Source organism: Pseudomonas akapageensis (assembly GCF_011355085.1).
Classification (GTDB): Bacteria; Pseudomonadota; Gammaproteobacteria; order Pseudomonadales; family Pseudomonadaceae; genus Aquipseudomonas; species Aquipseudomonas akapageensis.
On record NZ_VXCP01000018.1, the window covers coordinates 1 to 55799 of the forward strand.

Genomic DNA, 55799 nt, shown 5'->3' on the forward strand with positions numbered 1-55799 from the left:
CCCCCCCACGCCGACGTCGCTACCCAGCCCACCGACCGATGAAGAGCCACCTCGAAGCCGAACACGACCGTGGCGCAGACCGGCCAGGGCGTCATGGCCAGCCCGGTGATCGGATTGCCGTCGCGAACCAGGAACGGTTGACAGTCTTCCTGCAGCAGTTCGATCATCGTACGGCCTCCCGGGTGCCAGCGGCGTAGAAGACTTCCAGCCGGCGCAAGATGTAGTTCGAAGCAGTGGTAATCACCAGATAGATCAGGGCGGCCAGTACCAGGAAGAAGAACAGCTGGTAGGAGCTCTTGCCCGCATCCTGGGCCACCTTGACCAGATCGGCCAGGCCGATGATCGAGACCAGCGCCGTGGCCTTGAGGATCACCATCCAGTTATTGCCGATACCCGGCAGGGCGAAGCGCATCATCTGCGGGAACACCACAAGGCGAAAACGTTGGGCACGGGTCAATCCGTAGGCAGTGGCTGCTTCTATCTGTCCGCGTGGTACGGCGAGGATGGCGCCGCGAAAGGTCTCGGTGAAATAGGCCCCGTAGATGAAACCCAAGGTGATGACCCCGGCGCTGAACGGGTTGATTTCGATGTAGTCCCAGCCCAGGTACTCGGTCAGGCTGGTCAGCCAGGTTTGCAGGCTGTAGTAGATCAGCAACATCAGCACCAAGTCCGGTACCCCACGGATTAGTGTGGTGTAGGCCTTAGCCAGGATGCGCAACAGGGCAACTCTTGAAAGTTTGGCGCTGGCGCCGATCAGCCCCAGAACGACGCTCACCAGCAAGCACAGGAAGGATAATTGAATCGTCATCCAAGAGCCTTGCAGCAACAGCGGGCCAAAGCCCTTGAGACTGAATCCTGACAGCCCCAGAACCTGTAATAGGTTTTCTAACATTGTGCAGCCCTTCATACACATCGTGCTTTGCTCTTTTTTATTATTAAAAGTACTGTCACCCAGCAGTTTTATTCGGCGCGACTACTTATTTGTTCGATGCAACTTCATCCACACGCCATCCTTGGCATATAACCAATAATTAGTCGACCACCGCTAAACGTTACAGCGATTTAAACCTTATGGAGCAAGGATTATTTGCCGTAGATATCAAAGGTGAAATATTGACTCGCCAGTTTGTCGTACTCGCCCGACGCGCGAATGCTTGCAAAGGCCTCATTAATTTTCTCTCGAAGCGCATCGTCTCCCTTTCTAACCCCGATCGCGACACCGTTATCGTTCAAGCGTTTATCGATAATGGGCTCACCGGCAAAGGCAAAGCCTTTGCCCTGAGGCTTTTGCAAAAACCCAAGATCGCCTTGTACCGCCGGTTGTAAAGCCGCGTCCAGGCGGCCATTGATCAGGTCGATATAAACTTGATCCTGGGTTTGATAGGAGAGAATGGTGACGTCGTGAGGCCCCCACACTGAATTCGCAAACGCCTCTTGAATCGTACCTTGCACAACTCCAACGGTTTTGCCTTTCAAGGACTCGACGGTCGGTAGCAGGTTTGAATGTTCCTTGGCGATAATGGCCGATGGGCCGTTGTACAGTTGATCACTGAAGTCCACTTGTTTACGTCGCACTTCAGTGGGAGCCATCGCCGATAAAATTGCGTCAAATTTCCTGGCCTTCAAGCCAGGAATAATGCCGTCGAAAGGTTGCTCGACCCAAACGCAACGGACCTTGAGCTGTGCACAAATTGCATTACCCAGGTCGATGTCAAAACCCGTCAGGGAGCCATCAGGTTGTTTGACCTCAAAGGGCGGATAACTGGGGTCCACACCAAACCTGATTTCAGTATCGGCCTGAGCACTGGTCGCAATGCTGAGACCCAGTAATGCGGCTGCAAACAGTGTGTTGAGTCGGAACATAATCACCTCGTTATTGGATTTGTATCATCGGCAATAAGTGAGCTGTGCAGCTCAAGGATTCAACGGTAGAAATTTCTCAGTCAGTTTGACCCAGTACGTCGCTGCCAACGGCAGACACTCATCGTTGAAGTCATACCCTGGGTTATGCACCATGCAGCCGCCCTCGCCTTCGCCATTACCAATAATCAGGTAACACCCGGGGCACTTCTCCAACAGGAAGGCAAAATCTTCACTGCCGGTCAGCGGCACCATATTCTCGATAAGACCGGCCTCCCCCAGCCATTCGCGCGCCACCTCACGTGCCAGTGCGGTCTCCTCGCCATGGTTGATCAACACCGGATAGCTGCGTTCGTACTCGACATCGGCGGTCGCTCCGAAGCTCTTGGCCTGGTCCTGCGCCAACTCGGTAATACGGCTTTGCAGCAGATCCCGCACCTGCGCACTGTGCGCGCGTACCGACAGGTGCATTTCGGCGCTATCGGGAATGACATTGCTCGCCTTGCCCGCATGGATAGCACCCACCGTGATAATGGCTGTCTCGAGCGGATGTACGTTACGCGACACCACGCTTTGCAGCGCCATCACTATCGAAGCACTGACCACCACAGGATCGACTGCCTTGTGCGGCATCGCACCATGGCCACCCAAGGCGCGAACGCGAATGGTGACCTCGTCGGCCGAAGCCATGTAGGGACCGGCCAGAAAGCCGAATTTGCCCACTGGATAGCCAGGCATATTGTGCAGCGCGAACACCGCGTCACATGGAAACAGTTCGAACAGACCGTCTTTGAGCATTTCATGCGCGCCGCCACCACCTTCCTCGGCAGGCTGGAAAATCATGTGCAGCGTGCCCTGGAACGGTTTGTACTCGGCCAGGTATTTCGCCGCAGCCAGCAACGTGGCGGTATGACCGTCGTGGCCACAAGCATGCATTTTGCCTTCGAGCTTGCTCGCATAGGCAAGGCCGGTGGCCTCTTGAATGGGCAGCGCGTCCATATCGGCCCGCAGGCCCAGAGCGCGACCCTCACCATTGCGAAGGGTGCCGACCACTCCAGTGCCACCCAGCCCGCGATGCACGGCATAGCCCCAGCGCTGCAGGCAATCGGCTACCAGATCACTGGTCACGAACTCCTCGAAACCAAGTTCCGGATGCGCATGAATGCGGTGACGCAACTCGATCATCTCGTCCTGAATATCGCGGATACCGGCTAATACGGCGTCGTGCTGCATGATGGGCTTCCTGGTCGGTGTAAGGGGTGGATTGGTTCCAAGCATAAGCAGGCACTTGCGACCCCGGGAGACCCAAATTGGTTACACTGGCAACCATTGGTTGCCCCCCCTTAACCATTATTTCGAGCACTTTCCATGAAAGTTCATTACCTGCAAGCCCTGGTTGCCGTAGCCGATACCGGCAGCATCCGCGCGGCGGCACGCCTGTTGGATCTCTCCCATGCGGCGGTGACCAAGTCGTTGCGCGAGCTTGAAGCAGTGGCCCAACTGCCGCTGGTGATGCGAACCGCTCGAGGGATCGACTTCACCGAGACCGGCCGGATACTCCTGGAGCATGCGCGACTGGTCGTCGGCCAGATCGAACGGGCCAATACTCAGCTTGCACAGTTGCGCGGCGAAATAACGGGTCGGCTGTCCATTGCGGTCACGCCCTGGATCATCCTGACCTTCCTGACCAAGGCGGTGCAGCACTTTCGTGAACGCATGCCCGGCGTGCAGCTGGAAATCTTCGAAGGCTTGACCGCTGTGGCGCTGCCGCGCTTGCGCGAAGGTACGCTGGATTTTGCCGTTGGAACGGCAACGCCGACCATGTCGCTACAAGAGTTCGACAGCACGCCGTTGATGACCTATGAAATGAGCGTCATCGCTCATCGCGACCACCCCTGCGCCAACGCGACCTCCCTGCATCAATTGCTGGATCAGGATTGGGTGGTCAATTACACACAGGCCGACTATGGCTCTTTCATGCAGGAGCTGTTCTGGCAACATGGTGCGCAGATTGACCGAACGCGTTTGCACTGCGCCCACTCGACCTCGCTGCTATTCGAAATGGTCCGCCATGGGGGCATGCTCGCCCATTGCCCAAGCGTGATGATGAGCACCGAATGGATGCAAGGTTGGGTAACTGAGTTACCGCTGCAAGAGCGTTTCGATAGCAGCCAACTGGGCGTCATCACCCGTCGCAATGCCGTGCTCAGTACAGCGGCGCAATGCTTCAAGGACTGCTTGCTGATGGAGATCAAGCGGCGCGCCCGGTCTGCAGCGGCGGCGGATCGGGCGTTGTTTGATGTGCTTACGGTGTTGTTTTGAGGAAGGTCACTGCCCCGGCGGGCGGATGCGGAACACCTTGAAAAGTTGCGGTACACATAGCGTTTCGCCAGCACCGCAAACTCAAACGCCAGAAACGAAAAAGCCCTGACTAGTCAGGGCTTTAACGTACAAAATATGGCGGAGGCGCAGAGATTCGAACTCTGGGACCTGTTACAGTCGGCAGTTTTCAAGACTGCTGCCTTAAACCACTCGGCCACACCTCCACTTTGTTGCGGGCGCCATAATACCGTAATGAAACACACTGTCAAACTCTCTGTGTAGCCCTTTTCAAGGCACCTGTTATGATCATTGCGACTGAACGTTTCAAACCCACAGGAGTGTCGCCATGCGCGAACAGGATTACGCAGTTAATAACAGCCTGCAGGCCGAGCAGCTAGAAGTTGGCCGCGTCCTGCGCAACACCTACGGCCTCTTGGCCATCACCCTGGCCTTCAGTGGTGTGATGGCGTATGTGGCGCAGCAGATGCGGGTTGGCTATCCGAATGTCTTCGTCGTACTGATCGGTTTCTACGGTCTGTTCTTCCTCACCAACAAGCTTCGCGACTCGGTCTGGGGCCTGGTGTCCACCTTTGCTCTGACCGGTTTCATGGGCTTTCTGCTTGGCCCGATCCTCAACCGCTACCTGGGTATGCAGGGCGGCGCCGAAGTGGTCAGCTCGGCCTTTGCCATGACGGCACTGGTGTTTGGCGGCCTGTCGGCCTATGTGCTGATCACCCGCAAGGACATGAGCTTCCTCGGCGGTTTCATTACTGCCGGCTTCTTCGTGCTGTTGGGTGCGGTGCTGGCCAGCTTCTTCTTCCAGATCAGCGGCCTGCAACTGGCGATCAGCGCAGGTTTCGTGCTGTTCTCGTCGGTCTGCATCCTGTTCCAGACCAGCGCGATCATCCACGGTGGCGAACGTAACTACATCATGGCGACCATCAGCCTGTATGTATCGATCTACAACCTGTTCGTCAGCCTGCTGCAGCTGTTCGGCCTGATGGGCCGTGACGACTGATCGAACCTGGAATCAAAAAAGCCCGCTTCGGCGGGCTTTTTCACGGGCGCGTTTTTTTGCCTGATGGGCGTTTCTCGTTCTCATGCTCCGCGTGGGAACGAGGAGAACCCGCTTCGGCGGGTTTTTTTTGCCTGATGGAAAGCGGCCCCGTAGAATCGCGCTCTTTTTTTCCAAGGCACCCTCATGAGCTCGATAGAACCCACACCTTCATCCCTGCCCCAGGCCAATGAACTGGTGCTGGGGCTGGAAGACAAGCCCAGGTTGTTGATCGGCCTGCTGGCTGCCTTGCAGCATTTGCTGGCGATCATAGTGCCGATCGTCACTCCTGGCCTGCTGATCTGCCAGGCGCTGGGGGTGTCGGCGCGCGACACCAACCTGATCGTGTCGATGTCCCTGGTGATTTCCGGTATTGCGACCTTTGTGCAATGTCGCCGTTTCGGGCCGTTCGGTGCCGGGCTGCTGATTGTCCAGGGCACCAGTTTCAACTTTGTCGGGCCGCTGATCGCCGGTGGTGCGTTGATGGTCAAGCAAGGCACGCCGGTCGAAGCGGTCATGGCCGCGATCTTCGGCGTGGTGATTGCCGGCTCCTTCGTGGAGATGGGCATTTCGCGGATTCTGCCCTTCGTCAAACGCCTGATCACGCCGTTGGTGACCGGCATCGTGGTGCTGTTGATCGGCCTGACGCTGATCAAGGTTGGCCTGATCAGCATGGGCGGCGGTTTCACGGCCATGGCCAACGGCACCTTCGCCAATGGCGAAAACCTGCTGCTGTCCGGCACGGTGCTGGCGATTATCGTGGTGCTCAACCGTATTCCGGTGGTGTGGATGCGCAGTTGCGCCATCGTCATCGCCTTGGCCGTCGGTTATGCCCTGGCCGGTTATCTGGGGCGCCTGGACTTTACCGGCATGCATGAAGCGGCGTGGCTGCAAGTGCCGGTCCCCCTGCACTTCGGCCTGGGCTTCTCCTGGTCGCTGTTCATTCCGATGCTGGTGATTTACCTGGTCACCTCGCTGGAAGCCATCGGGGATGTGACGGCCACCAGCAAGGTGTCCCGCGAGCCGGTCGAAGGCCCGGTGTGGATGCAGCGGATCAAGGGCGGTGTGCTGGTCAATGGCGCCAACTCCCTGCTAGCCGGTGTATTCAACACCTTCCCCAGTTCGATCTTTGCCCAGAACAACGGCGTTATTCAGTTGACCGGCATTGCCAGCCGTCATATCGGTGTCTGGATTGCCGTCATGCTGGTGCTGCTGGGGCTGTTCCCCAGCGTTGCCGGGGTGATTCAGGCGGTGCCGGAACCGGTGCTCGGGGGCGCGGCCATGGTGATGTTCGGGGCGGTCGCGGCGTCGGGGATCAATATCCTGGCGAGCATTTCGCTTGATCGTCGGGCCTTGCTGATTATCTCGGTGTCTTTGGCCCTGGGCCTGGGTGTTGCGCAGGTGCCGGAGTTCCTGGCGCACATGCCGCACGCCATTGCCACTGTGCTGGAGTCGGGTGTGGCGACCGGGGGTATTTGTGCATTGGTGTTGAACTGGTTTTTGCCGGAGACGGGTAAGGCCCAAACTGCCTGAATCGAGGTCGGTGGCATTGGAGGCCCTTCGGGCCTCAGCGCAGCCTGCGGCAGCGGCTACGCCGACCGTGATACGCCGAACTCTTGTAGCCGCTGCCGCCAGGCTGCGCTGGAGTCCCGCAGGGGCTCCCTGCCTCTGCGGCGGGCTTTTTTGAGCGGCAGGCTTTATCATTCCAGCAGATTTGCTGACAGAGCCGACCATGAAGTTCGCCATTGCCGTTTTTTCCCCCGCCCATGCGCCCTCCTCGCGCCGTGCCCTGCTGTTCGCCCAGGCGGCGTTGGCCGGGGGGCACGAGATTGTCCGCCTGTTCTTCTATCAGGACGGCGTGCACAGCGCCTCGGGCAATATCGTTACCCCGCAGGACGAGCAGGATGTGCCCGCGCAATGGCGCGAATTCGTGACTCAGCATGGCCTCGATGCCGTGGTCTGCATTGCCGCGGCCCTGCGCCGGGGTGTGCTCGATGAACAGGAAGCCCAGCGCTACCAGCGTACTGCGGTGAACCTGCCTGCCCCATGGGAATTGTCCGGGTTGGGACAACTGCATGAAGCGGCACAGGTCGCCGATCGGCTCGTCTGCTTTGGGGGCAATTGAGATGGCCAAGTCGCTACTGATCATCAGCCGCCAGGCCCCCTGGTCCGGCCCCGGCGCCCGCGAGGCGCTGGACATCGCACTGGCAGGCGGTGCGTTCGACCTGCCGCTGGGCGTGCTGTTTCTCGACGACGGGGTTTTCCAGTTGCAGGCGGCCCAGCAACCTGGCCAGTTGCAGCAAAAAAACCTCGCCGCCAACCTGCAGGCCCTGCCCATGTTCGGCGTCGACGAACTCTTCGTGTCCAGCGTCAGCCTGGCTGAACGGGGCATGGACGCCGGCAATTTGAGCCTCGCAGCCCAGCCACTGGACGAAGCCGAACTGTCTGCGCTTGTCGACCGCTACGACCAGGTGATAACACTCTGATGACGACTCTACATGTGCTGTCCCACTCCCCGTTCGGCGACAACCGCCTGGCCAGCTGCCTGCGCCTGCTCGGCAATGCGGACGCGGTCCTGTTGACCGGTGATGCCGTCTACGCCTTGCAGCCAGGCAGCGAACCCCGGCGCCAGCTGAGCGAACGCCGGCTGGCGACGCGCCTGTTCGCACTGGAAGAAGACCTGCAGGCCCGCGCCATCGACCCGGCTGGCCTGGCCCTCGCCATCGACTACCCGGCATTCGTCGAGCTGTCCATTCGCTTCGATAAGGTCAACAGTTGGCTATGAGTACTTTGACGGTCGGTTCACGCAGCGTTGCGCTGGACAAGGATGGCTATCTGCAGGACCTGGGCGACTGGTCGCGCGACGTGGCACACGCCCTCGCCGCCCAGGAGGACCTGGAATTGAGCCCCGAGCACTGGGAAGTCCTCGAACTGCTGCGTCAGTTCTACCAGGAGTTCCAGCTCTCGCCTGCCACGCGCCCGCTGATCAAGTACACCGCCTTGAAGCTCGGCCCGGAAAAGGGCAACAGCCTGCACCTCAACCGCCTGTTCAAAGGCACTCCCGCCAAACTTGCCGCCAAGCTGGCGGGCCTGCCCAAGCCGACCAATTGCATATGACCGACTCTACCCCGTTGACCCTTGAAACCCCCGCCGAGCACCCGTTCGCGCAATTCGTGCGCATTCTGGGCAAAGGCAAGCGCGGCGCCCGCAGCCTGACCCGCGAGGAAGCGCGCGAGGCCATGGGCATGTTGCTCGACGAAAAAGTCGAAGACACCCAGCTCGGCGCGTTCCTGATGCTGCTGCGGCACAAGGAAGAAAGCCCGGAAGAGCTCGCAGGCTTCACCGAGGCCCTGCGCGCACGCCTGCAGGCGCCGGGCCTGGCGGTCGACATCGACTGGCCGACCTACGCCGGCAAGAAGCGCCATCTGCCCTGGTTCCTGCTGGCGGCCAAGTGCCTGGCCGACAATGGCGTACGCATCTTCATGCACGGCGGCGGTGCACACACCGCCGGGCGCCTGTACACCGAACAGCTGCTGGAAACCCTGCAGATTCCGCTGTGCCGCAACTGGCAAGACGTTGGCGTGGCCCTCGACAACCAGCATCTGGCCTTTATGCCGCTGATGGACTGGGCGCCCCAGCTGCAACGCATGATCGACCTACGCAACACCCTGGGCCTGCGTTCGCCGATCCACTCGCTGGCCCGCATCCTCAACCCGCTGGCTGCGCGATGCGGTCTGCAAAGCATCTTCCATCCCGGCTACCAGGCCGTACACCGCGATGCCAGCGGCCTGCTTGGCGATTGCGCCATAGTGATCAAGGGCGATGGCGGCGAGATCGAGGTCAATCCCGACAGCGCCAGCCATCTGTACGGCACTCGGGACGGCCAGAGCTGGGACGAAGAGTGGCCGGCACTGTCGGCGCAACGGCATGTCAAACCGGCGCAGCTCGATCCGCAAGAGCTCAAGGCGGTATGGCGCGGCGAACGCGAAGACAGCTATGGCCAAATGGCCCTGCTGTCGACCATCGCCCTGGCCCTGCGTGGACTGGGTGAGCCACGGGAAACGGCATTCGAGAAGGCCCTGCAGTACTGGGAAGCGCGCAACCGTTCGATTTAACCGAACATACCGGCCCATTCTTTGCGCTTTTAGTTCGAACCAGCCGCTCTACACTGGACTCCAACGCATTAAACAGCCGAGGAGTTCACGATGGGCCTGTTAGTCGAAGGACGCTGGCGCGACCAGTGGTACGAAAGCAGCAAGGATGGCGCCTTCCAGCGCGAAAACGCACAACGCCGGCATTGGATAACCGCTGACGGCTCGGGCGAAGGCGGGTTCAAGGCCGAGGCCGGGCGCTACCACTTGTATGTCTCGCTGGCCTGCCCCTGGGCCCACCGCACCCTGATCCTGCGCAAGCTCAAGGGCCTGGAAAGCCTCATCGAGGTGTCGGTGGTCAGCTGGCTGATGCGTGAGGATGGCTGGACCTTCGACACTGAAAAAGGCTCCACGGGCGACAAGCTCGACCACTTCCAGCTCCTGCACCAGCGCTACACCCGCGACGATCCGCACTACACGGGCCGGGTCACCGTCCCCCTGCTCTGGGACAGACAACAGCAGCGCATCGTCAACAACGAATCGGCGGAGATCATCCGCATGTTCAACAGCGCCTTCGACGGCTTGACCGGCAATCGCCTGGACTTCTATCCAGCTCCCCTGCGCCCGTTGATCGACCAGCTGAACGAACGCATCTACCCGGCCGTCAACAATGGCGTCTACCGCGCAGGCTTCGCCACCTCGCAATCAGCTTACGAGCAAGCTTTCGATGATGTGTTCGCTGAGCTCGACCACCTGGAGAAACGGCTCGCAGAGCATCGCTACCTGGCCGGGGAATACCTGACCGAAGCCGACTGGCGCCTGTTCACCACGCTGATTCGTTTCGACGCGGTCTACCACGGCCACTTCAAGTGCAACCTGCGCCGAATCGCCGACTATCCGAACCTGTCGAATTGGCTAAGAGAGTTGTACCAGTGGCCGGGCGTGGCCGAGACCGTGGACTTCACCCACATCAAGCACCACTACTATGCCAGCCACCAGACCATCAACCCGACCGGCATCGTGCCCAAGGGCCCGGCGCAGGACTTTACCGCCCGCCACGACCGCGAGCGTCTGAACGGGTACGGCATCTGGCATCGCAGCAGAGCTTGAACCTTGAGCGGCACCGGCGCGCACCGGTGCCGCCGAAGGGGTGGCGCTCAATTCAACTGCAGGGTCGCGTTGATCTGGCCGATGGCATCGACCACATGCCGTGAACCCATCTGAATCTCCAGGATCACCTGGCCTGCCTCATTGGCCAGCTCCACGCCCACGCCCGTGCGGCTCAGGCTCGACTGCATGCTGGCAACCGCACTGAGCGACAGATCGTGGTTTTGTCGCACCACATCGACAATTTCCACGGTCGCCTGACTTGTGCGACCTGCCAGGCTGCGGACCTCGTCGGCAACCACCGCAAAACCCCGACCGTGTTCCCCCGCCCGCGCAGCTTCGATCGCGGCGTTGAGTGCCAACAGATTGGTCTGGTCAGCGATACCACGAATGGTTTGCACGATTTTGCCGATGATCTCCGACTGCCTGTTGACCGCATCGATGCTGTGCGCCGCTTCGTTCAAGTCTTTGGAGATTTCCTGGATCACCTGCACCGTCTGCTGAACGACACTAGAGCCCTTTTGCGCGCAGGCATCGTTTTGCACAGAAGTGGCATGGGCCGATTCGGCAGCCGTCTGCTGAGTCGTCACCTGGTTGGTAATATCACTGGCGAATTTCACAACTTTATACAAGCGGCCCTTGGCATCGAATATGGGGTTATACGACGCCTCGAGATATATCACCTGCCCCATCTTGTTAACACGCTCGAACCGACGAGAATGAAACTCACCTCTATTAAGAGCCGCCCAAAATGCCTTGTAGGTCGGCGAATCCCCTTCGCCCCGGCGGCAAAACATACTGTGGTGCTGGCCGACTATCTCATTGAGGTGATAGCCCATAGTTGCGAGAAAGTTCTCATTGGCCGTTATAACTTTGCCTTGCGGAGTAAACTCGATCATCGCCATGGATCGACTGATGGCATTCATCAAGCCCTGGCTCTCATGTTCCTTGTTGACGCGTTGAGTAATGACCGAAGCCACCTTGATCACGCTGCTCACCTGCCGGTCGACTCCCTTGACGGGCATGTAGCTGGCTTCGAGCCAGATTTCCTTGCCCTCTTTACCCAACCGCATATAAGTCCCGCTCGAAGGCTCGCCCCGTGCCAGATCGCGCCAGAACCGCGCATAGTCATCGCTGCGCACGTAGGCGTCTTCGCAAAACATCCGGTGGTGCTTGCCTCGAATTTCCTCCACCGAGTAGCCCACGGTTGTGCAGAAATTCTCGTTGGCGTCGAGGATGGTGCCATCAGGCGCAAACTCGATCATGGCCATGGAGCGGCTGATGGCATCCAGTTTGCCATGAGCCGTCGACAATGCCTTGGTGCAGCGCTCAATCTCGGCTAAATCGGCTTTACGATGAAAGTCAAACATGAGTCGACTCTTCCTTGTGCGAATTTATTATTAACGGATTTCAAAAAACTTGATAATGCACCGCAACTTTCACCCACAACAAAACAGCGCCTGATTGAGATCGACGAGAAACTCCACGGTATTTAGAGCACTGAAAAAACCAGGAAGGGTTTTAATGTCCCAGCCTGGCCGTTGGTCTTTGCATCAGAGCATAACGAGTCATCGCAAGACTGCAAGCAGTTTGATATCAGCGATCGGGATCTTTACACAAGCGAGGGGCGCGCAAACGATTAAAGGCAAGAAGCGAGCCATACCAAAATGGGCAATACGGCAATTTCAATGGTAGTTTTGCACCACGACTAAAGTTGGATCCAAAGTTCCGGGCGCATTAAAGCGCCCGGACGAAAGATGGGGCTTTTTCAGGCAACAGGTATAAGCGGCACGTCGAGTTGTTGCCCGCCATTGAGCCGCTCGAAGGACTCTGTAACCTGCTCATGGGGTACGCCCAGGGCAATCGCACTGGCACTGTCGAGCCGAGCGACTTGCTCAGCCGACAACGTGACCTGCAAGGCACCAAGGGTGGCATCGAACTGTTCGCGGGTTCGCGAACCGAGAATCGGGATCAGTCCGGTAGTGGAGCGCGCAGCCTTGTAGCGCAACCACGCAATCGCAATATGCGTAGGCGTCGCCCCCTGCTCGGCCGCCACGGCCAGCAGTGTGTCGATAATCGCCGTTTCGCGGGCGCTGGTTTCAGCATGGACCAACATGCCCAGCTTCGACGCCCGATTGTCACCACCGGCATTGCGGTACTTGCCGGTCAAAAAGCCTCCGCCCAACGGCGACCATGCCGTGATGCCCAGACCCAGGGCTTCGGCCATCGGCAGCAATTCGCGATCGGCGCTGCGCTCGACCAGGCTGTACTCCACCTGAATCCCGGCGATCCGTGCCTGGCCTCGGACTTCGGCGAGGGTATCGGCACGGGCGATGCGCCAGGCCGGAAAGTTCGACAGGCCACCGTAGGTAATCTTGCCTGAGCGCACCAGGTCATCGAAGCCGCGGACAATCTCCTCCATCGGCGTAAGGCAATCGCTGATGTGTGCCCAGAACAGGTCGATATGGTCAGTCTTGAGTCGCTTGAGGCTCTCCTCCACCGAGCGGATCATGTTCTTGCGATTGTTGCCGGTGTGGGAAATGCCCGCGGCCGGCGTCGTGCCCAGGGTGTACTTGGTGGCGACAACAAATCGATCACGCTCGGCGGCAATGAACTCGCCGAGCAGGACCTCGGACTGACCCGCCTGGTAGCCATTGGCGGTATCGAGAAAGTTGCCGCCGGCTTCTACGTAGCCATCGAAGATTTTTTTCGCTTCATCTCGTTCGGCACCATGACCCCAGCCGGTACCGAAGTTGCCGGTGCCCAGTGCCAGTTCGGAAACGCGCAAGCCGGTATGCCGGCCGAAGACCTTGTAACGCATGATGCTGACTCCGATTCGTTGATTGGATGACGCCAATAATATGATGATCGTAATACAACGAGTCAAGCCAAACCGCCAGCCGGCAGTGGCTGACGGTCAGGTGCTTTCGCGAACCATCAGTTCAAAGCCCAGGTCCTGAGTCTGGGCGCCACCCGGCTTGCCGTCGAGCATGGCCAGCAGCATCTGCGCGGCGCGGCGACCGATGGCGGCGCGGGGGGTGCGGATCGAGGTCAGGCGTGGCACCAGGTGGGCCGAGGCTGGCAGGTCGTTGAAGCCGATCATGGCGACCCGCTCCGGAATGGCGATGTTCTGGCGCAACGCTTCGAGTATCGCGCCCTGGGCCAGGTCGTCGTTGCAGAAAAAGATTCCGTCGACGTCCGGATGACGGCGCATCAGGTCGCTGAACAGCTGCCCACCCAGGCCGATCGAGGATGGATCCGGCGCCATGACCTCCAGCGAGACATCGTAGACACCGGCCTCCTGCAAGGTCCGACGAAAGCCTTCGGCGCGCTGCATCACCCGAGGGTCGAGTTGTGCCGCCACATAAGCCAGCCGGCGTCGCCCCCGCTCGAGCAGATGCTGAGCGGCAACGACCCCTGCCTGCTCCTGGGAGAAACCCACCGACATCACCCCGGGCGTCGGCACCAGTTCCATCATGTGCACGCACGGCACACCACTGGCCGCCAGCATGCGCCGCGAGCCTTCGGTGCGGTCAAAGCCGGTCAGCAGGATGCCGCGCGGCTGATGCCCCAGGTAGTTGCGGATCAGCTTCTCTTCGTCCTCGATGTCGTAGTGAAAGTTGCCGATCAGCACTTCCAGGCCACGGGGGCGCATCACTTCATGGATGGCTTCGAGGGTTTCGATGAACAACTGGTTGGACAGCGACGGGATCAGTACCACCACTGACTGACTTTGCGCCGAGGCCAGCGCCCGGGCTGCCGGATTGGCCACATAGCCTAGACTCAAGGCTGCTTCCTCGACCTTTTTCACCAGGTCCGGAGCCACGGTAGCCACCCCCCGCAAGGCACGGGAGGCAGTGATGGGAGAGACCCCGGAAAGGCGGGCAACTTCCGCCAGGGTGGGACGTCCGGTAGTACGAGAGCCGATGCGGGTCATGGATTTGATTATTTTCGACTTGCAAAGAATAGGGAACGGGCACTAAGGTAGCGCTGTCCCGGGCTGGGAGCAATTCACAATTGCGTAACAACCGATGACGACAACTACAAGATCAATGAAACAGGGAAGAAGCGTTCCTGTCCGGTCGACTGCCTCGACCAAGATAGCGCTATCTTTCCGTTGGAGGTACCGATGAATTTCCCCCTGCCCGCATTGGTAGTGATGGGTGTAGCTGGATGTGGCAAGAGCCATATCGGTGCCGCCATTGCCGCGCTTAGCGGTGGCCGCCTGATCGAAGGCGACGCCTTCCATCCCGCTGCCAATATCGAAAAGATGAGCGCCGGCATCCCCCTCGACGATGACGACCGTGCCGGCTGGCTGATCAGCCTGGGCAAGGAATTGAGCGCCACCATCAAGGCCGGCGAGCGTCCGATCCTGACCTGCTCGGCACTCAAGCTGCGCTACCGCGAGACCCTGCGCGCCGCCGTGCCGGAGCTGGGCTTCGTGTTTCTCGAGCTCAGCCCCGAAGAAGCCACGCGTCGAGTGACTGCCCGCCCCGGCCATTTCATGCCCGCCAGCCTGATCGAAAGCCAGTTCGCCACCCTCGAGCCGCCCTATGGCGAGCATCTGACCCTGACCCTGGATGCCACCGAACGCCCAGCGGAACTGGCCAACCAGGTCGACGCCTGGCTCATCAGCAACGGTGCGGTGACCCTGTCGCAATCGGCGTGACGGAAAATTTCCGTCAGGTCAACAAAGATAGCGCTACCTTTAATAGATTCGCCCCACAACAACGACAAAACGAGGCACTGAACCATGCTCGGTTTAGCCAACGATACTTACTTGCTTCTTGATGCCCTGGTCACCATCGTCGGCCTGGTGCTGCTGATTACCCAGTTCAAGGTCCACCCCTTCGTCGCCCTGACGCTGGCCGCCGGTTTCCTGGGGCTTACCTCCGGCATGCCGGTGGTCAAGGTGATGAAATCCTTCCAGGACGGCTTTGGCGGCGTGCTGGGTTTCGTCGGTATCGTGCTGGCCCTGGGCACCATGCTCGGCAAGCTGATGGCCGACTCCGGCGGTGCCGATCAGATCGCCCAGACCCTGATCCGCGCCTTCGGCAAGAAGAACGTGCACTGGGCCATGATGTTTTCGGCGTTTCTGGTCGGGATCCCTCTGTTCTTCGAAATCGGCTTCGTGCTGCTGATCCCGCTGGTGTTCATCGTCTCCCGGCGTTCCGGGGTGTCGCTGATCAAGATCGGCATCCCGCTGCTGGCCGGCCTGTCGGTGGTGCACGGCCTGGTGCCACCGCATCCGGGTCCGCTGCTGGCCATCGGCATCTTCAATGCCGACATCGGCAAGACGATTTTCTACGGCCTGATCGTCGGCCTGCCGACCGCTGTGATCGCCGGCCCGCTGTTCGGTAATTTCATCTCCAAATACATCCCTGGCAGCCCGTCCCAGGAACTGATGGACCAGATTGCCAAGGAATCGGAAGCCCGCAACCTGCCGAGCTTCAGCATCACCCTGATCACCGTGCTGTTGCCGGTGTTCCTGATGCTGCTCAAGACCCTCGCTGACGTGGTGTTGCCAGCCGACCACATCATCCGCCAATGGATGGACCTGATCGGTCACCCCATCACCGCCCTGCTCATGGCGCTGTTGCTGGCCTTCTACACCTTCGGTGCAGCGCGCGGCTTCAATCGCAACCAGATCATGGAGATGCTCAACCAGAGTCTGGCGCCGACTGCCGCGATCGTGCTGATCGTCGGTGCCGGCGGTGGCTTCAAGCAGATGCTGGTCGATACCGGCGTGGGCAACGTGATCGGGCAAATGGCCGTACACGCGCAGATCTCGCCGATCATGCTGGCCTGGCTGGTAGCGGCGGTGATTCGTATCGCCACGGGCTCGGCCACGGTAGCCACCATCACCGGCGCCGGCATCGTCGCCCCTGTTGTGGGCCTGATTCCGGACGTCAACCGGGAACTGCTGGTACTGGCCACCGGCGCCGGCTCACTCATTCTGTCTCATGTGAACGATGCGGGCTTCTGGCTGGTCAAGCAGTACTTCAACATGACCGTGGCCGAGACGTTCAAGACCTGGACCATGATGGAAACCATCCTGTCGGTGGTGGGGATCATCTTTATCATGCTGTTGTCGTTGGTGGTCTGACGCCACCGATTTGATACCCCTGTGGGAGCTGGCTTGCCAGCGATGCCGGCACCGCGGTTCGTATGAATCACCGCGGTGATATCATCGCTGGCAAGCCAGCTCCCACAGTGCCCGCCACCTGTGAACTCAAACTCAAAACGCGCTGGCAAATATCCCTTCAATCTCCCTCTGGCTCGCCGGCCGCGGATTGGTCAGCCCACACGCATCCTTGAGCGCATTGCTTGCGAGGACAGGAATATCCTTCTCCCTGGCCCCCAACAGCGACAACCCGGCGGGAATGTCGATGTCCCGCGACAGACTCCGAATCGCCGCAATCGCCGCCGCACTGCCCTGCTCCGCACTCATGCCATGCACATCCACGCCCATGGCCCTGGCCACATCGCACAGGCGCTCGGCGCAGACGCTGGCGTTGAAACTCTGCACATGGGGCAGCAACACCGCGTTGCACACGCCATGGGGCAAGTCATAAAAGCCGCCCAACTGGTGGGCCATGGCATGCACGTAGCCAAGCGAAGCATTGTTGAACGCCATGCCGGCCAGGAACTGGGCATAGGCCATGTTCTCCCGCGCCGTCAGATCACCGCCATCGGCCACCGCCTGGCGCAGGTTGGTGCTGATCATCTCGATCGCCTTGAGGGCACAGGCATCGGTAATCGGTGACGCCGCTGTCGACACATAAGCTTCGATGGCGTGGGTCAAGGCATCCATGCCGGTGGCCGCCGTCAGGCCCTTGGGCATTGCGACCATCAAGGCTGGGTCGTTGACCGACAGCAGTGGCGTGACGTTACGGTCGACGATAGCCATTTTCACATGACGAGCTTCGTCAGTGATGATGCAGAAACGGGTCATCTCGCTGGCCGTGCCAGCGGTGGTGTTGATCGCAATCAGCGGCAACTGTGGCTTGGCCGATTTATCGACACCCTCATAATCACTGATGCAACCGCCATTGGTAGCGCACAGGGCAATACCCTTGGCACAGTCATGGGGCGAGCCACCGCCCAGGGAAATCACAAAGTCGCACTGACCGGCCCGCAGTACCGCCAATCCCTGTTCGACGTTATCGATGCCGGGGTTGGGCTTGGCGCCATCGAACAGCACCGAGTCGATATCCTGAGCGACCAGCAAGCTGGCAATCTTCGCCGCAACCCCAGCCTCGGCCAGCCCCGCATCGGTGACGATCAAGGCCCGGCGAAAGCCGTACTTGCCGATGGCGATCATGGCCTCGTCGAGACAGTCGATGCCCATGACGTTGACGGCGGGGATAAAGAATGTGCTGCTCATGGCGGGCCCCTCATACAGTTTCCAATGCGTCGAGCATCTGCCTGTATGAGGGGGCGGGTATTGATCTGGGGCAATTTTTGTTGAGGTCTTGCGGGCCTCATCGCTGGCGAGCCAGCTCCCACAGGTCCGGTGAACACAGGTCCCCTGTGGGAGCGGGCTTGCCGGATCGCCGGACCGCCGCGATCAGGCGCAAAGCGCCCGTAATAGCCATCAATTCAAAGCCATGGCCTTGAACGAGCGCCAAGCCACTGCGATCGCCAATCCTGTCAACATCACCGCCAACCAGCTTACCTGGACCACAGCAGCACCAAAGGCCACGTTTGCCACCGCCATCAATTCGATACCCACCTCTCCCATCCCACTGGCCACCACATGAGCCCCGGCCAATGTCTCACCTGACAGCCAAGCCTGCTCGTCAGTCAAACTGCCTGGAAGCACCAAAGCACCTCGATACTCCGCCGCCAGCAGCCCCCCAAGAACCGTGGTACCAAAAACGACGCCAACTTCATAAGCCGTTTCACTGATCGCCGACGCTGCCCCCGCCTTAGTCGGTGGGGCGGCCGACAGCACCAGATCAGTCGACACCGAGGCAATCGCCCCCACCCCGATATTGAGCAAGGCAAACGCCACAACCAGAACCGGCAAGCTTCCACCCGCGACCGCCACCAGCAAAAATGCAGCACCCGCAAACCCGAGTAGCACTGGCACCAATCGGTGAGCCGGCACGCGCCGGGCGATCGGCACAATTGCCATACCAATCACTATCGCCAGAATCTGCCCGGGCACCAGCGCCAGACTGGCTGCCAACGGCGCCAGGCCAAGAACGATCTGCAACGATTGGGTCGCAAAAAACACGAAACCGACCAGCAATGCCAGGCTCAACAGATTGACCAGGATGGCGCCGGTGAATGTGCCGTTGCGCAAGAGTGAAAGGTCCAGCAGCGGCACCGCAAGCCGTAACTGCCGACGGACGAACACCACTCCAGCCACCACACCGACCAACAGCGCCACGGCCGCCATCCCATCGGCGCCTACACCGGCCAGGTGCTTGATCGCATAGACGATGCCGGTCAGGGCGAGCATTGACAGCAACACACTTGGCAGGTCGACTTTGCCCGCCAGATCTCTGGCCGACTCTGGCAGCAACAACGGACCGAAGATCAACAGCGGGACCAATACCGGCACCGCCAAAAAGAAGATAGAACTCCAGCTGAAGAACTGCAGCAGCACGCCGCCGATCAGCGGCCCCAAGGCCGAGCCAACCGTCAAGCAGGTTGCCCATACCGCCACGGCAATCCGACGTTGCTCGCGGTCTTCGAATAACGTGCCGATCAGTGCCAGGGTGGAGGGCATCAACATGGCGCCGAAAATGCCCATCAATGCCCTCCCCCCAATCAACTGCGCAGGCGTAGTTGACAGAGCTGTTAGCACCGAGACCAGAGCGAAGCCCAGCGCCCCCAGCAACAACAGACGGCGGTGGCCGACACGGTCGCCGATACCGCCCATGGTTACCAGCAGCCCTGCCAGTACCAGGGAGTAGGCATCGACCATCCATAGTTGTTGGCTGGCATTGGGGGACAGTGCTTCGGCGATTTTGGGCAGGGCGAACCCGAGGATAGTGTTATCGATCGTGACCAGCAGCACCGGCAGCATCAGTACTGCAAGGCCGAGCCAGTGTTTGAGGCTGGCTCGTGGGCTTGTCATTGCGTCCCTGTTTGTTGTCATTGTTCCTACCTGGAATTTCGCAATTTCAGGTTTGTTTATTCCAATCTAGGAATAGGCTCAATAACGAAGGTATTTCTTGATGTATCGATAATGGGATTCCTATGTTGTCTGCACAGGCCCCATCGCTGGCAAGCCAGCTCCCACAGTGGAACGTACAACGCTTGACCTCTGTGGGAGCGGGCTTGCCCGCGATCGGGCGCACAGCGCCCACAAACTATCTCAAGCCAAAAACAACCGATAAGCCGGATTCTCCGTCTCATCCCACCACCGATACCCCACGCTATCCAACATCTCCGGCAGCAGATGCCGCTCCTCCTCCGGCACATCCAACGCCGCAAACACCCGAGCCTCGGCAGCCCCATGATTGCGATAATGAAACATGGTGATGCTCCAGCGCTTACCCAGCCGCTCCAGGAAATTCAGCAAGGCCCCCGGCCGTTCCGGGAACTCGAAACGCAGTACGATCTCACTCGCCCCCGGCCCCGCATGCCCGCCCACGGTATGGCGGATGTGCAGCTTGGCCAGTTCGTTGTCGGTCAGGTCCAGCACCGGAAAGCCCTGCTCGCCGAGGCTGCGCAGCAGCTCGTCGCGCGGGTCGGTCACAGGGTGGGTCTGCACGCCGACGAACAGGTGCGCGTCCTTGCCGCTGTGGTAGCGATAGTTGAATTCGGTGATCTGGCGCTTGCCCAGGGCCTGGCAGAACGCCTTGAAGCTGCCCGGTTGTTCGGGGATGGTCACCGCGATGATGGCTTCGCGCTGTTCGCCCAATTCCGCGCGTTCAGCGACGTGGCGCAGGCGGTCGAAGTTGACGTTGGCGCCCGAGTCGATGGCCACCAGGGTCTGCCCGCGTGCGCCCGTCTGGGCCACGTACTTCTTGATCCCGGCCACGGCCAGCGCGCCGGAGGGCTCGGTGATTGAGCGGGTGTCGTCGTAGATGTCCTTGATCGCGGCGCACAGTTCGTCGCTGCTGACGGTGATCACCGCGTCCACATGGTGACGGCAGATGTCGAAACAGTGGGCGCCGATCTGCGCCACCGCGACACCTTCGGCGAAGCTGCCGACCTGGGGCAACACCACCCGTTCACCGGCCAGCATGGCCGCCTGCAGGCAGTTGGAATCGTGGGGCTCGACGCCGATGACCTTGACCTCCGGACGCAGGTATTTCACGTATGCGGCGATGCCCGCGATCAGGCCGCCACCGCCCACAGGGACGAAGATCGCATCCAGCGCACCCGGTTGCTGACGCAGGATCTCCATGGCGACCGTGCCTTGGCCGGCGATCACATCAGGGTCATCGTAGGGCGGCACGAAGGTCGCGCCCTGCTCCTCGGCCAGGGCCAGAGCATGGGCCAGCGCCTGCGGGAAACTGTCGCCATGCAGCACGACATTGCCCCCGCGCGAGCGCACGCCGCCGACCTTCAGTTCCGGTGTGGTGGTCGGCATCACGATGGTCGCGACGATCCCCAATTCGCGCGCCGCCAGCGCCACACCCTGGGCGTGGTTGCCGGCCGACGCGGTGATCACGCCGCGGGCGCGTTGCTGCTCGTCCAACTGCGCCAGGCGGGTGTAAGCCCCACGGATCTTGAAGGAGAAGGTCGGCTGCAAGTCTTCGCGCTTGAGCAACACCTGATTGCCCAACTGCTCGCTCAGCGCTCGGGCGAGTTGCAGCGGCGTCTGCTGGGCCACGTCGTAGACCGGTGCGGCAAGGATCTTCTTGACGTAGCTCGACAGCAATTGCAGCTGCGCAACATCGGTGCCGGGGCCAACGGGGCAGGCTTGGAAGAGGGTCATGATCGCTCCTTGAGTCTTGCAAGTGCCCAGGAGCGGGAAAGAAAAAACCCGCCTCCAGGGCGGGTTGGGTGCAGATGTCAGCTAGCCCGCCAAATGAGGAATGGCGGTAATAATGCTGTGCTGAGGCAAATGCGCGGAATAAGTCATGGCTGGAAAACTATCCGAGCGCTGGCTGCAAGTCAATGACCGGTTCACGGCAACAGGGGCATTTTCTTCAATACAGGTCTGCGCCCGGCTCTTACCTTCTCAGTCATCTTCCCTCCATGACAGAAGGTCCTCATGAGCCTCATGCTTTCCATGGCCGCCTTTGCGCTGGCCTCCTCCATCTCCCCCGGCCCGGTCAATATCGTGGCCTTGAGCAGCGGTGCCCGGCATGGTCTCAAGGCGAGCCTGCGGCATGTCACCGGTGCGACGGTGGGCTTCACCCTGCTGCTGGTGCTGATCGGTCTGGGCCTGCATGAACTGTTGGTGCTGTGGCCCTGGCTGACCACGGCGATCAAATGGGCCGGCGTGTTGTTCCTGCTCTACATGGCCTGGAAACTGGCCGGCGATGATGGCCGCCTCGGCAACGATGACGTCATCAAGGCCCCCACCTTCTGCTACGGCGCGGCCATGCAGTGGCTCAACCCCAAGGCCTGGCTGGCTTGCGTGGCCGGCATGGGCGCATTCGCCGCCAGTGGCGAAGCACTGCTGGTGTGGCAGTTCGCCTGGGTGTACTTCGTGATCTGCTACTTGTCGATCGCCTGCTGGGCCTTCGCCGGCACCTTCGTGCGCCACTACCTGAACAATGCCGCCGGGGTGCGCCTGTTCAATCGGCTGATGGCTGCGCTGCTGGCAGGTTGCGCGTTGTACTTGCTGCTGGCTTAGCCCCGATAGTGCCCCGGCGTCGCCGCGAGATACTGTTTGAAAGCCCGCTGAAAATGCGCCTGGTCGGCGAACCCGGCTTCAAGCGCCACATCAGCGATCAAATGCCCCTGACGCAATTGGCTGCGGGCAAACTGAATGCGCCGGTTGATCAGGTAGCCATGGGGCGTCATGCCGTAATGCTGCTTGAAGGCGCGGATCAGGTAGGACGGCGAAAGGTCCGCCGCCCGGCAGATGTCGTCCAGCTTGAGCGTATCGGTGCAATGCTCGCGAATGAACGCGGCAGCGCGTTCGAGCTTGTGATTCGACGCCTGCTCCGCGACCGGTGCAGGGCTCAACGATTGCAGCACTCGGGTAAAGAACTCGATCGATGCGCGGTGCTTTTGCTCAGAGGAAATCTGCGCGTCGGTGAGGATTTCGTACAGCCCATTCAAGCCGGCAAACAACCCGGGGTCAGTGGTGTGCGTCGTGGCCAGCGGGCGAAACCCCGGGCCTGAGGTGATGCTCAGGGTGCGTTGCAGCGCCGCCAGCCATGGCGTGTCGACATACAACATGCGGTACGACCAGGGCTGGTCGGCAATCGGATTGCACGCATGCACATCGCCCGGGTTCATCAGCACCACGGTGCCCTGGGCGACCCGGCACTGCGCGTCGCCATTGTGATATGTGCTGCACCCGGCCGTGATCGCGCCGATGGAAAACGTCTCGTGGGAATGCCGCGCATAACAGAACTTGCGGCCGTCCTCGACACCCCGCGCTTCGATGAAGGGCACGGCGTCGTCGCGCCAGAATCGGGATTGCCCCGGGTCCATGGTCGGTTTGTTCGCAACGGTCTTCATCGACTCACACGCTCCTGAATTGTTCGTTTTCCACAAACAAAGTTGTCGCTTTTCCTGCGATTGTTGCCGGGATCTCCCACGCCTATCGTACGACCCAATACAAAAATAACAACAACTGGAGTCCCTTCGATGCGAGTTGGATCAAGCCCGACAATCAGCGCTGCTGGCCTGGGATTGTGCGTCCTGGGTGTATTGACCCCCATGGTCAGTGCACAAGCATCCGGCATCCCCTATGCAAGCAACCGCCCGCAAAGCTTTCAGTTCAGCTCGGACTTCACCGAACCCTACAACTCGGTCGGCCAGGAGTTCGAATGGAACGACGACAGAAAGCGCTTCGATGATCATGGCGACAAGGTCGACGGTCCCGGCACCGACACCTACGTTGGCCTGACCTCGCTGCTGCACTACTGGAAGATGGACGGCCTGCCCAATACCGGCTTCATCGCCAGCATCACCCTCCCGGAAATCGCCGTGCGCGGCAACGGCACCCGCGTCAGTGGGCTGGGCGACCCGTTGGTGGGCGGCCTGGTCTGGTACAACCCGACGCCCTTGCGCACCATTGGTATGCAGGCCTACGTGCAACTACCCACCGGGGCCGACTCGGTCAGCAGCGATACCTACGCCCTGTGGCCGTCGCTGTTCTATGACGAATGGCTGGGCAAGGTGAACATCGACCTGTTGGTGGGCGCGATCATCCGTGGCGACGGCCCCCATGGCACCGATCCCGGCAACACCGCCCACGCCAACCTGCGCCTGGGCTACAACATCCTCGACCGACCGACCTACCAGGTCACGCCGTTCATGAGCGTCGACTACCAGAAAACCTACAGCTCCGACGACCGTGACAACAACCCCATCACCTTCTCCGACTCCAACGAAACCGCAGTCGGCGCCGGTGTGCTGTTTCAACTCAAGCCCGGCATCCAGAGCGTCATCCCGCAGAAAACCTGGGACCAGGTGTCCATCCACTACTCCCAGGGTGTGAACGGTCGCAACACCACCGTCACCGACGGCCTGTTCGTGCAGCTCTGGCACTACTGGTAAGCGCCGAACGCTGCCTGTGTTTCCCACGCCCACATTGAACACTCCTTGCAGGACACTCCAATGAACAACGAGCACGAAAATCTCTCCCTGTCGCGCCGTACCTTCATCAAGGCCGCCGGCGCCAGCACCGCGGTCGCCGCCCTCGCCGGCGTGGCCTCCCACGTCATGGCCAACGACTCCCTGCCCTTCGACAGCGAACACGACATCGTCGTCTGCGGTGGCGGCGGCAGCGGCCTGCCGGCGGCATTGTTTGCCCGCTGGCTGGGCAATGACGTGGTCATTCTGGAAAAGGCTGCAAGCCCCGGCGGGACAGCAGCAAAAGCCGCGTTCTGGTACTGGGTGCCGAACAATACGCCCATGCGCAATGCCGGCCTGGTCGATGCAAAACCCGATTACATGCGCTATGTCGCCCGCCTCACTCGCCCGCAATCCTATGACGCCTCGTTGCCCAAGCTGGGTCTGTCGGATTGGGAATATGAAATGTGCGAAGCCATCTACGACAGCGCGGCACCGGCTGCCGACCTGCTGGCCGAGCGCGACGCCCTGACCTACCGGCATTGCCCGGACGTGCCGGACTACTGGGCCGAGCTGCCCGAAGACAAGGCGCCCAAGGGCCGGGTACTGGTGCCCAAGGACGCACGCGAAAGCATGTCCGATGGCGGGCGCGTGGCGATTCGTACCCTGACCGCAGCGGCCAAGCGCGACGGCGTGAAAATCCGCACGGGCGAGCGCGTCATGAAAGTGATCCTCAACGACAAGGGCGAAGCGATCGGCGTCGAAGTCGAGACCGAAGAAGGCGCGCGCTTGCGTGTGAAAGCGCGCAAGGCGGTGATCTTCGCCACCGGTGGTTTTACCCACGACCCGGAGCTGCGCCGCAACTTCCTCAATGCACCGGTTTACGGTGGCTGTGCGGCCTTGACCAACGAAGGCGATTTCGTGCGCATCTCCAGCGAGCTGGGCGTGCAGCTGCGCAACATGAACTACGCCTGGTCATGCCCCATCCTGCTGGAAAAGGCCCTGGCCAAGGACGGATCCATGTCCGGCATTTTCACCATGACCGGTGACTCGATGCTGATGGTCAACAAATACGGCAAGCGCGTGGTCAACGAAAAGACCGTCTACAACGACCTGGTGCCGACCTTCTTCCAGTGGGACGGCAACAAGTCCGAATACCCGAACCTGGTGATGTTCTCCATCTGGGACCAGCGCGCCCAGGACTACTGCCACAGCGATGAATACGGCTCGCCCATCGTGCCCAAGGGCGGCAACGACCGCCATGTGGTGCGCGGCGAAACCCTCGACGAACTGGCCAAGGCCATTGCCGAACGGCTGGACACCCACGCCTCCGCCATTGGCGGCATGAAGCTCGCCCCCGACTTCGTCGCCAACCTGAAGGCCACACTCAAGCGTTTCAATCAAATGGCGCGCAAAGGCAAGGACCTGGATTTCGCCCGTGGCGAGCTGGCCGTGCAGAAGCTGTTCACCGGCCCGGTCAAGCCGGGCAGCCAGGGCAACACCACCCTGTACCCGCTGGCCGAGAAAGGCCCGTTCTACGCCGCGCTGATTACCGGCGGCAACCTGGACACCAAAGGCGGCCCGAAAACCAACAGCCACGGCCAGGTCCTGAACAACGACAACCAGCCGATCCCCGGCCTGTACGGCATCGGCAACTGCGTGGCGTCCGCCTCCGGACGCGCTTACTGGTCCGGTGGCTCGACCCTGGGCCCCATCATCGGCTTCGCCTATCGCGCGGCCAACCAGGCTCACACCGAACCGAGCCGGGCCTGATCCCTGGGAGCATTGATATGACGCGCCTTCTTCAACGCAGCCTGTTCCTGGCGGCCATCGCCCTGAGCGGCATGGCCCAGGCCGATGACCTGGCCATGGGCCAGAAACTGGTGAGCAACCATTGCGCCGGTTGCCACACCTTCGAAAAAGACGGCCCGCCCGGCCAGGGCCCGAACCTGTTCGGGCTGATCGGGCGCAAGGCCGCCAGCCAGACCAACTTCACCTACAGCAGCGCCTACAGCAACAAGATGGCCGGGAATGTCTGGGACGAAGCCAGGCTCGACGCCTGGTTGACCGATGCCCAGACCCTGGTCCCGGGCAGCGCCATGGTCTATTCCCAGGACGACCCGGCCAAGCGCCAGAAAATCATCCAGTACATCAAGTCGCTGCACTGATTGCAGCCTCAACGCAGCACGGAGACAGACATGATCAGCACCCAGACCATGACCGACGAACAACGCAAATCGGTCGCCCTCGAGTACCTCAAGGCCTTCGACAACGGCGGCATCACCTCCACCGGTGGTAGCATCCTCGACCTGTTCGCCGAGGACGCCCAGGTCCTGTTCCCCAAATGGGGCCTGGCCACCGGCCGTGACCAGATCGGCCGGATGTTCGGCGACCTGGGCGCGCGACTGAAGTCGATCACCCATGACTACGCCCATTTCAACTGGATCTTTTCCGGCGGCGATACGCTGGTGTGCGAAGGCACCAGCCACGGCGAACATATCGAAGGCCGTTGGCGTGCCGGGGTGCCGACGCCAGCGGCGGCCGGCTATTGGTGCGACGTGTTCGAGATTCGCGACTTCAAGATCCAGCGTTGCTTCATCTACCTGGACCCGGATTACGGCTTCCAGGATACCGCCCGCTACCCTTGGCTCAATCGCTGAACCCGGCCCGCTCCTGCTCCGGCTGCGCCCCCGACCTAACCCCTGGGTTGGGGGCGCATTGAAAGCCCGGATTCTGTAGGAATTAACCTAAGCTTTACCGCCATGCCGCCGATAACCCTGACAAGCCGTTCTTTCGCGAGCAAAAGCCGCCCGCGATCGAGCAACGGCATGTCGGCAAGTTGTGGCGTCGCCAACATTCTTGTCATTGCCTCCGGACTCATTTTTTACTCCCCTGACAGGAATCTCGATGCTGGCGTGGAACAAAAAAAGCTTTTTGATCGTCGATGATTTCACCGATTTTCGCAGCTCGGTCAGGTCGATGTTGCGCGAGCTGGGGGTCCAGGAAGTGGATATCGCCGACACCGGCGAACAGGCGCTGCGCCTGTGTTCGCAAAAGCGCTATGACTTCATCCTCCACGACTTCAACCTCGGCGATGGCAAGAAGAACGGCCAGCAGGTACTCGAAGACCTGATGACCGATAAGCTGATGAGCCACGAAAGCGTGTTCGTCATGGTCACTGCCGAGAACAGCCAGGCCATGGTGATGAGCGCCCTGGAGTGGGAGCCGGATGCGTACCTGACCAAGCCGTTCAACCGCGCCAGCCTGGCCCAGCGACTGGAGAAGATCATCCAGCGCAAGAACCTGCTAAAGCCGATCCTCCAGGCCCTCGATCGCGGCAAGCCGGCCGAGGTATTGGCAGCCTGCATTCAGCTGACCAAGCAAGATCCGCGTTTCGCCCCGCTGTGCCTGCGCTACAAGGCCGACGCCCTGCGCGATCTGAACCAGCACGAACCGCTCGAAACCTTCCTCAAAGGCATCCTCGCCGACCGCCCGCAGCCCTGGACCTACTCCGCGCTGGGCAAGTTGCTGTTCAAGCGCGGTCGCCACAGCGAAGCCCAAGTCATCTACGAGCAGGCGGTCAAGGCGTTCCCGATGATGCCGGTGCTGTACGACGGCCTCGCCGATGTGCTGGTGGCTGCAGGCGACGGCAAACGCGCTCAGCAGGTGCTGGAGGATGCAGTGCGGCTGTCGCCATTTGCCGTGCGTCGCCAGCGCCTGCTCGGCAAGCTGGCGATGAACAACGAAGACTTCGAAAGCGCCTCCAAGGCTTACCGCCACGCGGTGTCCCAGGGTCAGTTCTCGCGCTTCAAGGACCCGGAAAGCAATCTCGGCCTGGCCCAGGCGCTGATCAATAAATGTGGCGACCGCGGGCTGGATGCGCGGACCCGGGTCGAGATCAACCAGACCCTGACCGACGTCACCAAGGAACACACCGACGACGCGGGCGTGCAGGTACGGGCACGCTTGATCAAGGCCACCAGCGTCCAGTCGTCCGACCCGGAGATGGCCGCCAAGCTCACCGAACAGGCCATGGCGCGGTTCGAAAGCATGGATCATTTCCTCAGCGCCGACGCCGCTCTGGCCGTCGCCCTGCAGCTCAAGCAACTGGGCCAGGAAGACGCCGGCGCCGGCATTCTGAAGATCTGCGCCGAAGTCTATGGCGACGATCCGGTGGTGATGAAAAACATCGCCAAGCAGACCGACGACCCGGAAATCCTCGGCACCGGCAAGGTCGCCATGGACCTTAACCTGCAGGGCATCCGCAGCTATCGCGGGGGCAATCTCGCCGAGGCCCAGGACCTGTTCCGCCGCGCCCTGGCTCTGCAACCGAAGAACATCAGTATTGCCCTGAACATGGCCCAGTCGCTGTTGCACCTGGGCGTGCAGCACCTCGGCGCGGCCGGACTGCAAGAGTGTCAGGCCTGCCTGAAACTGGTCGGCAAGATGCCCGAAACCGACTCGCGTTTCGAGCGTTATCAGAAACTGCGCAGCAGAGCATTTGGCGTATGACAGATCTCGATCAGGGGCTCGATTTTTCCATGGTGATCGCCTCCACCGTGCACGACATGAAAAACTCCCTGGCCAACCTGATGCACGCCCACGGCCAGTGGGTGACGCAACTGCCCGAAGATCAACGCGGGGTGCCGGAGCAAGGCGTCATCAACTACCAGTTCGCCCACCTCAACAGCATGCTGGTGCAATTGCTGGGGCTGTACAAACTGGGCGTCAACCAGTTGCCCCTGCGCCCCGATTACCATGAACTCGACGACTTCCTCGAAGCGCAACTGGCGCTGCACGAGGAAGTGCTCAACAGCCGCGGCATCGTTGCGCGCTATGAGGTGGATGACTTTGGCTTGCCGGGGTTCTTCGATCGGGAGCTGATTGGCTCGGTGGTGTCGAACGTGGTCGTCAATGCCATCCGCTATGCGCGCAAGGAGATCCTGCTCAGCGCAGGTGAGGTGGACGGACAACTGGTGATTACCATCAACGACGATGGGCCGGGGTTTCCTGCGCAGCTGGTGGAGAATCAGACCGATTACGTGCTGGGGATCAATCAGCACAGTGGCAGTACCGGTCTGGGGCTGTACTTTGCTGCGCGTATTGCGCGCCAACATCAGCGCCAGGGTGCGCGGGGGCGGATCGAGATTGCCAATGGTGGCGAGCTGGGTGGGGGCAAGTTCAGTATCTATTTGCCTTGAGGAAATTTCCGGTCATGTAGTCGCAAGGCGCATTTTCAAAGAGGTGCTAGGCTCAGAAACCATCCGCCCTTGAGGAAGTGACCGATGAACAAAGCCAAGCACTGCAACAGCATCACCGAAGTCCGCGCTCACATCGATCAGATCGACAAGGAACTGGTGGCCCTGCTCGCCGCTCGCGGCGGATTCGTCAAGCAGGCTGCCCGTTTCAAGAAGAATGATGAAGAGGTCAAGACATCCCAGCGCGTGGAACAGGTACTGTCCAGAGTCAAGGCGCTGTCGCTGGAGCTGGGGGCGCATCCGGGGGTTACCGAGCAGGTGTACCGGACGATGATCGGGGCGTTTATCGAGGTGGAACGCAATGAGCATGCGGTGTTGGTTGCTCGGGCGGAGGGCCGTTAAACCGCTATCGCTGGCAAGCCAGCTCCCACAGGGGTTCGCGTCGGATCTAACACCAGTGATCCCCTGTGGGGGCGGGCTTGCCCGCGATGAGGCCCCTAAGGCATCACCGGCGGCACATACTGCAACGTCGTCCCCAACGCCCACAGCAGCACCAGCACCAGCGGCACGTGCACCAGCAACTGTACGAACGAAAAGCCGATCAGATCCCGCGCCTTGAGTCCCAGCACACCCAGCAGCGGCAGCATGTAGAACGGGTTGATCAGGTTCGGCAAGGCCTCCGCCGCGTTATAGATCTGCACTGCCCAGCCCAGGTGGTATTGCAGGTCGTTGGCCACCTGCATCACATAGGGCGCCTCGATGATCCACTTGCCGCCGCCCGACGGGATGAAGAAGCCCAGCACCGCCGAGTACACGCCCATCAACAGCGCATAGGTGTCGTGGGACGCGATCTGCACGAAGAAGGTCGAGATGTGGTGCGCCAGGGTCTGGGCATCGCTGCCCTTGACCGTGGTCAGGATGGCCGCGATCGAGCCGTACAGGGGGAACTGGATCAACACGCCGGTGGTGGTCGGCACGGCCCGGGACACCGCGTCGAGGAAGCTGCGCGGGCGCCAGTGCAGCAGCGCACCGAGCATGATGAACAGCAGGTTGTAAGTGTTCAGGCCGGAGATGGCGGTGATGGCCGGCTTGGTCGAGAACTCGTGGTACAGCCAACCGGCTGCCAGGGCCACCAGCAGCAGGATCAGGATCGGGCTGTATTCCAGCCACTCGCCGGGGCGGGTGCGCTTGGGCGACGGTGGCAGACTGAAGGATGGGTCGACGCCACAGGCTTGCGCATCACGCGCCGAGCCCGGCCCGGGCGCGGTGGCATAGGCGATCACCAGCGACACCAACACCAGGGCGCCAAGCATCACGCCCGACTGCCAGAGGAAGATGGTTTCGGTAAACGGGATCACCCCGGTGATGGCCAGGATCGAGGGCGGCAGGCTCGCGGGGTTGGCTTGCAATTGCGCGGCCGACGACGACAGCCCCAGGGCCCAGACTGCGCCCAGACCCAGGTAGGCGGCAGCACCGGCGGCACGATAGTCCATGTGCAGGTCGGTACGGCGCGCCAGCGCGCGCACCAGCAGGCCGCCGAACACCAGCGATAGCCCCCAGTTCAGCAAGGAGGCGACCATGGAAATCAACGCCACCCAGCACACAGCCGAGCGACCGTTTTTCGGCAGGAGCGCCAGACGGTCGATCAGTTTCACCGCGGGTGGCGAGCTGGCGACCACGTAACCGCCGATGACCACAAAGGCCATTTGCATGGTGAACGGGATCAGGCTCCAGAAGCCATCGCCGAAGGCAGTGGCGGTGGCCGTGGGTGCGGCGCCCATGGCCATGGCGGCAACCGAGACGATGATCACGGCCAGGGCGGCGAATACCCAGGAATCGGGAAACCAGCGCTCGGCCCAGTTGGAGCAGTGCAAGGCGAAACGGGCGTAGCGGCTGTCTTCGATGTCGGCGGCGGCCATGGGTCCTTCCTTGTTTTGGTGTCGTTATTGGCGGGGATTTGTGGGGTGTCAGACAGGACGAATCGCGGGCAAGCCCACTCCTACAGGGTCCGTGCCATACACCAATATTCGGTGCGACACGGCCCCTGCAGGAGCGGGCTTGCCCGCGATGAGGCCCCTACAAATGCTGAAGCTTAGAACGTCATCTCGACCACGTCGTCCGGCACAATCAATTTGCCGGCCGTCTTGGCCACGATCTCTTCAACACTGACCCCCGGCGCCGTCTCGCGCAGGATGAAGGCGCCGTCCTGGATCTCCAGGTAAGCCAGGTCCGTCAGCACCTTGCGGATGCAGCCGGCGCCGGTCAGCGGCAGGCTGCACACCGGCAGCAGCTTGGACTCACCGTCCTTGGACGCGTGGGTCATGGTGACGATGATGTTTTCGGCGCCAGCCACCAGGTCCATCGCCCCGCCCATGCCCTTGACCAGCTTGCCAGGGACCATCCAGGAGGCGATGTTGCCTTGCACGTCGACTTCGAAGGCGCCGAGCACGGTCAGGTCCACATGGCCGCCACGGATCATGGCGAAGGAATCGGCCGAGTTGAAGATCGAGGCGCCGCGGCGGGCGGTTACGGTTTGTTTGCCGGCGTTGATCATGTCGGCGTCGATGGTCGCTTGGGTGGGGAACTCGCCCATGCCGAGCAGGCCGTTTTCCGATTGCAGCATCACGTCGATGTCATCGGGGACGTAGTTGGCCACCAGGGTCGGAATACCGATGCCCAGGTTCACGTAGTAGCCGTCTTTGAGTTCGCGGGCAACACGCTGTGCCATTTGTTCGCGGGTCAGTGCCATGGTCAGGATCTCTTGTTGTTCTGTTCGGGTGAGTGACGCAACTGCAGCGAGCTGTCAGTCCCTGGTGGTGCGTTTCTCGATGCGTTTCTCGAACGTCCCTTGGATCACTCGATTGACATAGATACCCGGGGTATGGATTTCGCTGGGCAGCAATACGCCCGGCTCGACGATTTCCTCGACTTCGACCACGGTGATCTTGCCGGCAGTGGCGACCAGCGGGTTGAAGTTCTGCGCGGTGTTGCGGTACACCACGTTGCCATAGTGGTCGGCCTTCCAGCCCTTGACGATGGCGAAGTCGCCGGTGATGGCTTCTTCGAGAATGTAGTGGCGGCCGTTGAAGTCACGCACTTCCTTGCCTTCGGCCACTGGGGTGCCGTAGCCGGTCGCGGTGTAGAACGCCGGGATGCCGGCACCGCCTGCGCGCATTTTCTCGGCCAGGGTACCCTGGGGGGTCAATACCACTTCCAGTTCGCCGCTGAGCAGCTGGCGTTCGAATTCGGCGTTTTCACCGACATAAGAGGCGACCATCTTGCGGATCTGGCGGTCTTCGAGCAGCACGCCCAGGCCAAAGCCATCGACGCCGCAGTTGTTGGAAACCACGGTCAGGCCGGTGACGCCACGGCGTTTGATTTCGTTGATGAGGTTTTCCGGGATACCGCACAAACCGAAACCGCCGGAGAGTACAGTCATGTTGTCGGTGAGGCCTTCGAGCGCCTCTTCGTAGGTGTATACGCGCTTGTCGAGTCCGGACATGCTGGTTCGCCTTTTGTAGTTGTAGGGGCCGACATTAGGCTGTCGGAAGCGTTGGAGGCATCTTCACCCGGTTGGAATAATTTGTTAATTTTGTTTTTTTGATAAATTCATTGGCTTTTCAAATTAATGAACGTCAAACAGCTCCGCGCCTTCATCGCCGTCGCCCAATGCCTGAGCTTTGCCCAGGCCGGCGAACGGCTGCACCTGTCGCAGCCGGCCCTGAGCCTGACCATCAAGGCGCTGGAAGACGACCTGGGCGGCCCGCTGCTCAGCCGCACCACGAGAAGTGTAGCCCTCACGCCCGAGGGCGAGACGCTGCTGCCGCTGGCCAGGCAACTGCTCGCCGACTGGGACAACACCGAGGAGCTGCTGCGCCAACGCTTCACCCTGCAACTGGGAAGGGTCGCCATCGCCGCCATGCCGGCCTTTGCCGGCAACATGCTGCCCCGCGCACTGAAGGTGTTTCGCAGCCGCTACCCACGGGTCAATGTGGTGGTGCACGACGTGATCAACGAACAAGTACTGGAGCTGGTCCGCCATCGTCGCGTCGAACTGGGGGTGGGCTTCGAACCCGAATCCAGCGAGCCGTTGATATTCAAGCCGCTGTACCTGGACCACTTCGTCGCGGTGGTCCCCACCGACTCGCCCCTGGCACAAAAGGCCCAGATAACCTGGCATGAACTGCTGCAGGAAGACTTCATCGCCCTGCAACGTCCGTCGGCGGTGCGCCTGTTGCTGGAACAGCATCTGCTGGCCGAACATGGCAAATTGGCGGTGGCGTTTGAAAGCCACCAGTTGTCGACCATTGGCCGCATGGTGGCCAACGGGTTGGGCGTGAGTGCGGTGCCGGCGTTGTGTATCCAGCAGATGCAAGAGTTGGGGGCTTGCTGCGTGGGGCTGGTGGAGCCGACCATCGAGCGGCGTATCGGTGTGACGATGCTGGCTGATCATAAACTTTCGGCAGCGGCTACAGTTACGGCGGTGTCCACAAATTCCAGTCTTGAAACAGAGGTTGTTGCATGCGCACACTCGAACTCGCTGGCAAACAGGTATCAGTGATCGGCCAGGGCACCTGGCACATGGGCGAAGACCGCCACCAGCGCGACGCGGAAATCGCCGCCCTGCGCCTGGGCATCGACCTGGGCATGAACCTGATCGACACCGCCGAAATGTACGCCGAGGGCGGTGCCGAAGAGGTGGTCAGCCAAGCCATCGCCAGCCAGCGCGACCAGGTGTTCCTGGTCAGCAAGGTCTACCCCCACAACGCCAGCCGCAAGGGCATCCCGGCGGCCTGTGAGCGCAGCCTCAAGCGGCTGAATACCGAGTTTATCGACCTGTACCTGCTGCACTGGCCCGGCCAGTACCCCCTCGAAGAAACCGTCGAAGCCTTCGAACGCCTGCGCGAGGCCGGCAAGATCGGCCGCTGGGGCGTGTCCAATTTCGATCTGGACGATATGCACGCCCTGCCCTCACCCGCCTGCGCCACCAACCAAGTGCTGTACAACCCTGAAGAGCGCGGCGTCGAGTTCAACCTGCTACCCTGGATGAAAACCCGCCGCATGCCCTTGATGGCCTACTGCCCGATTGCCCGGGGCGGGCGCTTGCTGGGCCATCCGGCCCTGCTGGAAATCGCCGAACACCACGGCGCGACACCGGCGCAGATCTGCCTTGCCTGGGCCGCGCGCCAGGACGGGGTGATCGCCATTCCCAAGGCGGTCAAGCCCGAACATGTACGCCTGAACGCAGCTGCGGCCCTGCTGACACTGCGCGCCGAAGACCTGCGCGCCATTGACCGTGCCTTCCCGCCGCCGTCGCGCAAGAAAGGTCTGGCCATGGTCTGAAATCAGTGAAAATCGCGGCTGCGCACATCGAGCCCGGTCAACAGCGGCGTCAGGTCTTCCAGGCGTCGGGCGATCACGTGGCGCACGCCGTCGACCGCTTCGAAACGGCCATACACCTTCAATAACCGCGACTCGATCAGGGCCCGCCGCTGGCGCTCGGCCAGAGCCTTCCAGACCACCACATTGACCATGCCGTATTCGTCTTCCAGGGTGACGAAGGTCACTCCGCTGGCGGTCTGCGGGCGCTGGCGGCCGGTGACCAGCCCCGCGATCGACACCACATCGCCATGCTCGGCGGCCAGCAAGCCCTGGGAGCTGCGGCACCCTCGCGCATCCAATTGGCGGCGGATCAACGTCAAGGGATGCGGCCCCAGGGTGGTGCCCACCGTCGCATAATCGCTGTACAGGTCCTGGGCCACGCTCGGCACCGGCAGCGCAACTTTCACCTCCGGCTCCCGCTCAAGCCCGGCGAACAACGGCAATTGCTGCTCCACCGCCGCCACCTCCCAGCGCGCCAGGTGCCGGTGCCCGGCCAACCCCGCCAAGGCCCCCGCATCGGCCAGCAACTCCCGGGCACGGGCATCGAGCCGGGCGCGCTCGCTGAGCTCGACCACATCGCTGAAGTCGCCCTCGCCCCGCGCCTGTTCGATGCGCCGGGCATCGTCCTCGCGAAAGCCGCGGACCATGCGCAAGCCCAGACGAATCGCCATCTGCTCGCCCTCACTGGGCTCCAGCGTGCAATCCCAATCGCTGTACCGCACATCCACCGGCCGGTTCTCGATACGGTGCCGCCGCGCATCCTGCAGAATCTGGTCCGGGCTGTAGAACCCCATCGGCCAACTGTTGATCAGGGCGCAGGCATAGGCGGCCGGTTCATGGCACTTGAGCCAGCAACTGGCATAGGTCAGCAAGGCGAAACTGGCGGCATGGGACTCGGGAAAGCCATAGCTGCCAAAGCCCTTGATCTGCTCGAAGATGCGCGCGGCGAACTCGGCGCTGTAGCCACGCGCGAGCATGCCTTCGGTCAGGCGCTGCTGATGCGGCTCCAGCCCGCCGTGGCGCTTCCAGGCGGCCATGGCCCGGCGCAACTGGTCGGCTTCGCCCGGGCTGTAGCCGGCGGCGACGATGGCCAGCTCCATCACCTGCTCCTGGAACAGCGGCACGCCGAGGGTGCGCTGGAACACCTTTTTCAGTTCTTCGGAGGGGTACACCACCTCCTCCTCGTTATTGCGCCGGCGCAGGTAGGGGTGAACCATGTCGCCCTGGATCGGCCCGGGGCGCACGATCGCCACCTCGATCACCAGGTCATAGAAATTCTTCGGCTTGAGCCGAGGCAGCATCGCCATCTGCGCCCGCGACTCGATCTGGAACACGCCGATGGTGTCGGCGCGGCCGATCATTTCGTAGGTGCGCGCATCTTCGGAAGGAATGGTCGCCAGGCTCAGGTCGCGACCGCGATAACGGCGCAGCAGATCGAAGCTGCGGCGCAGGGCACTGAGCATGCCGAGGGCGAGAATATCCACCTTGAGCAAGCCGACCAGGTCCAGGTCATCCTTGTCCCACTGGATGATGGTGCGCTCGTCCATGGCCGCATTCTCCACCGGCACCAGGGTGTCCAGCGGCTGCTCGGAAATCACGAAACCACCCGGGTGCTGGGACAGGTGCCGGGGAAAGCCGATCAACTCGCCGGTCAGTGCCAGCACCCGGCGCAGCACCGGGCTGTCCGGGTCGAAGCCGTTTTCACGCAGGCGTTCGGGTGACGGCAGCCGGTCGCTCCAGCTGCCGCAGCAATCGGCCAGGGCGTTGATCTGATCACCGGGCAAACCCAGTACCTTGGCGATATCCCGCACAGCCCCCGAGGCATGATAGGTGCTGGCCACGGCGGTGAGCGCGGCGCGGTTGCGGCCGTAGCGCTGGAACACGTACTGCAGCACTTCTTCGCGACGCTCGTGCTCGAAGTCGACGTCGATGTCCGGCGGCTCGTTGCGCTCGCGGGACATGAAGCGCTCGAACAGCATGTTCATCCGCGCCGGGTCGATCTCGGTAATGCCCAGGGCGAAACACACCGCCGAGTTGGCCGCCGAGCCCCGGCCCTGGCAGAGAATCTTCTGGCTGCGGGCGAAGCGCACGATATCGTGAACGGTGAGGAAATAGCTCTCGTAGCCCAGCTCGGCAATCAACGCCAACTCGCGCTCGACCAGGTCCCGGGCCTTTTGCGGCGTGCCCTCGGGCCAGCGCCAGCGCATGCCCTCCTCGCTCAAATGACGCAGCCAGGAACTGGCCGTCTGCCCTTCAGGGACCAACTCGCGGGGGTATTGATAGCGCAACTGGCCAAGGTCGAACTGGCAACGCCGGGCGATGTGCAGCGACGCCTCCAGCAAGGCCGGCGGGTACAACTCTGCCAACTGTTCCAATGGTCGCAAGTGGCGCTCGCCATTGGCGAACAGCAAGTGCCCGGCGTCGGCCACCGTGGTGTGATGACGAATCGCGGTCATGGCATCCTGCAACGCCCGCCGTCCGCGCGCATGCATGTGCACATCGCCCGTGGCCACCGCCGGAATTCCCACGGCAGCGGCCAGCGACAGCAACTGCTGCAAGCGCTGACGGTCATCGGGGCCACGGTGCAATTGCACGGCGAGCCACAAGCGCTCGCCGAACACCTCGCGCAACCAGCGCCCCGGTGCGGGGTCGGTGCAACTGTGCGGCACCCACAGCGCCAGTAGCCCCTCGAGCGAGCCGCCGAAGTCCTCGCGCAACAGCTGGTACTGGCCCTTCTTCGCCCGGCGTCGGCCCAGGGTAATCACCTTGCACAGCGCCTGATAACCAGCCAGGTTCTCCGCCAGCAACACCACCTTGGGCCCGTCGTCGATCTGCATTTCACTGCCGACAATCAACGGCAGCCCGATCTCCCGAGCCACCTGCCAGGCGCGAACGATCCCGGCCAGGGTGCACTCATCGGTAATCGCCAGGGCTTCATACCCATGCCGCCTGGCCCGCTCGAACAACTCCCGGGCGCTCGATGCCCCGCGCTGAAAACTGAAGTTGGACAGACAATGTAGCTCCGCATATCCCAGGCTCATGCGAACCAACCTTGCAGGAGCAACGGCCCCGCCTCGCCCACCACCTTATAGGCCCAACCACGCTGGCCGGAGGCGGTTTCGATCAGGTAATAATCCCGGCGCACATCGCCGCCGTCCCACCAGCCCGACTCGATGCGCTCAGGCCCGGCCAGCACCCGAGGTCGAGCCTCGGTCAGGGCGACTGGTTCAGCCAGCAACCAACCGGGCCGCGCCACCTCGGCAACCGGCACACTGACCTTGCTCGCACTGCCCGGCCGCCAGGCGCATTCGGGTCGGTGGTCGGCATGGGCCTGCAGCGCCTGCACCGCCTCATCGCCAAGCCGGGCACGCAAGCGCTCGCGCAACTGCTCCCAGGGTTGGCTCTGCTGCGGCCGGGCATCGAACAGCTCGCCCAGGGCCGGCACGAAATTGGGCAAGTCCCGCGCCTGCAACCGCACCGCACGCACCGGCTCGGGAATGGTCACCTGCTCCAGCCGCCCACGGGCCAATTCGAACAACATGCCCGCCTCACGCTCGGCGCCAAGCAGACCGACCACCACCTGGGTGTCCTCGGCCTGGGCATGCTCAAGATGCAAGATAAACCGCTGCACCGCCCCATCGCGCCCGGCCAGGAACGCCGACAGATCGCTGATCAACCGCCGCAGCGGAAACAGCAACGCCTGATGGGATTCCACATCGAAATTGAGCTCCAGCCGTGCATCGAAAAAATCCGGCGGCGTGTAATAGTCCAGCGCCTGGGCGCGCAGACCGGTCAGGCGATCCAGGTGCTGCAGCACCTGCGCCGGAAAGCGCTTGGCCAACGTCTCCCGAGGCAACGCCAGCACCTGGCTGACACTGTTCAAACCCATCCGCGCAAAGGCCCTGGCCACTTCGGCCGTGAGCCCCACCCGATCGATCGGCATCTGCCGCATCGCCTCACGGGTTTGCTCCGCATCGGTCACCGCCAACCCATCGTGCACATTGGCCAACATACGCGCCGCCACCGGATTACTCGCCAACACAATGCGATGACGAAACCCCAACCCCGTCAGTTCCTCGCGCAAACGCGCCTCGAACCGCGGCCACGGCCCGAACAACGCCAGGCTGGATTCAACCTCCAGCAACAGCACACGCGGGTAATGCAGACTGACCTGCGAACTGAAGCGATAAGCCCAGGCCGCCAGAAACTGCTGCCACTGCTCCACCGCCGCCGGGTCGTACTCCACACACTGAAAATCCCGCACCAGCGCCTGCGCCGCCGTCAGCGACTGCCCCGCGCGCAAACCCAACGCCCGCGCCGCCGGGCTGACCGCCTGCAGCACTCGACGCTGGGCCGGGCCACTGAGCAGAGCCAGCGGCGCATCCGGGTCATCACGCCGGCGCAGTACGCCGTCCAGTGCCAATTGCGGCAACAAAATACAAGCCCACAACATGGCAACCTCAAGACCGCCCGGCGAACGGGATCGGCGCGGTGCGGGCGCGGGTGAAGGTGGGGATTGTGGTGCTGCGGGGAGATAAAGTCGTCATGGAGTACATTTGTACTCTTGTAGGAGATTTCTGACTAGTCCCTTCGATCAGAAGGGCAAATACCTCCATGAAATCGAGCCAAATCAAATGGATGCAGAAAGCAAAAATCGACCAGGACCAACCAATAAAACGGGCCCCCTGCGGCCCCTGTAGCCGCTGCCGCCAGGCTGCGCTGAGGTCCGCAGGACCTCCATTGCGGGAATTCACCTGCCTGCAGACATGGCTGCATTTGCTCGCTTCAGCATGCGCGAACGCCAAAGAGAAGAGCCGCTGCGGCAGCGGCTCAACTTGGGAAAATAATCGAGGATTTAATCGCCAGGATCAAAAAACCAGACGTCCACGAAACGACGGCTATTGATCACCAGCCTCTGGGCCAGGCGCCTGTCAATCAAAGGTATATTTGCCTTCGAGCATGAACGCGGGCTCTCTCCATTTGGGCCCCCTGACAATTCCGCCCCCGCTATATTTGATAAAGCCGGCGTTGCTCATACTTTTGACGACGCTCAATAGCCCCACAACATCTGTCACATGAGCATAGTTAGCTCTATTATAAAAACCATCGAGCTGAGGAAAGGAGATACCCAACTCATTCTTGGTGAAAAATAGAATTACTTCTTCAGGCTTTTCGTTGAGTACAATTGCTCTTATGATGCTCATCGCTTTTCTCCTACCATTTTCTTATACTCTTTTTCCCTTTGCTTTTCATCCGCCTCTATAGCGTCAGGTGTATAGAGCAATTCAAAAGCATCCTTGAGCTTGTAGTCTTCCAGTGTCGCAGAATGAGTATTATTCCAAGTGACACCATCGTCATTCGGGTATACACCGTCAGCTACCCCCTAATGTTCTGAAACGCTCCAACTCTCTGAGTTCATGAGTATAAAAACGCTTGTCGACATCCAGAATTGCCAATTCACCCCGCAGGATTTTTTCCAGGCGGTCAATCATGATGGCATTGCCGTCCGAAGGACTGAAGCGTCCCGTATGCAATTTCACCAGATCAATACCCGCTTGCGTCACTGTAGCACTGCTCCAATCCAGATCCAGGATTGCCCCCCCGGCTTTGGCGGGATTGAATGGTCGATCACTGTACTTTCCTCTCGTGGTTGCCCCTTTATAAGGACTGTTGAAAACAACGTAGATTGGCGGCAGACCGCTCTCGACCGGAAAGCAGTAAATGCAATCCCTGAAATCCGGCAATTCAACAGCGGGCAACGGTTCAGGCTGCACGAGCAATGGCGTCAGCGTAACGCCAGTGTAGATCGGTACCTCCGCGGGATGGGCGGGCGAAGTCGTCGAACTGCTTCCCAATTGAATAATGGGAAAGCTGAGAGTAATGGGCCGCGTATCATTAGACGTGAAACTGTAGCTACTGGTCGTCGGATCGAACACCAAGGCCCGCACTGGCACTTTTGCCGAAACGTTCCCTCCGGCCGGGGTTGCAATGAGCGTGTATTGCCCGACGTCGCCATAGATCCGATAAGGAAGGTCAATGGTTCCTTCGACAGCGGCGATTTCATTCAGGTTAGACGGCAACACCGGCAAAAGTGTGCTGCCAGGCAGGCTGAGTGTCGTCTGAGGATAGCGTTCACCGTTGCCAAGAGCGGGTGAATAGAACAAGGCTCCAATGCCAACGGCAGTAGCGCGACCGAGAAATGCTTCCCCCAATCCGCTCAACAACTGAATTCCTTTACGGATCGCTGCTCCGAAGGTCCAACCGTTGGCGATGTGGATGACAGCAGCACCTGCTACGGTTCCAATCTGTGCGGTTTGGCCAATAGGTAGCCTGAAGGTGTAGGCAGCTTCGCCCTTGGCCAAGGCGGAATCGATTACAGCGTCTACCTCCGTGGCAGCATCTTCCAGAATGGAAATGGCTTCGGCGAGGATTCGTTTAACGTAGGCGGCGGTCAGTGATCTCAGGAAATCTTCATAAAAACCTCGTCGATCGGCGCTATGTTCTTCTGCATCCACGTAGGCCGCAAAGAGTTCGGAACTTTCGGAACTGCCCAGTGACAGAGCATCTATGCCGAAAAAAACATTCGCCTCGTACCAGCTTTTGTTCAACCTGGCCTTTTGCAAAAGATCAACGATGAACGCTTTGTTTTTTAAAGCAACCTCCAGTGTATTGGGCTGTTGCCTATCAATGGCTGAAGCTATACGTCTCTCCAGCTCGCCTCGAACATTTGATGTACTGCCCGAAAAAGCATTCCCTATTTGACCTTGAACTGAAAGGCCTATTGCCACCAGCTTTGTGTATGCGTCGCGATCATTTTTCACACTTTCAACGCTGTAGGGCGTGGTGACCGGCGGAACAGCCCCATCCCAAAATAAAATACTATCGAAACCCGAAGGAAAAGTTTGACTCCCTCTCGGTGGCGCAGGCAGAGAGTCGGGCGTTATCGAAAGCGGAGGAAGAGTGATGGGTTCTTGCATAAGGTGCTCCGTGCAATAATATGAATTCCGTGAGACAGACAAGCCCCTAAGCTTTGCCGCTATAATGGGATTATTTCAATTTTAAAATATTAACTGCATTTGTCGCGCGCGGAAATCGGATTTAAATTTAAGTAATTCCTGAGATTCCCAGCAAAACATTCTTACAGCGAAGGTGCCGAATTCACTCGGCTATATGCGGGCTGCATTTTGTCATCATGGAGCACATCTACACTCTTGTAGGAGATTTCGGGCGACCCCCTCTGACTGATATTAATTCGTTTCAACGTAATACCACCCAGCAAATGCTGGATATTTAGCGCGCTCCCTTACATTGACCTTGTCGCTCACGCCCACCTATAGTCACTCAATCCACATGCCACCCATGCCCCCATGAGCCAAGCCGCCCTTATCAACCCCACGCTACTCACCTGGTCCCGCGAGCGCGCCGGCCTTAGCGCTGAGGATGTGGCCAAAAAACTGCCCACGAAACCGGGTCGCGTTCTGGAATGGGAGGCTGGCGCAAGCAAACCCACGTTCAAGCAGGCACAGCACTGGGCAAACATCGCCCACGTTCCGTTTGGTTTTCTCTTTCTCAAGGAGCCACCGGCCGAAAGTCTGCCCCTGCCAGATCTGCGTACGGTAGGCGGCGTTGCACCGTTGCGTCCCAGCCTCAACTTGCTGGATACAGTGAAGGACGTGCTACGCAAACAGGCGTGGTACCTGGAGTACCTACAGGAACAGGACAGCGCTCCCCTGCCCTTCGTTGGCAGGTTCACAACCCAGACTTCGGTCAAGGACGTGGTGGCCGATATCCGACACACCCTGGGAGTAGATCCTGAAGCGTCGCGCCTGAACCATGACGCTTATGTACGCACCTTGATCGATGCCGCCGAAGCTGTCGGCATACTAGTCATGCGCAGCGGCATTGCCCTGGGCAATACTCACCGCAAGCTGGATGTTGCCGAGTTCCGAGGCTTCGCCATCAGCAACGCCCTGGCACCTGTCGTGTTCATCAACAGTGCCGACGCCGACAGCGCCCGCCTGTTTACGCTGATGCACGAACTTGCCCATATCTGGATCGGCAGCAGCGGCGTGTCCGATGGCGGCAACCCCGGCGGTCGCCGCGAAGAAGCCTTTTGCAATGCCGTGGCTGGAGAGTTTCTCGCCCCTGAGCAAGCGTTCCGAGCAGCCTGGAAGAACGACATCGACTGGCAGGACAACTTGGCCCCGCTGGCCGCTCACTTCCACGTCAGCACATTGGTGATCGGTCACCGCGCGCGTGACCTGGGTTACATCAGCAACGATCAATACGGGCTCTACTACCGCCAAATACTCCGAGCCTTCCAGGACAAGGATGGCGGCGGTGGTGATTACTACCGCACCGCAAAAGCCAAAAACAGCGCACGCTTGAGCAGAGCCGTAGTGACAGAAGCAATGAGCGGCCAGATGCTGCTACGCGATGCGGGCAGACTGCTCGGCGTGCAACCTGCCAACCTTAAGACCTATGCCAACAAGCTCACGGATGAAGCATCTACTAGACGCCAACACCCTCATTGAAGCCAAGAATCGCTATTACGGCATGACCATCTGCCCCGGGTTTTGGTCGTGGCTGCTTCTCCAAAACCAGGCACTCGAATTGGCCAGCATCATCTCCGTCAAAGACGAGTTGACCAGAGGCAAGGACGACCTGGCCGAATGGGCCAAAGACAATGCAACCCTGTTTCACGACATCAGCGATGACTCAACACAGGCTGCATTTGGTCAAATCGTTGCGGCCATTGCAGAACAGAGTGGCAGGATGAAGGTCGGTGCGCTGGATGAGTTTCTCGCCGGTGCCGATCCCTGGCTGATTGCTAAAGCCATGACCACGGGGGCAACCGTTGTTACCCATGAAGTGCTGAATCGGGAAGTGAAGCGCAAGTTCATCATCCCGAATGTGTGCGAGATGTTCGGCGTTCCGTATATGAACACTTTTGAGTTGCTGAACAAGCTTGAGGCGCGGTTGGTGCTGGCAAGTTGATCTGCCAGGTACACAGCAACCTCACGCCCGCCCGGCAAACGGAATCGGCGTCGACGACGCCAGCCCACCCCGACACTTGAGCACCCGCCACTGGGCCGGACGCACATCCACGGCAATGCGCAGCGCCGCCGGCGACGGGTTATGCGCCTCCTGCTGCGGCCGACAGGCAAACGCCAGGGTCTGCCCCGTTTCCGCCGCCACCTGCAAGCGGCGCAAGGCACGGTCATCCGCCTTCTGCGGCCAACACAACACCGCCCCGCAACTGCCCGAACGCAAACACTGCTCCGCTGCCCACAAGGCATCGGTGCCCCGTGCCTCGATCAACGACAACCAACGCAGATCCACCCCCGCCGCCTGCCACGCCGGCGGATACGGAATAAACGGCGCCCCCACCAACACCACCCGCTCACCGCTGCCGGTCAACCGCGCCAGGCTCGGCCACAACAACTGCAACTCGCCACAACCATTGGCCTCCAGCAACAACTCGGTCAACGCCGACGGCGGCCAGCCACCCGTGGGCAACGCCGCATCCAGCACCGCATGCCCGGTCGGCTGCACACCGACCGCAGGCGCACTCGGCCGGCCCTTCCAGACCCGCCGCTCGTCCAGCAGCCCGTCAAGACTGACCACGGCGCCCATCAGCCGCGCCTCACCAGGCCGCAGAACACGCCTTCGATCTCCAGCTCCTGATCCGGCGTGACCACGATCGGCGCATAGGTCGGGTTGCGCGGCAGCAAGCGCACACAGTCGCGGCTGCGCTCGAAACGCTTGATCGTCACCTCCCCGTTCAACCGCGCCACCACAATCTGCCCGTCACGCGCCTCGGGCTGACGCGAAATCCCCACCAGATCGCCATCGAGAATGCCGTCCTCGATCATCGAATCGCCGAACACATGCAACAGGTAATCCGGCGTGCGCGAGAACATGCGGCTGTCGAGCATCAGTTGCTCATGAATGTCCACATCCGGCCCGATCGGCGCACCGGCCGCGACCCGGCCCAGCACCGGGATCTCCAGCAACTCGGGGCGCTTGCCCTGGTGCACCAGGCGGATGCCGCGGGCCTGGTTGGGCGCGACCTCGATGAAGCCGGCTTCGGTGAGGGCCACGATGTGCTTGCGCGCCACGCTGCGCGAGGCAAAACCGAAGGCCTCGGCGATTTCGGCCAGGCTCGGCGGCTGGCCGTGATCGGCGATGCGGTCGCGGATGAAGGTGAGGATGGCGGCGCGGCGAGGAGATAGAGTAGTCATGGAGTACATTTGTACTCTTTCAGAGGATTTCTGGCTAGTCCTTTTGGTCTGGCTCCCCCAATACTCGGTTTGATCTAGGCTTGCATGAAATCACGCGGGAGAAAAACACCATGTCCCTCGCCCTCAGAAATCTATTGGCCTTTGCTTCGGCAGTCTGTTTTTGCACGGCAGCGTGGGGCCAAGGTGTAGCAGACACCCATCAGCCACCAGCCATACTCCCGCTGGAATCTGAAACGGTGCCAGAGCTCATTGCCTATCCGCCGCTTGCCGAGCCGCTCGCCCGCGGCGTGGTCATTATCCAATATCGAACAGAGCACGCCAGGATCATGCCGGTATTCGGCAAAGCGGCTGTTGATGTATCACCACGACTCGGTCACCTTCATGTGACCGTAGACGATTGGAAAGGTACATGGGCGCACACCAGTGAAGACCCGATTATTGTGGTTGGACTGACACCCGGCGCTCATAAGGTTCTTCTTGAAGTGGCCGACCCGACTCACAAGATCCTCACCAGTACGGTAGTGAGTTTTACCGTTCCGGAGAAAAAACCAACTGAAGCCCCTCACATTGACGAGGGTCACGCAGTAAAACCATAACTGTTGAGTATTTATGGTGATTGATGAAAAACCCTTCGAAAAGGGCTTTTCACTGTACGCCGCGAGTACTCAGCTTGGCTGTTTGACATAGCGCGCCAGTTGCTGGTCGCGGCTCATGACATCCAGCGTTGCGCTCAACACCTGTTCCCCGGTCACGTCGGGAGCGGAGAAGATGGTGGAGAAGTTCGCCTGGGCAACCTGGGCGAAGTGGGCCCGATCGCCCTGCTCGATACCCAGCAAGGTGGCATATGCATCCAGGGCTTCGCCATGGCCTTGGGCCATGTCTTCGGCAACAGTATCGAGCATGCCATTCATGGCCAGCCACGACTTGCCACCGTAGCCGAGACGGACGCTGGAGTCGCAACCATTGGTACCCGAAGTCAGGCCGAAAGTGGCGTTACCGGAGGTGCCGTTGGTGGTGGTAGCCAGCAAATGAGGGCCCAGGCCACTCTTGCCATCGAAGAGCATATTGCCCCAGCCGCACCCTCCTCCACCGGCCTGTGCCGCGTGTGCTACCACGCCAGCCGTGCTGAGAAGCCCGAAGATCAAGACTTTGCCGATCAGTTTCGTACCCATGGTGTGTGTTCCTTGGTCATTACTCGTTGGCCAACTCCCACGCGCGATGACTCGTACGACTTCCTAACTGAACGACACGCGAATTACTTGAGGTGTAGGTGAAGTTGCCAGGCTTTTCAAATTTGAAATGCCAAACACATCACTTGCGCCTCCACAATCGGCTTGAATCGCCCCACGTTTGGTAGAAATCTCGAACAGCTATCGGCTGTAGCGCCGCAGCTTCAGGTGTCGCGACGAGCAGAAGGGTCTAGCCCCGGCGAACAGGTTCGCCGAAGATCCATGTCACAGTGAGGCCCTACCCTAGCGCGGATTGGCCCCTCTACTTCTGCTGCCTGCTGCCTTTGATGTTGCCGACAACCCCGCCGGCGACGGCGCCGACCGCGGCGCCAGTCCATCCACTGCCACCGGAGATCGCGGCAATGCCAGCGCCGGCCGCAGCACCGATGGCCGCACCACTCACCGTCCCCTGCTGCTTGGCGTTCATCGAGGTGCAGCCGATCACACTCGCTGCGGCGAGGACTATGGCAAACAATTGCAACCTCTTCATGTTCACCTCCGCTACTTATTCTGCTTCAGACCGGGCAGGACCATCTCGAACCAGATGGTCTCGATGACGGGCCGCTTGACTCGGTCGGGATTGGCGGCGTACCACTGGTTGAGCCCTTCGCGCACGGTATCGAGCGTTTGGCCCTTCAAGCCCCGGCCGAAACGTGGAATCAGGCTGTGTTCATCGGACGGCGGCTTCGCCCCATAGTACGCTGCCTCCACCTCGTAGGCATTGGCGATGCCGATGAGATAGACCTTCTTGAGCTCCTCCGACGACTGCATCCATTGCTCGCCGGTGATCATGGCAACCCCCTCGGCGCGGGCAACTCCCGATGCCGTCACCAGGGTCACCCATACCACCCATACCAACGTGCCCCATCGCAATGCTCTCATCGCCTTCCCTCCTCGCCAGGATGAACCTCAACGCCTGCAGCTCGTTTCTTCGCCTCGCCCTTCCATAATCAGCCGGTAACCCCGGGCCTACAGACAAGTCTAGATTCCTGAGCGAGGGACGCGATGTTTTGACAGACGTCCGGCCACACTGGCGAGGATCGCCGTTGGAGCGAATGGGTGCTCAACCTGTGCTAGCGAATACCAGCCCCTGCCAGGGACTCAGGCGACCACTGCGCCTTGGACAGCGAATTGATGTAGTGGATGCCGCCATAAGGGCCTACCACACCGTTGATGTTGTAGGAACCACCGACCAGGTCGTAGATCATGTATGGCGTGGAGTCCGGAACCTGCTTGTCATAGCTCTGGCTCAGGAAAGCGAAGGATCCACGGTAGAGCTGGCCACGGGCGTCGTACTGGTCAGATGCCAGAGCGACCCAGCTGTCTTCGTCCAGGTAGAAGCGGCGTTTCTGGTACACGTGACGTGCGCCGGGCTTCAGGTTGCCTTCCACGACCCAGACGCGATGTTTCTCCCAGCGCACCATATCCGGTGCCAGATGGTTGGAGGTGGTCAACGACTTCGGATCCTGGGCGTAGGTCAGCTTGTAGGTGTTGTAGGGCACGATCATTTCCTGCTTGCCCACCAACTTCCAGTCATAACGATCCAGCGCGCCATTGAACACAAACACGTCGTCGTAGGTACCGGCGCCGGCCGTACCCGGGTTTGGCGTGTCGTAGGCCAGGCTCGGGGCCAGCTTCACTCGACGCTGGCCAGGCAGGTACTGCCAGGCGCGGCGCGGCTGTTCGACTGCGTTGGCAGAGTCTTTCAGCATGATGGCTTCACCGGCGCGGCGCGCCGGCCCGGTGTAATACAGCTTGATCTGGTAGTACACGTCGGAGCTGGTGATCGGCTGCGCCATGTTCTCGTAGACCGGGTAGGTAATGAACGCTTGGGCAGTAGTCGCCAGACTGGCCACGCCGGCCGAGTCGACGTTCCAGGAGTCGTACTTGGCATTGATGTTGACGCCCTGGTAACGCAGCAGGAAGTTCCACATCGCCTCGGCGCCCGAATGCGGAATCGGGAACGGCACGCCCGGCAGGACGTTGTCGATGGCCAACCCGCCTTCGAGGGACTTGGCGCCGGTGGCGTTCTTCACGCTGTTATCCAGTATCGCCTGGGGCATTACTACGGTGCGGTGGGTCGGATAAACATCGATACGGTAGCTGGGAAATCGCTTGACCAGCTCCCGCGTGGTGGCAGTGAGTATGCCCTGGTACTGTTCGACGTTCTTGCCGTCGATCACCAGCAGCGGCTTTTCGCTGGCAAAGGGGTCGGGGCGCACAGTGTCGCCCGCCTTGAAGCTGGCCGGAGCGGTGGTCAGGCCGCCGCTGTAGGCCGGAATGGAGCCATCGGCATTACCAGCCTTTTCGGCCCCCACCAGGGTCAGGCTGGTGCCCAGCCTGGCCACCTCTTCAGGGGAAACTGCGGCGTGCACCGCACCTGTGAAAACCACTGCAAGCGAAGTCGCCATCAAACTTTTCACGAACATCATCTCGTAGAACTCCTGCCCGGGAACCGGGCAATGCGAATGTTTAGAAGGTGGTTTTCAAGGTCAGGTACATCGCGCCACAGTCTTGCGTTGTAGCGCCGCCACCGGAAAAGGACGAGAGGCCCCCGGCATAGCAGGTGTAGTGCTGCGTACCATCCAATGCATTGGGGGCCGCGTGAAATTAACCTTTGTAGCGAACGCACGTCTGGCGTTGCTGGCCGAGGCTTTCAATACCCAGGGTGACGATGTCGCCTTCTTCAAGGAAAACAGGCGTGGGTTTGATACCCATCCCTACGCCAGGAGGTGTACCCGTAGTGATAATGTCACCCGGGTAAAGTCGCATGAACTGGCTGATATAAGACACGATGGTGGGCACATCAAAAATCATCGTGGACGTATTCCCTGTCTGCCTCCGAACACCGTTCACATCCAGCCACATAGATAAGTTCTGAACATCCTCAATCTCATCCCTGGAGATGAACCATGGACCAATCGGGCCAAAGCTATCGCAACTTTTTCCTTTATCCCAAGTGCCCCCACGCTCCAATTGATATGATCTTTCCGAGACATCATTAATCAGGACATACCCTGCTACATGCGCGAGTGCATCCTCCTTTTCGAGGTAGGCACCCTCGCTGCCAATGACGACTCCAAGTTCGACTTCCCAATCGGTTTTCTGGCTATCGCGTGGAATGATGATTTCATCATTGGGGCCTGTGATACAGGAGTTGGCCTTCATGAAAACGATAGGCTCTGCTGGGATTGGCAGATTTGCCTCCTGCGCATGATCCCGGTAATTCAACCCAATCGCGAGGAACTTGCCGGTTACCCGCAGTGGCGCCCCCAGCCTTGGACTCCCCTCTACGGCTGGGAGAGTCAATGGGTCGATTTTTTGTAGTTGCTCGAGTGATGATGACGTGACTGTGCTTGCATCGATGTCGCTGAGAATACCGCTTAGATCTCTAATGATGTCCTGGCTATCGAGCAGGCCAGGTTTCTCTTTACCTTTTTCTCCGAATCTTACCAGTCGCATAATTTCGTCCAAATGTTCTGGTTGGGTCATGTGCTCAACAGCAAAGGCCGCGCGGTTTTGCATGAACCGCGCTGCGCTGTTCAAAGGACTGCGCCTCCATTGGGACTGATCACCTGACCCACAAAATAGTGATCGCCTGCAAGGAACGTCGCCACGGACGCATATTCGTCAGTTGTCCCGAACCGTCCGGCTGGTATGACTTGCCAGAACCTGCGCCGGGCTTCCTCGCCGATGGAGTCAAGATACTCTTCAAAGAAGGGGGTCGACACCCCACCCGGTGCCAGTGCATTGACCAGGATATTGCCCCCGGCAACTTCTGCTGCGACGGACTTCGTGAAGGCAATAACGGCCCCCTTCGACGCGCTGTAGTGCGGACTGTGCGCACTGATTGCCGAGATTCCGGCGATCGACGCGAGGTTCACGATACGACCATAGCGTTGCTCCTGCATCAGCTTGAGCGCTTCGCGCGTGCAATAGAACATGCCATGCACGTTGACATCCCAGTACCGGTGCCACTCCTCGTCCGTGATTTCACTGGTGAAACCCAGTGACTGTCTCGGCTGCGGTGTAGTGATGTACGCGTAGTGCTTGTTACGTCGCACCTCGTCAGCCGCCGCCGTGGGAGCCCGCGCCGCGTTATTCACGAGAATGTGCAAAGTGCCAAAACGCTCAACAATGCTGGCGAACATGTCGACGACCTGGCTGCTCGAGGAGATGTCGCAGCGCAGGGCCAAACAGTTGGCGCCCGCCGCTTCGACAGCCTTTCGGGTCTCTTCAAGGGCAGGCATATCGATATCGCAGATGACAACATCCGCACCGGCCCTGGCGAAATGCAGGGCAATGGTTCCCCCCAGACCACGGCCCGCGCCGGTGATCAATACGACACGACCTGCAAAGTTTCGCGTGCTTGCTTGCGCCATCCCAAATGGCACGTGTTCAACCTGCTCGTCCAATTGCATAAATGTCTCCGGTATCTGGATGAAGTGGCAAACGCTGGGATCAGCCGCGGGGCATCAATTTGCAGCCTTGAAATGTTGGCCCCACGTCGGAAGGCGTAGGACAAGTATCTGCAAAAAAATGGAGTCAGCTTTGACGATCTGGGGTAATAACTTTACATTTTGGGGCATCTGGAGAGCCCTCCTGGCTGCAGCGCTCAAGCATAAGCCCGTAGAGTGAGGACTTGGGTTTGGCAAAAACGCGCCGCAGCATCGGTTCAAAGAAACTCATGGGTAAAGTTTCACCTTCAGGGTCGAAGGCAGGACTGTCGTACAACTCGATAAACTCCGCCGTCCGCACATAGTTCGAATGTTCTCTGAACATGTCGCGCATGTTGCGATCCATGCCGATGTAGTGAAAAAAGTTATAACCCTGAAAAACCCCATGATTCTGGATCATCCAGTGATTTTCTTCGCTGACAAAGGGTTTCAGGATGACTGCCGCAACTTCAGAGTGATTGTAGGCGCCTAACGTATCACCGATGTCATGCAGTAGCGCGCAAACCACATATTCTTCATCGCGACCATCACGGTAGGCGCGCGTAGCGGTTTGCAGGCAGTGGCTCAGGCGATCAATTGGAAAGCCGGAAAAATCACCCGCGAGCAGATTCATGTGCGCGAGTATTCGATCAGGCAGAGCGGTGGCAAAGTTTTTAAATTCGGCGGATATAATATCCCAGTCTTTTTGGGTGCTTTGATCCATCCGGGTAAACAGTGCATTTTCGCTCATTTTATTCTTCTCATCATGATGAATTTTCGTCAAGGCAACGCTCAACAATCAAATTGAGGCCATCACAACTACCGTACGGGCAAGGCATGCCCAGGCAAAACCAGGTCTTATATATTTAAGCGGCCATTCTCCTGTGCCCATTCGAAATGGCCTTGTTTGGTGGCAGCCTATGTTGCGACGGTATCTCAGGTCGCGCGGCGCATCAGGCTGTAACTCTGAGCGGTAGGTCCTGCATCGGGCATGCCCGCCAGGAACAGGGCCAGGGGCACCACGTCTTCCGGGGTCTTGAACCACTCCCCTGGGGGGATCGCTGCATTACGCGTCATCTCGGTCTGTACAGGCCCCGGGATGAGTTCGTTGACACTGATGTTGTATTCAAGCAGCTCCACCGCGAGCGACTGGGTGAGCATCCACATCCCGCTCTTGGAGCAGGAGTAGGCCGAAAAGCCGGGGGTGGCACGGTTGCGCTGGCCGGAACCGATCATGATGATTTTCCCGGCCCCGCGCCGCCGCAGGTGGGGGATGGCGGCATGGGCGGTGTGGTATGCACCGGTCAGGTTGATGTCGATGGTCTCGCGCCACTGTGCCGGGTGACTGTCCTCGATCCGCCGTTGCTCGGTCGCGACGCCGGCGTTGGCGACCACAATATCGACACCGCCGAATTCATCGCTGGCGCGCTGGTACAGTGCGACGACTGCGTCGTAGTCACCAACGTCAGCTGTTTGAGCGACAGCCTGCCCGTCTGCTTCGATAATCAGGCGGACAGTCTCGGCTATTTCTGCTGCGCTGCGTGCACTGCACACCACAGCGGCGCCGGCCTGCGCATAAGCGAGTGCAATGGCGCGACCAATGCCACGACCGGCACCGGTGATGATGGCGACTTTACCCTTGAGCGGTTTTGAATGGGTGTGATTCATCGTCTGTATTTCCTGATGGGATGTGAGAGGTGGTTTTTCAAAGCGATTGTTGGCAGCTTGAGGACTCATGGCGGCGCAGGTCGCGCAGGTAATTGGCCCTCGCAAAAGCAAACGCCAGCGCTGCGCCAATCGAAGCTAACGGGACCCACTGCAATGCACCCAGCAGGCCGATCCGGTCGGCGAGCAGGCCCGTCAGATAGGGTCCCGGCGCACCACCCAGGATGTTGCCGGCCAGCGCCAGGGTGGCAATGGCGGTTCCATGAAGAGAGACGTGCACCAGATCGGTGACCATGGCGCCCGCTGAGCCATAAGTGCCAGCCGCAAAAAAAACGCCCACGACGATTACCGCGAACTGCCCGGTTCCGGGTGGCAAGCGCATGCTGATCATCAGCAGCACGCATGAGCCCAGGCAGTAGATGATTGCGAGCGAAGCTTTATCCTTGGCCGACTTGCGTCCCATCCAGTCAGCGAAAAAGCCACACAAACCCATACCTACCCCGCTGGCAATCAGCAGCACTGCCGCCGCCAGTGCCGACTTGTCCGCGGGTAAATCGTAGTAGCGGTTAAGGTAGCTGGGCATCCAGGCAATGATGGTGTAGGCGGTAAAGAGCTGAAGTCCGCTGCCAACATAAGTGAACACCAGCGTAGGCGCGCCGAACAGGGCCTTTAATAGTGAGCGGAACTGAATTTTCTTGACACATTTCCCCTTTACCGGTGATTCGGCCAACTGAAGGGGCGTGTGCCGCGCCAGGCGAGTTTCAGTAATGGTGAACGCAAAGAACAGAATCAGTAGAAATCCGAACGCCGCCATGGCAATCAGTGCGGCGCGCCAGCCAAAGTGAGTCGCTATCACGCCGCCGGAGGCCATGCCCAGTACCGAGCCGAACATGCCGGAGGAGGTAAAGGCCCCGGTGAGCGTGGCCCGCATGGAAGACGGGAATACACTCAAAATGATTGCAAGCCCAACGCTGCCGTAGCCGGCCTCGCCAATACCGACAAACAATCGGGCGAGCAGCAACTGGTTATAGTGTTCTGCAAGTCCGCACGCCAGGGTGCTCAGACTCCAGAACAGCGCCATGATCACGACGCTTTTAACACGCCCCCAGCGGTCAGCCGCCAATGCGGCCGGAACAGCCAGCAAGCCAACTGCAAGCCCCACGATGCCACTGAGCAAGCCAAGTTGCGCATCGCTCAAGACCCACTCTGCCTTCAACTGAGGAAAGACTGCATTGAGTGCCTGGCGCGACATGTAATCGGACAGCATCAATGCATAGACAATGATAAATACAAACCAGGAATAGGCACGCGGGCGTGACATCTCACGCGGCGGGTTCGTTGCAACCGACATGGAAAATTGCTCTGCCTGCATACTGCCCCCATTATTTTTATGCCACGCAATTCAAGCGAACTGCGCACGACCGCACCGGCACAACCGAGCAGGAAACCCATACGGCCTTCCTGCTCGTGCTACCGACATTGCAGGTAGCGCGTGGATGTACTTACACGCGAACTATCGAACGCACGTTGAAGGGACGATTGGACCGGCAGTGCGGTTCGGGAGCATGCCGTTTGCAGCGAGCGTTTCGTCTGCATCCTTGTACCAGGTACCGATGCGGTAGATTTGGCGCGCCTCTTTGCCGGTTGCAATCTCGCGACCCAGCTCCCTGGCCACACGCACGGTTTGCTTGACCTGATCCACAGAGCCGAAGCGCTGACCATGCTGCCCAATGATGGTGTCTTCGTTGCCGCAGCGCGGGTGCAGGCCCATGGCCAATGCCATCATGTTGAACGGCAGCACATTCTTGAGCAGAGACTCGGCGGTCAATGTGCAAGCTTGCGGCACGCGCTGGATGAAGTTCATGAAGTTGAACGGGTTTGGACCTTCAAATCCTCCGGCCACCCCGATCCACGTCATATTCAACGGCCCGGTGTAGAGGCCTTTGCGGACCAGGCGCTGCAGGGTTTCGAGCGCGTGAATACCCGTTAGCTGAAAGTGCGGCTGAATCCCGGATGCCTGCAAGCGGCGCAGATGCTCCGCTACCCAAGCGGGTCCCGCGGGCACTGTCATCTCGCTATAGGCTGCGCCGAGTGCCGGATTACCCAGTGATGTACCCTTGATATATTCGGGGTAGAGCAACTCCATAATGTTCATCTGCGTGGTGTTGATCGCCACTGTCACCTGGTCGGGTTTCGGATCAAGGTCTGCCAGCATGTGGCGTGTGTCATCGGACAGCCACTTGGCAGCCTGGCCTTCGTCTTCCGGAGCGAATGAGATCGAACCGCCGACCTGGATGATCATGTCCGGTACAGCCTCGCGTACACCGGCGATCAACTCATTGAATTTGGACAGCCGTTTTGATCCCTTGCCATCCAGTTCACGCACATGCAGGTGCAGCACGGTGGCGCCAGCGTCGTAACACTCCACAGCCTTTTCGATGTGTTCTTCCATGGTGACAGGGATGTCTTCCGGGAAATCCTCGGGCATCCACTCGGGACCGTATGGAGCGACGGTAATGACAACTTTTTCCTGGTTTTCCGGGTGCAGCGAATCATCTAGAAATTGCATTCTTTGTCTCACTGTCAGCTGGTTGGATCGGATTGGAAAAAGGGTGTGCATACCCGCTCAATAAGGCCGGTCACCGATGATCGTTGCGCGGTCCATCCTGCGATGGCACGGCGGGTAATCCATCACGGCGTAATGCTGGGTGCTGCGGTTGTCCCAGATGGCCATGCTGTTTTTCTTCCAGCGCCAGCGCACTTGATATTCAGGTATGTACGCCTGGCTGATCAGGTACTGCAGCAGGTCGCCACCGGCCTGGTTGCAGTCTTGTCCGAAGCGCACGCGTTCCTTGGTGTGGTAGTTCACGAAGTGCGTCGCGAAGGCATTGACGAACAGGACCTTTTCGCCGGTTTCAGGATGGATGCGCACGACCGGATGCTCCGCGTCCGGAAACTGGGCCTTCATCGCATGGCGCTTTTCACGCGGCATCGCAGCGCCGAAACTCGACTGGATGCTATGACTGGCAATCAGATCAGTGATCTGCGTCTTGACCTGATCCGGCAGGTTGTCGTAGGCCAGCACCATGTTGGCCCACACCGTGTCACCGCCGACTGGCGGGCACTCCACGCAGCGCAGCACGGCTCCCATGGGTGGCGCCTCACGCCAGGTCGCATCGGTATGCCAGGTATTCTCATAGCGATCGACCGGGACGTCCGGACGCTTGTAGATTTGCACCAGGCCGGGCGCCTCGGGATCGGATGGCGCTACGGGGTGGTCCTCCAGGTCACCAAAGCGGCGTGCAAAACTCGCATGCTCAGCCCTGGTTATGTCCTGGTCACGCAGAAACAGCACCCGATGCTTGATCAACGCCTCGCGGATAAGCCTGAACAATTCATCGTCGTGGATTGCGTCGGCTACATTGACACCGGTCAGCTCGGCGCCGATGGAACAGGTAAGTTGTTCAACTCGCATGATGACCGCCTCAAATCACAAAAATCGAGGAACCCGTGGTTTTGCGCGCTTCCAGATCTCGATGGGCCTGC

The 55799-nt window shown here is 60.3% G+C and carries 55 protein-coding genes, 1 tRNA gene and 1 pseudogene (1 of these 57 running past the window's edge); 24 read left to right on the forward strand and 33 right to left on the reverse strand.

The genetic code is table 11. The features are described 5' to 3' along the window. Nucleotides 1–163: 163 nt before the first annotated feature. The 3 genes from F2S13_RS14545 to F2S13_RS14555 all read right to left on the reverse strand — a co-directional run bounded on the left by F2S13_RS14545 (nucleotide 164) and on the right by F2S13_RS14555 (nucleotide 3093). On the reverse strand, nucleotides 164–892 hold the full coding sequence (locus F2S13_RS14545; RefSeq protein WP_166361941.1) for an ABC transporter permease: 729 nt from the start codon (nucleotides 890–892) through the stop codon (nucleotides 164–166). A gap of 191 nt (nucleotides 893–1083) precedes the next feature. After that, nucleotides 1084–1863, reverse strand: a complete 780-nt coding sequence (locus F2S13_RS14550) for an ABC transporter substrate-binding protein (RefSeq protein WP_166361943.1) — start codon at nucleotides 1861–1863, stop codon at nucleotides 1084–1086. Between the two features lie 51 nt (nucleotides 1864–1914). After that, nucleotides 1915–3093 (reverse strand): M20 aminoacylase family protein, encoded by a 1179-nt coding sequence (locus tag F2S13_RS14555; protein ID WP_166361945.1) that lies wholly within the window; start codon nucleotides 3091–3093, stop codon nucleotides 1915–1917. Between the two features lie 135 nt (nucleotides 3094–3228). On the opposite strand from F2S13_RS14555, the gene F2S13_RS14560 reads away from it, so the two are divergent. After that, nucleotides 3229–4182: a LysR family transcriptional regulator gene (locus F2S13_RS14560; RefSeq protein WP_166361947.1), complete on the forward strand. Its 954-nt coding sequence runs from the start codon at nucleotides 3229–3231 to the stop codon at nucleotides 4180–4182. A gap of 136 nt (nucleotides 4183–4318) precedes the next feature. On the opposite strand, the gene F2S13_RS14565 is transcribed toward F2S13_RS14560, so the two are convergent. Continuing rightward, nucleotides 4319–4406, reverse strand: a tRNA-Ser gene (locus F2S13_RS14565). A 122-nt stretch (nucleotides 4407–4528) separates the two neighbouring features. On the opposite strand from F2S13_RS14565, the gene F2S13_RS14570 reads away from it, so the two are divergent. From F2S13_RS14570 to F2S13_RS14605, 8 genes are all read left to right on the forward strand, one after another. Continuing rightward, the gene (locus F2S13_RS14570) at nucleotides 4529–5200 is read left to right on the forward strand and encodes a Bax inhibitor-1/YccA family protein (protein ID WP_166361949.1); all 672 of its coding nucleotides are present in this window, start codon (nucleotides 4529–4531) and stop codon (nucleotides 5198–5200) included. A 183-nt stretch (nucleotides 5201–5383) separates the two neighbouring features. Further along, nucleotides 5384–6769, forward strand: a complete 1386-nt coding sequence (locus tag F2S13_RS14575; RefSeq protein ID WP_166361951.1) for a nucleobase:cation symporter-2 family protein — start codon at nucleotides 5384–5386, stop codon at nucleotides 6767–6769. A gap of 199 nt (nucleotides 6770–6968) precedes the next feature. Further along, a complete protein-coding gene (tusD, locus tag F2S13_RS14580; protein WP_166361953.1) occupies nucleotides 6969–7361 on the forward strand; it encodes a sulfurtransferase complex subunit TusD in 393 nt (130 codons plus the stop codon). A gap of 1 nt (nucleotide 7362) precedes the next feature. Further along, nucleotides 7363–7722, forward strand: coding sequence for a sulfurtransferase complex subunit TusC (tusC, locus tag F2S13_RS14585; RefSeq protein ID WP_166361955.1), 360 nt, complete (start codon nucleotides 7363–7365; stop codon nucleotides 7720–7722). Further along, the gene (gene tusB / locus F2S13_RS14590; protein ID WP_166361957.1) at nucleotides 7722–8021 is read left to right on the forward strand and encodes a sulfurtransferase complex subunit TusB; all 300 of its coding nucleotides are present in this window, start codon (nucleotides 7722–7724) and stop codon (nucleotides 8019–8021) included. Before tusC ends, tusB begins: the two co-directional genes overlap by 1 nt. After that, nucleotides 8018–8353, forward strand: coding sequence for a TusE/DsrC/DsvC family sulfur relay protein (locus F2S13_RS14595; RefSeq protein ID WP_166361959.1), 336 nt, complete (start codon nucleotides 8018–8020; stop codon nucleotides 8351–8353). Before tusB ends, F2S13_RS14595 begins: the two co-directional genes overlap by 4 nt. Further along, nucleotides 8350–9351 carry a glycosyl transferase family protein gene (locus tag F2S13_RS14600; RefSeq protein ID WP_166361961.1) on the forward strand — a complete coding sequence of 334 codons (1002 nt, stop codon included), beginning with the start codon at nucleotides 8350–8352 and terminating at the stop codon, nucleotides 9349–9351. The genes F2S13_RS14595 and F2S13_RS14600 overlap by 4 nt, the downstream gene beginning before the upstream one ends. A 90-nt stretch (nucleotides 9352–9441) precedes the next feature. After that, nucleotides 9442–10437 (forward strand): glutathione S-transferase family protein, encoded by a 996-nt coding sequence (locus tag F2S13_RS14605; protein WP_166361963.1) that lies wholly within the window; start codon nucleotides 9442–9444, stop codon nucleotides 10435–10437. 47 nt (nucleotides 10438–10484) lie between these two features. On the opposite strand, the gene F2S13_RS29835 is transcribed toward F2S13_RS14605, so the two are convergent. The 4 genes and pseudogenes from F2S13_RS29835 to gntR form a co-directional block, all read right to left on the reverse strand. Further along, entirely contained in the window at nucleotides 10485–11024 is a 540-nt protein-coding gene (locus F2S13_RS29835) for a methyl-accepting chemotaxis protein (protein ID WP_425500232.1), read from the reverse strand. Continuing rightward, a pseudogene (locus tag F2S13_RS29840) lies at nucleotides 11022–11804 on the reverse strand (PAS domain-containing protein); the annotation flags it as partial. The gene F2S13_RS29835 and the pseudogene F2S13_RS29840, both read right to left, overlap by 3 nt. 398 nt (nucleotides 11805–12202) lie before the next feature. Next, entirely contained in the window at nucleotides 12203–13255 is a 1053-nt protein-coding gene (locus tag F2S13_RS14615; protein ID WP_166361967.1) for an aldo/keto reductase, read from the reverse strand. A gap of 96 nt (nucleotides 13256–13351) precedes the next feature. Next, entirely contained in the window at nucleotides 13352–14371 is a 1020-nt protein-coding gene (gene gntR / locus F2S13_RS14620; protein ID WP_166361969.1) for an HTH-type transcriptional regulator GntR, read from the reverse strand. 192 nt (nucleotides 14372–14563) lie between these two features. Here gntR and F2S13_RS14625 point away from each other — a divergent pair, with 192 nt between their 5' ends. Together F2S13_RS14625 and F2S13_RS14630 are read left to right on the forward strand one after the other, a co-directional pair. Beyond that, nucleotides 14564–15103 (forward strand): gluconokinase, encoded by a 540-nt coding sequence (locus tag F2S13_RS14625; RefSeq protein ID WP_166361971.1) that lies wholly within the window; start codon nucleotides 14564–14566, stop codon nucleotides 15101–15103. An 84-nt stretch (nucleotides 15104–15187) separates the two neighbouring features. Next, a complete protein-coding gene (locus F2S13_RS14630) occupies nucleotides 15188–16540 on the forward strand; it encodes a GntP family permease (RefSeq protein ID WP_166361973.1) in 1353 nt (450 codons plus the stop codon). 132 nt (nucleotides 16541–16672) lie between these two features. On the opposite strand, the gene yiaY is transcribed toward F2S13_RS14630, so the two are convergent. The 3 genes from yiaY to ilvA all read right to left on the reverse strand — a co-directional run bounded on the left by yiaY (nucleotide 16673) and on the right by ilvA (nucleotide 21337). Then, nucleotides 16673–17821, reverse strand: coding sequence for an L-threonine dehydrogenase (gene yiaY / locus F2S13_RS14635; protein WP_166361975.1), 1149 nt, complete (start codon nucleotides 17819–17821; stop codon nucleotides 16673–16675). 210 nt (nucleotides 17822–18031) lie between these two features. Next, a complete protein-coding gene (locus tag F2S13_RS14640) occupies nucleotides 18032–19525 on the reverse strand; it encodes an MFS transporter (RefSeq protein WP_218583937.1) in 1494 nt (497 codons plus the stop codon). Between the two features lie 240 nt (nucleotides 19526–19765). Further along, complete coding sequence (gene ilvA, locus F2S13_RS14645; RefSeq protein WP_166361979.1) at nucleotides 19766–21337, reverse strand: threonine ammonia-lyase, biosynthetic; 1572 nt, start codon at nucleotides 21335–21337, stop codon at nucleotides 19766–19768. Between the two features lie 279 nt (nucleotides 21338–21616). Here ilvA and F2S13_RS14650 point away from each other — a divergent pair, with 279 nt between their 5' ends. Then, nucleotides 21617–22204, forward strand: a complete 588-nt coding sequence (locus tag F2S13_RS14650; RefSeq protein WP_166361981.1) for a LysE family translocator — start codon at nucleotides 21617–21619, stop codon at nucleotides 22202–22204. Here F2S13_RS14650 and F2S13_RS14655 read toward each other — a convergent pair. Beyond that, complete coding sequence (locus tag F2S13_RS14655; protein WP_246237896.1) at nucleotides 22201–23040, reverse strand: AraC family transcriptional regulator; 840 nt, start codon at nucleotides 23038–23040, stop codon at nucleotides 22201–22203. The genes F2S13_RS14650 and F2S13_RS14655 overlap by 4 nt on opposite strands. Before the next feature lie 129 nt (nucleotides 23041–23169). Between F2S13_RS14655 and F2S13_RS14660 the strand changes: the two genes are divergently transcribed. The 7 genes from F2S13_RS14660 (at nucleotide 23170) to F2S13_RS14690 (ending at nucleotide 29699) form a co-directional block, all read left to right on the forward strand. Further along, nucleotides 23170–24084 carry a transporter gene (locus F2S13_RS14660; protein WP_166361983.1) on the forward strand — a complete coding sequence of 305 codons (915 nt, stop codon included), beginning with the start codon at nucleotides 23170–23172 and terminating at the stop codon, nucleotides 24082–24084. A 60-nt stretch (nucleotides 24085–24144) separates the two neighbouring features. After that, on the forward strand, nucleotides 24145–25872 hold the full coding sequence (locus F2S13_RS14665; RefSeq protein ID WP_166361985.1) for an FAD-dependent oxidoreductase: 1728 nt from the start codon (nucleotides 24145–24147) through the stop codon (nucleotides 25870–25872). A 17-nt stretch (nucleotides 25873–25889) separates the two neighbouring features. Beyond that, a complete protein-coding gene (locus F2S13_RS14670) occupies nucleotides 25890–26267 on the forward strand; it encodes a c-type cytochrome (RefSeq protein WP_166361987.1) in 378 nt (125 codons plus the stop codon). A gap of 30 nt (nucleotides 26268–26297) precedes the next feature. Then, nucleotides 26298–26759 (forward strand): nuclear transport factor 2 family protein, encoded by a 462-nt coding sequence (locus F2S13_RS14675; RefSeq protein WP_166361989.1) that lies wholly within the window; start codon nucleotides 26298–26300, stop codon nucleotides 26757–26759. A gap of 247 nt (nucleotides 26760–27006) precedes the next feature. Further along, nucleotides 27007–28611, forward strand: coding sequence for a tetratricopeptide repeat-containing response regulator (locus F2S13_RS14680; RefSeq protein WP_166361991.1), 1605 nt, complete (start codon nucleotides 27007–27009; stop codon nucleotides 28609–28611). Next, a complete protein-coding gene (locus F2S13_RS14685; protein WP_166361993.1) occupies nucleotides 28608–29300 on the forward strand; it encodes a sensor histidine kinase in 693 nt (230 codons plus the stop codon). The genes F2S13_RS14680 and F2S13_RS14685 overlap by 4 nt, the downstream gene beginning before the upstream one ends. Before the next feature lie 84 nt (nucleotides 29301–29384). Continuing rightward, on the forward strand, nucleotides 29385–29699 hold the full coding sequence (locus tag F2S13_RS14690) for a chorismate mutase (protein WP_166361995.1): 315 nt from the start codon (nucleotides 29385–29387) through the stop codon (nucleotides 29697–29699). A 95-nt stretch (nucleotides 29700–29794) separates the two neighbouring features. Here F2S13_RS14690 and F2S13_RS14695 read toward each other — a convergent pair whose 3' ends face one another. The 3 genes from F2S13_RS14695 to F2S13_RS14705 form a co-directional block, all read right to left on the reverse strand. Then, the gene (locus tag F2S13_RS14695) at nucleotides 29795–31216 is read right to left on the reverse strand and encodes a short-chain fatty acid transporter (RefSeq protein WP_166361997.1); all 1422 of its coding nucleotides are present in this window, start codon (nucleotides 31214–31216) and stop codon (nucleotides 29795–29797) included. Between the two features lie 173 nt (nucleotides 31217–31389). Further along, nucleotides 31390–32046, reverse strand: a complete 657-nt coding sequence (locus F2S13_RS14700; protein ID WP_166361999.1) for a CoA transferase subunit B — start codon at nucleotides 32044–32046, stop codon at nucleotides 31390–31392. Nucleotides 32047–32100: 54 nt separating this feature from the next. Next, the gene (locus tag F2S13_RS14705; RefSeq protein WP_166362001.1) at nucleotides 32101–32799 is read right to left on the reverse strand and encodes a CoA transferase subunit A; all 699 of its coding nucleotides are present in this window, start codon (nucleotides 32797–32799) and stop codon (nucleotides 32101–32103) included. Nucleotides 32800–32925: 126 nt separating this feature from the next. Here F2S13_RS14705 and F2S13_RS14710 point away from each other — a divergent pair, with 126 nt between their 5' ends. Together F2S13_RS14710 and F2S13_RS14715 are read left to right on the forward strand one after the other, a co-directional pair. After that, nucleotides 32926–33858, forward strand: a complete 933-nt coding sequence (locus F2S13_RS14710) for a LysR family transcriptional regulator (protein ID WP_246237897.1) — start codon at nucleotides 32926–32928, stop codon at nucleotides 33856–33858. Next, nucleotides 33819–34640: an aldo/keto reductase gene (locus F2S13_RS14715; protein ID WP_166362003.1), complete on the forward strand. Its 822-nt coding sequence runs from the start codon at nucleotides 33819–33821 to the stop codon at nucleotides 34638–34640. Before F2S13_RS14710 ends, F2S13_RS14715 begins: the two co-directional genes overlap by 40 nt. Before the next feature lie 2 nt (nucleotides 34641–34642). On the opposite strand, the gene F2S13_RS14720 is transcribed toward F2S13_RS14715, so the two are convergent. The 4 genes from F2S13_RS14720 to F2S13_RS14735 all read right to left on the reverse strand — a co-directional run bounded on the left by F2S13_RS14720 (nucleotide 34643) and on the right by F2S13_RS14735 (nucleotide 41656). Continuing rightward, entirely contained in the window at nucleotides 34643–37720 is a 3078-nt protein-coding gene (locus F2S13_RS14720; protein ID WP_166362005.1) for an error-prone DNA polymerase, read from the reverse strand. After that, entirely contained in the window at nucleotides 37717–39132 is a 1416-nt protein-coding gene (locus F2S13_RS14725; RefSeq protein WP_166362007.1) for a Y-family DNA polymerase, read from the reverse strand. The genes F2S13_RS14720 and F2S13_RS14725 overlap by 4 nt, the downstream gene beginning before the upstream one ends. A gap of 478 nt (nucleotides 39133–39610) precedes the next feature. Continuing rightward, entirely contained in the window at nucleotides 39611–39883 is a 273-nt protein-coding gene (locus F2S13_RS14730) for a hypothetical protein (protein WP_166362009.1), read from the reverse strand. A 168-nt stretch (nucleotides 39884–40051) separates the two neighbouring features. Further along, on the reverse strand, nucleotides 40052–41656 hold the full coding sequence (locus tag F2S13_RS14735) for an S-type pyocin domain-containing protein (protein ID WP_246237898.1): 1605 nt from the start codon (nucleotides 41654–41656) through the stop codon (nucleotides 40052–40054). 390 nt (nucleotides 41657–42046) lie between these two features. On the opposite strand from F2S13_RS14735, the gene F2S13_RS14740 reads away from it, so the two are divergent. Both F2S13_RS14740 and F2S13_RS14745 read left to right on the forward strand, forming a co-directional pair. Next, nucleotides 42047–43213 carry an XRE family transcriptional regulator gene (locus F2S13_RS14740; RefSeq protein WP_166362011.1) on the forward strand — a complete coding sequence of 389 codons (1167 nt, stop codon included), beginning with the start codon at nucleotides 42047–42049 and terminating at the stop codon, nucleotides 43211–43213. Next, complete coding sequence (locus F2S13_RS14745; RefSeq protein WP_166362013.1) at nucleotides 43179–43676, forward strand: DUF4411 family protein; 498 nt, start codon at nucleotides 43179–43181, stop codon at nucleotides 43674–43676. Before F2S13_RS14740 ends, F2S13_RS14745 begins: the two co-directional genes overlap by 35 nt. Before the next feature lie 21 nt (nucleotides 43677–43697). On the opposite strand, the gene imuA is transcribed toward F2S13_RS14745, so the two are convergent. Together imuA and lexA are read right to left on the reverse strand one after the other, a co-directional pair. Next, nucleotides 43698–44315: a translesion DNA synthesis-associated protein ImuA gene (imuA, locus tag F2S13_RS14750; RefSeq protein WP_166362015.1), complete on the reverse strand. Its 618-nt coding sequence runs from the start codon at nucleotides 44313–44315 to the stop codon at nucleotides 43698–43700. After that, nucleotides 44315–44932 carry a transcriptional repressor LexA gene (lexA, locus tag F2S13_RS14755; protein ID WP_166362017.1) on the reverse strand — a complete coding sequence of 206 codons (618 nt, stop codon included), beginning with the start codon at nucleotides 44930–44932 and terminating at the stop codon, nucleotides 44315–44317. The genes imuA and lexA overlap by 1 nt, the downstream gene beginning before the upstream one ends. A 101-nt stretch (nucleotides 44933–45033) precedes the next feature. On the opposite strand from lexA, the gene F2S13_RS14760 reads away from it, so the two are divergent. Beyond that, nucleotides 45034–45519, forward strand: coding sequence for a DUF6130 family protein (locus F2S13_RS14760; protein WP_166362019.1), 486 nt, complete (start codon nucleotides 45034–45036; stop codon nucleotides 45517–45519). A 69-nt stretch (nucleotides 45520–45588) separates the two neighbouring features. On the opposite strand, the gene F2S13_RS14765 is transcribed toward F2S13_RS14760, so the two are convergent. From F2S13_RS14765 to F2S13_RS14820, 12 genes are all read right to left on the reverse strand, one after another. Continuing rightward, a complete protein-coding gene (locus F2S13_RS14765; protein ID WP_166362021.1) occupies nucleotides 45589–46095 on the reverse strand; it encodes a DUF3015 domain-containing protein in 507 nt (168 codons plus the stop codon). 319 nt (nucleotides 46096–46414) lie between these two features. Next, complete coding sequence (locus F2S13_RS14770) at nucleotides 46415–46642, reverse strand: YMGG-like glycine zipper-containing protein (RefSeq protein WP_166362023.1); 228 nt, start codon at nucleotides 46640–46642, stop codon at nucleotides 46415–46417. A gap of 11 nt (nucleotides 46643–46653) precedes the next feature. Beyond that, the gene (locus F2S13_RS14775) at nucleotides 46654–47034 is read right to left on the reverse strand and encodes a hypothetical protein (protein WP_166362025.1); all 381 of its coding nucleotides are present in this window, start codon (nucleotides 47032–47034) and stop codon (nucleotides 46654–46656) included. Between the two features lie 191 nt (nucleotides 47035–47225). Beyond that, nucleotides 47226–48584, reverse strand: a complete 1359-nt coding sequence (locus tag F2S13_RS14780; RefSeq protein WP_166362027.1) for a DUF1329 domain-containing protein — start codon at nucleotides 48582–48584, stop codon at nucleotides 47226–47228. A 178-nt stretch (nucleotides 48585–48762) separates the two neighbouring features. Continuing rightward, complete coding sequence (locus F2S13_RS14785) at nucleotides 48763–49614, reverse strand: fumarylacetoacetate hydrolase family protein (RefSeq protein ID WP_166362063.1); 852 nt, start codon at nucleotides 49612–49614, stop codon at nucleotides 48763–48765. An 80-nt stretch (nucleotides 49615–49694) separates the two neighbouring features. Continuing rightward, the gene (locus F2S13_RS14790) at nucleotides 49695–50573 is read right to left on the reverse strand and encodes an SDR family NAD(P)-dependent oxidoreductase (protein ID WP_218583938.1); all 879 of its coding nucleotides are present in this window, start codon (nucleotides 50571–50573) and stop codon (nucleotides 49695–49697) included. A gap of 124 nt (nucleotides 50574–50697) precedes the next feature. Next, nucleotides 50698–51339, reverse strand: a complete 642-nt coding sequence (locus F2S13_RS14795) for an HD domain-containing protein (RefSeq protein ID WP_246237899.1) — start codon at nucleotides 51337–51339, stop codon at nucleotides 50698–50700. A 185-nt stretch (nucleotides 51340–51524) separates the two neighbouring features. Continuing rightward, on the reverse strand, nucleotides 51525–52256 hold the full coding sequence (locus F2S13_RS14800) for an SDR family NAD(P)-dependent oxidoreductase (protein WP_166362029.1): 732 nt from the start codon (nucleotides 52254–52256) through the stop codon (nucleotides 51525–51527). 37 nt (nucleotides 52257–52293) lie between these two features. Further along, nucleotides 52294–53625, reverse strand: a complete 1332-nt coding sequence (locus F2S13_RS14805; RefSeq protein WP_166362031.1) for an MFS transporter — start codon at nucleotides 53623–53625, stop codon at nucleotides 52294–52296. Nucleotides 53626–53766: 141 nt separating this feature from the next. Then, nucleotides 53767–54822, reverse strand: a complete 1056-nt coding sequence (locus F2S13_RS14810) for a beta-keto acid cleavage family enzyme (RefSeq protein ID WP_166362033.1) — start codon at nucleotides 54820–54822, stop codon at nucleotides 53767–53769. Between the two features lie 57 nt (nucleotides 54823–54879). Further along, nucleotides 54880–55728: a TauD/TfdA dioxygenase family protein gene (locus tag F2S13_RS14815; protein WP_166362036.1), complete on the reverse strand. Its 849-nt coding sequence runs from the start codon at nucleotides 55726–55728 to the stop codon at nucleotides 54880–54882. A gap of 10 nt (nucleotides 55729–55738) precedes the next feature. Beyond that, a protein-coding gene (locus tag F2S13_RS14820; RefSeq protein ID WP_166362038.1) for a quinone oxidoreductase family protein crosses the window boundary here: on the reverse strand, nucleotides 55739–55799 show its end. 920 nt of this gene lie beyond the right edge of the window; 61 of the gene's 981 nt are visible here — the last part of the coding sequence; its start codon lies beyond the right edge, outside the window; its stop codon occupies nucleotides 55739–55741.

Excerpts from the sequence above, each read along its gene's own strand:
- F2S13_RS14695 (WP_166361997.1), bottom strand. The coding sequence starts at position 31,216 with ATGGCCGCCGCCGACATCGAAGACAGCCGCTACGCCCGTTTCGCCTTG.
- F2S13_RS14655 (WP_246237896.1), bottom strand. The coding sequence starts at position 23,040 with ATGAAGACCGTTGCGAACAAACCGACCATGGACCCGGGGCAATCCCGA.
- tusD (WP_166361953.1), top strand. The coding sequence starts at position 6,969 with ATGAAGTTCGCCATTGCCGTTTTTTCCCCCGCCCATGCGCCCTCCTCG.
- tusB (WP_166361957.1), top strand. The coding sequence starts at position 7,722 with ATGACGACTCTACATGTGCTGTCCCACTCCCCGTTCGGCGACAACCGC.
- F2S13_RS14730 (WP_166362009.1), bottom strand. The coding sequence starts at position 39,883 with ATGAGCATCATAAGAGCAATTGTACTCAACGAAAAGCCTGAAGAAGTA.
- F2S13_RS14560 (WP_166361947.1), top strand. The coding sequence starts at position 3,229 with ATGAAAGTTCATTACCTGCAAGCCCTGGTTGCCGTAGCCGATACCGGC.
- F2S13_RS14800 (WP_166362029.1), bottom strand. The coding sequence starts at position 52,256 with ATGAATCACACCCATTCAAAACCGCTCAAGGGTAAAGTCGCCATCATC.
- F2S13_RS14815 (WP_166362036.1), bottom strand. The coding sequence starts at position 55,728 with ATGCGAGTTGAACAACTTACCTGTTCCATCGGCGCCGAGCTGACCGGT.
- ilvA (WP_166361979.1), bottom strand. The coding sequence starts at position 21,337 with ATGACCCTCTTCCAAGCCTGCCCCGTTGGCCCCGGCACCGATGTTGCG.
- F2S13_RS14615 (WP_166361967.1), bottom strand. The coding sequence starts at position 13,255 with ATGCGTTACAAGGTCTTCGGCCGGCATACCGGCTTGCGCGTTTCCGAA.
- F2S13_RS14670 (WP_166361987.1), top strand. The coding sequence starts at position 25,890 with ATGACGCGCCTTCTTCAACGCAGCCTGTTCCTGGCGGCCATCGCCCTG.
- F2S13_RS14795 (WP_246237899.1), bottom strand. The coding sequence starts at position 51,339 with ATGAGCGAAAATGCACTGTTTACCCGGATGGATCAAAGCACCCAAAAA.
- lexA (WP_166362017.1), bottom strand. The coding sequence starts at position 44,932 with ATGTACTCCATGACTACTCTATCTCCTCGCCGCGCCGCCATCCTCACC.
- F2S13_RS14740 (WP_166362011.1), top strand. The coding sequence starts at position 42,047 with ATGAGCCAAGCCGCCCTTATCAACCCCACGCTACTCACCTGGTCCCGC.
- F2S13_RS14550 (WP_166361943.1), bottom strand. The coding sequence starts at position 1,863 with ATGTTCCGACTCAACACACTGTTTGCAGCCGCATTACTGGGTCTCAGC.
- F2S13_RS14630 (WP_166361973.1), top strand. The coding sequence starts at position 15,188 with ATGCTCGGTTTAGCCAACGATACTTACTTGCTTCTTGATGCCCTGGTC.
- imuA (WP_166362015.1), bottom strand. The coding sequence starts at position 44,315 with ATGGGCGCCGTGGTCAGTCTTGACGGGCTGCTGGACGAGCGGCGGGTC.
- F2S13_RS14660 (WP_166361983.1), top strand. The coding sequence starts at position 23,170 with ATGCGAGTTGGATCAAGCCCGACAATCAGCGCTGCTGGCCTGGGATTG.
- gntR (WP_166361969.1), bottom strand. The coding sequence starts at position 14,371 with ATGACCCGCATCGGCTCTCGTACTACCGGACGTCCCACCCTGGCGGAA.
- F2S13_RS14575 (WP_166361951.1), top strand. The coding sequence starts at position 5,384 with ATGAGCTCGATAGAACCCACACCTTCATCCCTGCCCCAGGCCAATGAA.
- F2S13_RS14765 (WP_166362021.1), bottom strand. The coding sequence starts at position 46,095 with ATGGGTACGAAACTGATCGGCAAAGTCTTGATCTTCGGGCTTCTCAGC.
- F2S13_RS14745 (WP_166362013.1), top strand. The coding sequence starts at position 43,179 with ATGAAGCATCTACTAGACGCCAACACCCTCATTGAAGCCAAGAATCGC.
- F2S13_RS14725 (WP_166362007.1), bottom strand. The coding sequence starts at position 39,132 with ATGTTGTGGGCTTGTATTTTGTTGCCGCAATTGGCACTGGACGGCGTA.
- F2S13_RS14690 (WP_166361995.1), top strand. The coding sequence starts at position 29,385 with ATGAACAAAGCCAAGCACTGCAACAGCATCACCGAAGTCCGCGCTCAC.
- F2S13_RS14805 (WP_166362031.1), bottom strand. The coding sequence starts at position 53,625 with ATGCAGGCAGAGCAATTTTCCATGTCGGTTGCAACGAACCCGCCGCGT.
- F2S13_RS14605 (WP_166361963.1), top strand. The coding sequence starts at position 9,442 with ATGGGCCTGTTAGTCGAAGGACGCTGGCGCGACCAGTGGTACGAAAGC.
- F2S13_RS14720 (WP_166362005.1), bottom strand. The coding sequence starts at position 37,720 with ATGAGCCTGGGATATGCGGAGCTACATTGTCTGTCCAACTTCAGTTTT.
- F2S13_RS14680 (WP_166361991.1), top strand. The coding sequence starts at position 27,007 with ATGCTGGCGTGGAACAAAAAAAGCTTTTTGATCGTCGATGATTTCACC.
- F2S13_RS14715 (WP_166362003.1), top strand. The coding sequence starts at position 33,819 with ATGCGCACACTCGAACTCGCTGGCAAACAGGTATCAGTGATCGGCCAG.
- F2S13_RS14650 (WP_166361981.1), top strand. The coding sequence starts at position 21,617 with ATGAGCCTCATGCTTTCCATGGCCGCCTTTGCGCTGGCCTCCTCCATC.
- tusC (WP_166361955.1), top strand. The coding sequence starts at position 7,363 with ATGGCCAAGTCGCTACTGATCATCAGCCGCCAGGCCCCCTGGTCCGGC.
- F2S13_RS14775 (WP_166362025.1), bottom strand. The coding sequence starts at position 47,034 with ATGAGAGCATTGCGATGGGGCACGTTGGTATGGGTGGTATGGGTGACC.
- F2S13_RS14780 (WP_166362027.1), bottom strand. The coding sequence starts at position 48,584 with ATGATGTTCGTGAAAAGTTTGATGGCGACTTCGCTTGCAGTGGTTTTC.
- F2S13_RS14790 (WP_218583938.1), bottom strand. The coding sequence starts at position 50,573 with ATGCAATTGGACGAGCAGGTTGAACACGTGCCATTTGGGATGGCGCAA.
- F2S13_RS14760 (WP_166362019.1), top strand. The coding sequence starts at position 45,034 with ATGTCCCTCGCCCTCAGAAATCTATTGGCCTTTGCTTCGGCAGTCTGT.
- F2S13_RS14785 (WP_166362063.1), bottom strand. The coding sequence starts at position 49,614 with ATGCGACTGGTAAGATTCGGAGAAAAAGGTAAAGAGAAACCTGGCCTG.
- yiaY (WP_166361975.1), bottom strand. The coding sequence starts at position 17,821 with ATGAGCAGCACATTCTTTATCCCCGCCGTCAACGTCATGGGCATCGAC.
- F2S13_RS14810 (WP_166362033.1), bottom strand. The coding sequence starts at position 54,822 with ATGCAATTTCTAGATGATTCGCTGCACCCGGAAAACCAGGAAAAAGTT.
- F2S13_RS14735 (WP_246237898.1), bottom strand. The coding sequence starts at position 41,656 with ATGCAAGAACCCATCACTCTTCCTCCGCTTTCGATAACGCCCGACTCT.
- F2S13_RS14700 (WP_166361999.1), bottom strand. The coding sequence starts at position 32,046 with ATGGCACTGACCCGCGAACAAATGGCACAGCGTGTTGCCCGCGAACTC.
- F2S13_RS14640 (WP_218583937.1), bottom strand. The coding sequence starts at position 19,525 with ATGACAAGCCCACGAGCCAGCCTCAAACACTGGCTCGGCCTTGCAGTA.
- F2S13_RS14705 (WP_166362001.1), bottom strand. The coding sequence starts at position 32,799 with ATGTCCGGACTCGACAAGCGCGTATACACCTACGAAGAGGCGCTCGAA.
- F2S13_RS14770 (WP_166362023.1), bottom strand. The coding sequence starts at position 46,642 with ATGAAGAGGTTGCAATTGTTTGCCATAGTCCTCGCCGCAGCGAGTGTG.
- F2S13_RS14600 (WP_166361961.1), top strand. The coding sequence starts at position 8,350 with ATGACCGACTCTACCCCGTTGACCCTTGAAACCCCCGCCGAGCACCCG.
- F2S13_RS14675 (WP_166361989.1), top strand. The coding sequence starts at position 26,298 with ATGATCAGCACCCAGACCATGACCGACGAACAACGCAAATCGGTCGCC.
- F2S13_RS14595 (WP_166361959.1), top strand. The coding sequence starts at position 8,018 with ATGAGTACTTTGACGGTCGGTTCACGCAGCGTTGCGCTGGACAAGGAT.
- F2S13_RS14710 (WP_246237897.1), top strand. The coding sequence starts at position 32,926 with ATGAACGTCAAACAGCTCCGCGCCTTCATCGCCGTCGCCCAATGCCTG.
- F2S13_RS14570 (WP_166361949.1), top strand. The coding sequence starts at position 4,529 with ATGCGCGAACAGGATTACGCAGTTAATAACAGCCTGCAGGCCGAGCAG.
- F2S13_RS14665 (WP_166361985.1), top strand. The coding sequence starts at position 24,145 with ATGAACAACGAGCACGAAAATCTCTCCCTGTCGCGCCGTACCTTCATC.
- F2S13_RS14555 (WP_166361945.1), bottom strand. The coding sequence starts at position 3,093 with ATGCAGCACGACGCCGTATTAGCCGGTATCCGCGATATTCAGGACGAG.
- F2S13_RS14625 (WP_166361971.1), top strand. The coding sequence starts at position 14,564 with ATGAATTTCCCCCTGCCCGCATTGGTAGTGATGGGTGTAGCTGGATGT.
- F2S13_RS14545 (WP_166361941.1), bottom strand. The coding sequence starts at position 892 with ATGTTAGAAAACCTATTACAGGTTCTGGGGCTGTCAGGATTCAGTCTC.
- F2S13_RS14685 (WP_166361993.1), top strand. The coding sequence starts at position 28,608 with ATGACAGATCTCGATCAGGGGCTCGATTTTTCCATGGTGATCGCCTCC.